38 protein-coding genes and 1 other annotated feature are annotated in these 44,252 nt (G+C 64.1%); of the genes, 19 read left to right on the plus strand and 19 right to left on the minus strand.

Annotated elements, in window-relative coordinates:
* The coding region (locus Q0K23_RS07640; RefSeq protein WP_294520177.1) for a dihydroxy-acid dehydratase at window positions 1-713 on the minus strand (713 nt) is incomplete at its 3' end.
* Window positions 714-823: 110 nt separating this feature from the next.
* Here Q0K23_RS07640 and Q0K23_RS07645 point away from each other — a divergent pair.
* From Q0K23_RS07645 to Q0K23_RS07675, 6 genes are all read left to right on the plus strand, one after another.
* Complete coding sequence (locus tag Q0K23_RS07645) at window positions 824-1,513, plus strand: FadR/GntR family transcriptional regulator (protein ID WP_294520179.1); 690 nt, start codon at window positions 824-826, stop codon at window positions 1,511-1,513.
* Between the two features lie 476 nt (window positions 1,514-1,989).
* Window positions 1,990-4,404, plus strand: coding sequence for a CRISPR-associated endonuclease Cas3'' (locus Q0K23_RS07650; RefSeq protein WP_294520182.1), 2,415 nt, complete (start codon window positions 1,990-1,992; stop codon window positions 4,402-4,404).
* 34 nt (window positions 4,405-4,438) lie between these two features.
* Window positions 4,439-5,170, plus strand: a complete 732-nt coding sequence (gene cas5c, locus Q0K23_RS07655) for a type I-C CRISPR-associated protein Cas5c (protein WP_294520185.1) — start codon at window positions 4,439-4,441, stop codon at window positions 5,168-5,170.
* The gene (gene cas8c / locus Q0K23_RS07660) at window positions 5,157-7,103 is read left to right on the plus strand and encodes a type I-C CRISPR-associated protein Cas8c/Csd1 (protein WP_294520188.1); all 1,947 of its coding nucleotides are present in this window, start codon (window positions 5,157-5,159) and stop codon (window positions 7,101-7,103) included. Before cas5c ends, cas8c begins: the two co-directional genes overlap by 14 nt.
* A 14-nt stretch (window positions 7,104-7,117) precedes the next feature.
* Window positions 7,118-7,969, plus strand: coding sequence for a type I-C CRISPR-associated protein Cas7/Csd2 (cas7c, locus tag Q0K23_RS07665; protein WP_294520191.1), 852 nt, complete (start codon window positions 7,118-7,120; stop codon window positions 7,967-7,969).
* 619 nt (window positions 7,970-8,588) lie between these two features.
* The gene (locus Q0K23_RS07675; protein ID WP_294520194.1) at window positions 8,589-9,350 is read left to right on the plus strand and encodes a helix-turn-helix domain-containing protein; all 762 of its coding nucleotides are present in this window, start codon (window positions 8,589-8,591) and stop codon (window positions 9,348-9,350) included.
* 90 nt (window positions 9,351-9,440) lie between these two features.
* Here Q0K23_RS07675 and Q0K23_RS07680 read toward each other — a convergent pair whose 3' ends face one another.
* The 4 genes from Q0K23_RS07680 to ilvB form a co-directional block, all read right to left on the minus strand.
* A complete protein-coding gene (locus Q0K23_RS07680) occupies window positions 9,441-9,956 on the minus strand; it encodes a GNAT family N-acetyltransferase (protein ID WP_294520197.1) in 516 nt (171 codons plus the stop codon).
* A gap of 250 nt (window positions 9,957-10,206) precedes the next feature.
* Entirely contained in the window at window positions 10,207-11,226 is a 1,020-nt protein-coding gene (ilvC, locus tag Q0K23_RS07685) for a ketol-acid reductoisomerase (RefSeq protein ID WP_294520200.1), read from the minus strand.
* A gap of 192 nt (window positions 11,227-11,418) precedes the next feature.
* On the minus strand, window positions 11,419-11,976 hold the full coding sequence (gene ilvN, locus Q0K23_RS07690; RefSeq protein ID WP_294520204.1) for an acetolactate synthase small subunit: 558 nt from the start codon (window positions 11,974-11,976) through the stop codon (window positions 11,419-11,421).
* Window positions 11,977-11,990: 14 nt separating this feature from the next.
* Entirely contained in the window at window positions 11,991-13,697 is a 1,707-nt protein-coding gene (gene ilvB, locus Q0K23_RS07695; protein ID WP_294520208.1) for a biosynthetic-type acetolactate synthase large subunit, read from the minus strand.
* Between the two features lie 63 nt (window positions 13,698-13,760).
* Window positions 13,761-13,992: a binding site (T-box leader), on the minus strand.
* Window positions 13,993-14,266: 274 nt separating this feature from the next.
* Between ilvB and Q0K23_RS07700 the strand changes: the two genes are divergently transcribed.
* The 5 genes from Q0K23_RS07700 to Q0K23_RS07720 are packed head-to-tail and all read left to right on the plus strand — an operon-like array spanning window position 14,267 to window position 18,676.
* Complete coding sequence (locus Q0K23_RS07700) at window positions 14,267-15,580, plus strand: SLBB domain-containing protein (protein WP_294520211.1); 1,314 nt, start codon at window positions 14,267-14,269, stop codon at window positions 15,578-15,580.
* Window positions 15,564-16,808, plus strand: a complete 1,245-nt coding sequence (locus Q0K23_RS07705; protein WP_294520214.1) for an RnfABCDGE type electron transport complex subunit D — start codon at window positions 15,564-15,566, stop codon at window positions 16,806-16,808. The genes Q0K23_RS07700 and Q0K23_RS07705 overlap by 17 nt, the downstream gene beginning before the upstream one ends.
* The gene (locus Q0K23_RS07710) at window positions 16,805-17,395 is read left to right on the plus strand and encodes an FMN-binding protein (protein WP_294520217.1); all 591 of its coding nucleotides are present in this window, start codon (window positions 16,805-16,807) and stop codon (window positions 17,393-17,395) included. Before Q0K23_RS07705 ends, Q0K23_RS07710 begins: the two co-directional genes overlap by 4 nt.
* Window positions 17,376-18,098, plus strand: coding sequence for an Rnf-Nqr domain containing protein (locus Q0K23_RS07715; RefSeq protein ID WP_294520220.1), 723 nt, complete (start codon window positions 17,376-17,378; stop codon window positions 18,096-18,098). The genes Q0K23_RS07710 and Q0K23_RS07715 overlap by 20 nt, the downstream gene beginning before the upstream one ends.
* A complete protein-coding gene (locus tag Q0K23_RS07720) occupies window positions 18,095-18,676 on the plus strand; it encodes an Rnf-Nqr domain containing protein (RefSeq protein WP_294520223.1) in 582 nt (193 codons plus the stop codon). The genes Q0K23_RS07715 and Q0K23_RS07720 overlap by 4 nt, the downstream gene beginning before the upstream one ends.
* A 63-nt stretch (window positions 18,677-18,739) precedes the next feature.
* Here Q0K23_RS07720 and Q0K23_RS07725 read toward each other — a convergent pair whose 3' ends face one another.
* The 3 genes from Q0K23_RS07725 to Q0K23_RS07735 all read right to left on the minus strand — a co-directional run bounded on the left by Q0K23_RS07725 (window position 18,740) and on the right by Q0K23_RS07735 (window position 20,374).
* Entirely contained in the window at window positions 18,740-18,922 is a 183-nt protein-coding gene (locus Q0K23_RS07725) for a DUF1540 domain-containing protein (protein ID WP_294520226.1), read from the minus strand.
* Between the two features lie 85 nt (window positions 18,923-19,007).
* Entirely contained in the window at window positions 19,008-19,853 is an 846-nt protein-coding gene (locus Q0K23_RS07730; RefSeq protein WP_294520229.1) for a hypothetical protein, read from the minus strand.
* Window positions 19,850-20,374, minus strand: a complete 525-nt coding sequence (locus Q0K23_RS07735) for a gamma carbonic anhydrase family protein (RefSeq protein ID WP_294520232.1) — start codon at window positions 20,372-20,374, stop codon at window positions 19,850-19,852. Before Q0K23_RS07735 ends, Q0K23_RS07730 begins: the two co-directional genes overlap by 4 nt.
* 133 nt (window positions 20,375-20,507) lie before the next feature.
* Between Q0K23_RS07735 and Q0K23_RS07740 the strand changes: the two genes are divergently transcribed.
* A complete protein-coding gene (locus tag Q0K23_RS07740) occupies window positions 20,508-20,720 on the plus strand; it encodes a hypothetical protein (RefSeq protein WP_294520235.1) in 213 nt (70 codons plus the stop codon).
* Window positions 20,721-20,793: 73 nt separating this feature from the next.
* Here the strand turns inward: Q0K23_RS07740 and Q0K23_RS07745 are convergent, their stop codons facing one another.
* The 4 genes from Q0K23_RS07745 to Q0K23_RS07760 form a co-directional block, all read right to left on the minus strand.
* Window positions 20,794-26,844, minus strand: a complete 6,051-nt coding sequence (locus Q0K23_RS07745) for a choice-of-anchor I family protein (RefSeq protein ID WP_294520238.1) — start codon at window positions 26,842-26,844, stop codon at window positions 20,794-20,796.
* A gap of 296 nt (window positions 26,845-27,140) precedes the next feature.
* On the minus strand, window positions 27,141-28,271 hold the full coding sequence (locus Q0K23_RS07750) for a TPM domain-containing protein (RefSeq protein ID WP_294520242.1): 1,131 nt from the start codon (window positions 28,269-28,271) through the stop codon (window positions 27,141-27,143).
* 98 nt (window positions 28,272-28,369) lie between these two features.
* The gene (locus Q0K23_RS07755) at window positions 28,370-29,578 is read right to left on the minus strand and encodes a toxic anion resistance protein (RefSeq protein ID WP_294520245.1); all 1,209 of its coding nucleotides are present in this window, start codon (window positions 29,576-29,578) and stop codon (window positions 28,370-28,372) included.
* 24 nt (window positions 29,579-29,602) lie between these two features.
* Window positions 29,603-30,328, minus strand: coding sequence for a 5-bromo-4-chloroindolyl phosphate hydrolysis family protein (locus Q0K23_RS07760; protein WP_294520248.1), 726 nt, complete (start codon window positions 30,326-30,328; stop codon window positions 29,603-29,605).
* A 328-nt stretch (window positions 30,329-30,656) separates the two neighbouring features.
* Between Q0K23_RS07760 and ilvA the strand changes: the two genes are divergently transcribed.
* The 3 genes from ilvA to recR all read left to right on the plus strand — a co-directional run bounded on the left by ilvA (window position 30,657) and on the right by recR (window position 33,406).
* Complete coding sequence (gene ilvA, locus Q0K23_RS07765) at window positions 30,657-31,877, plus strand: threonine ammonia-lyase (protein WP_294520251.1); 1,221 nt, start codon at window positions 30,657-30,659, stop codon at window positions 31,875-31,877.
* 244 nt (window positions 31,878-32,121) lie between these two features.
* Entirely contained in the window at window positions 32,122-32,778 is a 657-nt protein-coding gene (gene rpe / locus Q0K23_RS07770) for a ribulose-phosphate 3-epimerase (protein WP_294520254.1), read from the plus strand.
* A gap of 25 nt (window positions 32,779-32,803) precedes the next feature.
* Window positions 32,804-33,406 carry a recombination mediator RecR gene (gene recR, locus Q0K23_RS07775; RefSeq protein WP_294520256.1) on the plus strand — a complete coding sequence of 201 codons (603 nt, stop codon included), beginning with the start codon at window positions 32,804-32,806 and terminating at the stop codon, window positions 33,404-33,406.
* A 61-nt stretch (window positions 33,407-33,467) separates the two neighbouring features.
* On the opposite strand, the gene Q0K23_RS07780 is transcribed toward recR, so the two are convergent.
* Window positions 33,468-33,668 (minus strand): hypothetical protein, encoded by a 201-nt coding sequence (locus tag Q0K23_RS07780; protein WP_294520259.1) that lies wholly within the window; start codon window positions 33,666-33,668, stop codon window positions 33,468-33,470.
* 104 nt (window positions 33,669-33,772) lie between these two features.
* Here Q0K23_RS07780 and Q0K23_RS07785 point away from each other — a divergent pair, with 104 nt between their 5' ends.
* Window positions 33,773-33,961 (plus strand): YlcI/YnfO family protein, encoded by a 189-nt coding sequence (locus Q0K23_RS07785; RefSeq protein WP_294520262.1) that lies wholly within the window; start codon window positions 33,773-33,775, stop codon window positions 33,959-33,961.
* Between the two features lie 75 nt (window positions 33,962-34,036).
* On the opposite strand, the gene Q0K23_RS07790 is transcribed toward Q0K23_RS07785, so the two are convergent.
* Window positions 34,037-35,044 carry an asparaginase gene (locus tag Q0K23_RS07790; RefSeq protein WP_294520265.1) on the minus strand — a complete coding sequence of 336 codons (1,008 nt, stop codon included), beginning with the start codon at window positions 35,042-35,044 and terminating at the stop codon, window positions 34,037-34,039.
* 96 nt (window positions 35,045-35,140) lie between these two features.
* Here Q0K23_RS07790 and Q0K23_RS07795 point away from each other — a divergent pair, with 96 nt between their 5' ends.
* Together Q0K23_RS07795 and Q0K23_RS07800 are read left to right on the plus strand one after the other, a co-directional pair.
* Window positions 35,141-35,494, plus strand: a complete 354-nt coding sequence (locus Q0K23_RS07795; RefSeq protein ID WP_294520268.1) for a DUF4234 domain-containing protein — start codon at window positions 35,141-35,143, stop codon at window positions 35,492-35,494.
* The gene (locus Q0K23_RS07800) at window positions 35,484-35,882 is read left to right on the plus strand and encodes a DUF2752 domain-containing protein (RefSeq protein ID WP_294520271.1); all 399 of its coding nucleotides are present in this window, start codon (window positions 35,484-35,486) and stop codon (window positions 35,880-35,882) included. Before Q0K23_RS07795 ends, Q0K23_RS07800 begins: the two co-directional genes overlap by 11 nt.
* Before the next feature lies 1 nt (window position 35,883).
* Here Q0K23_RS07800 and Q0K23_RS07805 read toward each other — a convergent pair whose 3' ends face one another.
* From Q0K23_RS07805 to Q0K23_RS07825, 5 genes are all read right to left on the minus strand, one after another.
* Entirely contained in the window at window positions 35,884-36,474 is a 591-nt protein-coding gene (locus Q0K23_RS07805; protein WP_294520274.1) for a GDSL-type esterase/lipase family protein, read from the minus strand.
* Window positions 36,475-36,509: 35 nt separating this feature from the next.
* Window positions 36,510-37,223 (minus strand): N-acetyltransferase, encoded by a 714-nt coding sequence (locus tag Q0K23_RS07810; protein ID WP_294520277.1) that lies wholly within the window; start codon window positions 37,221-37,223, stop codon window positions 36,510-36,512.
* Between the two features lie 197 nt (window positions 37,224-37,420).
* Window positions 37,421-39,133, minus strand: coding sequence for an ammonium transporter (locus Q0K23_RS07815; RefSeq protein ID WP_294520280.1), 1,713 nt, complete (start codon window positions 39,131-39,133; stop codon window positions 37,421-37,423).
* A 380-nt stretch (window positions 39,134-39,513) separates the two neighbouring features.
* Window positions 39,514-40,239 carry a DNA/RNA nuclease SfsA gene (gene sfsA / locus Q0K23_RS07820; RefSeq protein WP_294520283.1) on the minus strand — a complete coding sequence of 242 codons (726 nt, stop codon included), beginning with the start codon at window positions 40,237-40,239 and terminating at the stop codon, window positions 39,514-39,516.
* A gap of 116 nt (window positions 40,240-40,355) precedes the next feature.
* A complete protein-coding gene (locus Q0K23_RS07825) occupies window positions 40,356-43,373 on the minus strand; it encodes an S-layer homology domain-containing protein (protein ID WP_294520286.1) in 3,018 nt (1,005 codons plus the stop codon).
* A 243-nt stretch (window positions 43,374-43,616) separates the two neighbouring features.
* Here Q0K23_RS07825 and Q0K23_RS07830 point away from each other — a divergent pair, with 243 nt between their 5' ends.
* Window positions 43,617-43,871, plus strand: coding sequence for a helix-turn-helix domain-containing protein (locus Q0K23_RS07830; RefSeq protein WP_294520289.1), 255 nt, complete (start codon window positions 43,617-43,619; stop codon window positions 43,869-43,871).
* Window positions 43,872-44,252 lie beyond the last annotated feature (381 nt).

Here is a 44,252-nt window from a genome sequence, read left to right on the forward strand (position 1 = left end):
TCCATGATCTGCATGCCGGTGTGCTTGGCCAGCCGCAGGCGGGCGGACATGACGGCGGGGATGGTGCCGTTGCCCCGCAGGGCCATGCCGATGCCCTCGGTGAGGCAGTTCATGGAGTTGGCGGTGTACATGCCCGAGCAGGAGCCGCAGGTGGGGCAGGCGTTGTTCTCGTAGTCCTCCACGCCGGCCTCGTCCAGCTTGCCCGCCTTATAGGCGCCCACGGCCTCAAACATGTGGCTCAGGCAGGAGCGGCGGCCGTCCTGGAGCCGGCCGGCCAGCATGGGGCCGCCGGAGCAGAAGATGGTGGGGATGTTGAGCCGGGCGGCGGCCATCAGCAGACCGGGCACGTTCTTGTCGCAGTTGGGCACCATGACCAGGCCGTCGAACTGGTGGGCCAGGGCCATGGCCTCGGTGGAGTCGGCGATCAGGTCACGGGTCACCAGGGAGTACTTCATGCCGATGTGGCCCATGGCGATGCCGTCGCACACGGCGATGGCCGGGAACACGATGGGGGTGCCCCCCGCCATACGCACGCCCGCCTTCACCGCCTCCACGATCTTGTCCAGGTTCATGTGGCCGGGGACGATCTCGTTCTGGGAGGAGACAATGCCGATGAGGGGGCGTTCCAGCTCCTCCTTGGTGTACCCCAGGGCGTAGAACAGGGAGCGGTTGGGGGCGCGCTCCACACCTTTTGTCACGTTATCGCTTCTCATGGCAGAGTCCTCCTTATTAAATTCGCCACCGTTGTATGATGACGCTTGCATTGTATGACTACATATTATATGATAGAGAAAACAATGTCAAGTCCGGGGAGGAAGTTCACATGGAAAAACAGAGCCTGACCCAGCAGACGGCCCAGCGGCTGTATGGAAGGATCGTGACAGAGGGCGGCCTGGCCCCCGGGGATAAGCTGCCCAATGAGCTGGACCTGTCCCGGGAGCTGGGGGTGAGCCGCACCACCCTGCGGGAGGCGGTGCGGATGCTGGTGGCCCAGGGGGTGCTGGAGGTGCGCCGGGGCAAGGGCACCTTTGTGTCCGCCCGGGTTGAGGACATCGACGACTTCGGCTTTGCCGGTCTGCGCCGGGTGAAGGGCCAGCTGCGGGACCTGTTCGAGCTGCGGAGCATCTTTGAGCCCCAGGCAGCCATGCTGGCCTGCCGCCGGGCCACGGTGGAGGAGCGGGCGGACATTCTGGCCAGAGGAAAGGAAGTGGAGGACTGCATCCGCTCCGGGGCTGACCGCACCCGGGCCGACGCCGCCTTTCACGCCGCCATTGTCCGGGCCACCCACAACGAGTTTATGGTGCGTCTTCTCCCCCTTATCCAGCGGGCGGTGGCCACTGCGGTGGAGACCGGCGAGAAGGCGGAGCGGCTGGCGGCGGACACCCTGCGGGACCACGCGCTGCTGCTGGAGTTCTTCGCCCGGGGGGACGCGGAGGGCGCCCGCCACGCCATGGCCATCCACATGCGCCACGCCGTGGACGAGATGGGCCTGGGCGATGAGGAGACGCCCTGACCCCCGCATCTGTCCACGGCGGCCTCCGTTCTGTCCCATATCTCCGTACAACAAGGCCGGCGGCTTTCCCTGGTGAAAGCCGCCGGCCTTGCTACATATCACGGCATACAGCAACCGGAAAAACTGACAAAAAATTTATCCTTCTATTGTGGATTGCGACGTTTTTCTCCTCCCGCAATAAAAGTCCGTTTTATGTCCCTTATTCTGTACTATGCTGTAAAAGGGAGGAAGAAGATGCCGGAAAACCGGCACCTTCTTCCTGATGGACACAGTCCACTTCTCCCACATAAGTGTTTCTATCCACATCCCGTGTGTCCGGGGATGACAATTTGTAGTATACATGCTTCCGGCGGCCTTTACAATTTTATTTTTCCTCCTGGATATTTTTTCTATCCATTGTTGACAAATGTCCTTTTTCCTGATAGATTGTATTCCATGAAGGTTATAAACTTCTCCTACATAAGTAAATGTGGATTATGAAGACACATCTGATCGCTCATATCATCCCCGGCACGGACGACAGCCAGCCGCCCCGTATCCAGACCCTGGAGGAGCACAGCCGGAACGCTGCCAAGCTCTGTGCTGCCCTCTGCCGCCCGCTGGGGCTGGAAAAGCTGGGGGAGCTGACCGGCTGGCTACACGATATGGGGAAGAGCTCCACACCAGTGCAGGAGCACATCCGGCAGCAGACCAGGGAAAAGCGCAACCACTCCGCTGCCGGCATGCGGTGGCTCTGGGCGCAGACCGCCGGACAGAGCGACGCCGTCCGGCTGGCCGGGCAGATGGCCGCCCTGGCCATTGGCTGCCACCACAGCGGCCGCTGCGACTATCTGTCGCCCGACGGCAGCCGGCCCTGGCTGGAGCGGATGGACACCCGGCAGGCCCAGGCCCTCTATGGAGAGAGCGTGGACGCCTTCTTCTCCGACTGCTGCACCAGGCAGGAGATGGAATCCCTCATCCAGGCGGCCGCCCTGGAGGTGGCCGCGCTCTACAAAAGAGCAAAAACCATTCTGCCAAAGGGAGAGGACAGGCAACAGCGTCAGGATGCCCTCCAGTTCGGCCTGGGGCTGGCCCAGCGGTTTCTCTTCAGCGCCCTGGTGGACGCCGACTGGACCGATACGGCCAGCTTCATGGGCGGGGCTTCCCTTCCCTCATCTCCCTCCGACTGCCAGCGCCAGGAGACCTGGGACCTGCTCTCCGGCCGGATGGAGCGCTTTATCCGCTCCATGGAGGCGCGGCGGCCCATTGACCTGCTGCGGCAGGAGATCTCCGGCCAATGCCTGGCCGCCGCAGAGCATCTTCCGGCCGGCATCTACCGGCTGTGCGTCCCCACCGGCGGTGGCAAGACCTATTCCGCCCTGCGGTTCTGCGTGGAGACGGCCCGGCGGCAGAACTCCCGGCGGCTGTTCTACTTTGCCCCCTATAAGTCCATCACCCGGCAAAATGCCGACAACATCCGCAGGGCCCTGGGGGCGGAGTACGTCCTGGAGCACCACTCCGACGTTCTGTTTGAGCCGGACCAGCAGGACCAGCGGGAGCGGTGGCTCGCCCTCAGCCAGCGCTGGCAGGGTTCGCCGGTGATCTGCACCACCATGGTCCAGCTGCTGGACGCCCTGTTCGCCGCGCCCCGGCAGAACGTGCGGCGGCTGGCCGCCCTGGCCGGTTCGGTGCTCCTGCTGGACGAGGTCCAGGCCCTGCCCCTGCGGCACACCTGCCTGCTCACCCTGGCCCTGGACACCCTGGTCCATCTGTTCGGCTGTACCGTCCTCCTGTGCACCGCCACCCAGCCCGACCTGACCCAGGTCCCCTATCCCCTTCAGTTCTCCCCCGACAGAGACCTGGTGCCCGACTATCAGGCCCGGTTCCAGCAGTTCAGGCGGACCAGGGTCATCCCCCCGGCAGTACAGGGAGAGCAGCCCCTCCCCGCTGTTGCGGACTTTGTGGCCGGTCTGCTGAGGGAAAACCGGAGCATTCTGGTGGTCCTCAACACCAAGGGGACGGTCAACCGACTCTTTGACGCCCTGGCTCCCCTGATGCCGCCGGACTGTCCCCTGTTCTGCCTCACCACCTATCTCTGCCAGCAGCACCGGGACGATGTCCTGGCCCAGGTCACCCGGCGGCTGGACGGCGGCCTGCCCCTTGTGTGCATCAGCACCCAGCTCATCGAGGCGGGGGTGGATCTGAGCTTTGACTGCGTGGTCCGGGACCTGGCCGGCCTGCCCAGCATCGCCCAGGCCGCGGGCCGCTGCAACCGCCACGGCGACGATGACTGCCGTCCGGTCTACCTGATTGAATGTGCGGGGGAGCATCTGGACGCCCTGCCGGAGATCCATGACGGCAGAGAGATTACCCGCGCTCTGCTGGCCCAGCTGCCGCCCGGCGCGGACCTGCTCTCTCCCCAGGTCATCCAGATGTACTACCAGCGCTGCTACAGCGGCCCCAGACACCGGCTGGACATGCAGTATCCCGTCTCCCCCGGCGGCTGCGCCGCCACCACCATGGTGGACCTGCTCAGCTCCAATCTCCGGGGCGTCCAGGCCTTTCTGGAGCAGGGACGGCGGCCGGAGGGCCCCAAGGACCTCTGTCAGGCCTTCGGCACGGCGGAGGCCGCCTTTGAGGCCATCCCCGACGAGACCGTCCCGGTGCTGGTGCCCTACGGCGGGGGAAAGGACAAGCTGCTCGGGCTGCAGTCCGCCGGAGGCACCCCCGCCCTGCTGCGGGAGCTGCAGCCCTATACCATCTCCCTCAGCCGGAGCCAGTGCCAGCGTCTGGGGAGCGCCCTCTATCCGGTCCTGGACGGCGCGGCCCGCGCCCTCCGGGACCCCTATTACGACAGCGCCCACAAGGGGCTCTCGTTCACACCCGGCGGCATGGCCGCCCTCGTCCTATGACACGGCAGGAATTTTCAGAGAGGAGGAATTGCTCTTGCAGTACAGCAACACCATTTCGCTCCACGTCTGGGGCCGCTACGCCCTGTTCAGCGACCCCATCACCCGGGTGGGCGGCGAGAAGTTCAGCTATCCCATCCCCACCTACCAGGCGGTCAAGGGGATTCTGGAGAGCGTCTATTGGAAGCCGTCCTTCCTCTGGGTGCCCGACGCCGTCCGCGTCATGAACCCCATCGAGACCGAGTCCAAGGGCATCCGGCCCATCCGGTACAACAACGGCACCAACGACCTGTCCATCTACACCTATCTGGTCAACGTATCCTATCAGATCCAGGCCCACTTCGAGTGGAACCCCCACCGGCCCGACCTGGCCGGCGACCACAACGAGCACAAGCACTATTTCATCGCCAGGCGCATGCTGGAGCGGGGCGGCCGGCGCGACATTTTCCTGGGCACCCGGGAGTGCCAGGGCTACGTGGAGCCCTGTGAATTTCACGAGGGCCCCGGCGCTTACGACGGCACGCCGGCCGTGCCCTTCGGGCTCATGGTCCACGGCATCACCTACGCCGACGAGGACGGCAGCGGCCGGATGAGCCAGCGCCTGTGGCGGCCCGTCATGGAGGACGGGGTGATCCGGTTCATCCGGCCGGAGGAGTGCCCCGTCATCCGTCCCATCCACAGGCAGCGGCCCAAGTCCTTTGCGCTGGGCCAGAACGTGCAGGGCTGCGACGCGCTGTATCAGGAGGTGACCCGGGATGGGCTGGCTTGACCGGTGCTATCAGACCTACGAAAAGAATCTGTCCCAGGTGGGCAAGCCCTCCGCCTCTCTCCGCTTCGGCTGGGACGCCCCCATGCTGCTGCCGGTGGCCCACACCACCCAGAAGGTCAACGTGGAGGTCAGCCTCTCCCCCGGCGGAACCTTTCTCTCCGCCCGGGTGCTCCGCTCCGACGAGATGACTACCGTTATCCCCTGCACTGAGGCGTCCGCCGCCCGCACATCCGGGCCGGTGCCCCACCCGCTGGCGGACAAGCTGCGGTACGTGGCGGGAGACTACGCCGCCTATGGCGGCGCCAAAAAGCCCATGTGGACGGAGTACCTCGCCCAGCTGCAGGCCTGGTGCGACTCCCCCTTCGGGGTGGATGGGATACGGGCGGTCCTGGCCTACCTGAGGCAGGGCTGCCTCGTCCGGGACCTTGTGTCCTTTCACATTCTGCTCGCTGACGATGGGGGCCGCCTGCTGAAGAAGTGGACCGGCCCGAAGGAGGACATGCCCCCTATCTTTCAGTCCGTCACAGGCGGAGACCAGTCCGAGGCCTTTGTCCGCTTTCAGGTGGGCGGGGACGATCTCTCCTCCGACCCGGCGGTCTGGGACTGCTACACCCGGTACTACCTGTCCACGCTGAAGGACACGGGCTTCTGTTACGTACAGGGCAGAGAGATGCCTGTGTCCCTGCTCAGCCCCTACAAGATCCGCAGCGCCGGCGACCGGGCCAAGCTGATCTCCAGCAACGACAGCACAAATTTCACCTTCCGGGGCCGGTTTGAAACTGCCGGCGAGGCCCTCTCCATCGGGTATGAGACCACCCAGAAGGCCCACAGCGCCCTGCGGTGGCTGGTGGGGCGGCAGGGAATTCAGAACGGCGATCAGGCCATTCTGGTCTGGGGCACCGAGAACGAGCCCATCCCCCCTGTCACCGGGGACGCCTGCGACATTGTCCAGTCCAGCCGCAGCGACCTGGATGACGATGACCTGGGCAGCCCCTTGGACGCCGCCGCCGACCTGCCCCGCACCCGGGAGGCCTTTGCCGCCGCGTTCCAAAAGGCCATCCGGGGATACCGCCGCGCTCTGCCGGAGCACAGCCAGGTCAGCGTGATGGTGCTGGATTCCGCCACGCCGGGCCGGCTGTCCATCCGGTACTACAGGGAGCTCCAGGGCTCCCGCCTGATGGACCACATCGCGGACTGGCACAGGTCCTTTGCCTGGGCGCTGCATTACCGCAAGCTGCAGACCCGGGAAAACGGGAAAAAGGTCCTGCTCCCTCTTGTCTTTGAGGGCGCGCCCGCACCGGCAGACATCGCGGCGGCCGCCTACGGCGCCAAAGCGGATGAAAAGCTCCGGCAGCAGACCGTGGAGCGGCTGCTGCCCTGCATCACGGAGGGGAGGCCCTTCCCCAGAGACATCATGCTGTCGGCCGTCCGCCGGGCCTCCCACGGCATCGCCATGGAGCCCTGGGAGGCAAGCAAGACCCGCAGCATTGCCTGCGCCCTGGTGCGCGGCTACCACCACCGGAACCTGAAGGAGGAATACACCATGGCCCTTGATGAAACCTGCAGCGACCGCAGCTATCTGTTTGGCCGCATCCTGGCCTGTGGGGAGCAGCTGGAGCAGTACGCCGTCTACAACACCTCTGGCGACAGGAGCTCCCGCCCCACCAATGCCCTGCGGTATGAGGTGGCCTTCACCCAGCACCCGGCCAGGACCCTGGCGCTGCTGCGCAAGCAGCTGGAGCCCTATCTGGAGCGTCTGATCAAGGCGCGGAAATCCACCTATGCCGGCGACCTGATGCTCCAGCTCATCGCCCGCATCCCGGCGGACCAGTTCAACGACCAGCCCCTCACCGAGCTGTACCTGCTGGGCTACGCCTGCCAGCGGGCAGAATTCTTCAAAAAAGCGGACACAGTCCCTGACGCAGACGAATAGAGGAGGAGATATCCATGGAATCCCTGCAGAATAAGATCGACTTCGCCCTTGTGATCGCGGTCCACCACGCCAACCCCAACGGCGACCCCCTCAACGGCAACCGCCCCCGGGAGACATACGAAGGCTACGGCGAGATCTCCGACGTCTGCCTCAAGCGGAAGATCCGCAACCGGCTGATGGATCTGGGCGCCAGCGTGTTCGTCCAGTCGGACGACCGGCGCAACGACGACTTCCGCAGCCTGAAGGACCGGGCCGACGCCTGCCCCGCCCTGGCCGGCGCCCTGAAGGCCAAGGACCGGGAGGCATACGCCAGGGCCGCCTGCGAGACCTGGATGGATGTGCGCAGTTTTGGGCAGGTGTTCGCCTTCAAAGGCAAGGACGACGGCGTGTCCGTGGGCATTCGGGGACCCGTATCCATCCACCCCGCGTTCAGCGTGGACCCCATCAGCATTGACAGCCTGCAGATCACCAAGAGCGTCAACAGCGTCACCGGCGACAAGAAATCCAGCGATACCATGGGCACCAAGCACCGGGTGGGCTTTGCCGTCTACACCACCTTCGGCAGCATCAACTGCCAGCTGGCCGAAAAGACCGGCTTCACCGCCGGGGACGCCGACCTCCTGAAGGAAGCCCTGCGCACCCTCTTTGAAAACGACGCCTCTTCCGCCCGGCCCGACGGCAGCATGGAGGTCCTGCGGCTCTACTGGTGGCAGCACAACTGCAAGAGCGGCCAGTATCCCTCCGCCAAGGTGCACCGGCTGCTCCACGTGGAGAAAAAGACCGATCTCCCCCGGGATATCCAGGACTACGCCATCACCTGCGGCGAGCTGCCCGGTCTGGCGGCCGAAGTCTATGACGAGTCCTGACGGCTACCTGCAGATGTCCGGCATCCAGCACTTCTCCTTCTGCCGGCGGCAGTGGGCCCTGGCCTGCATGGAGCGTCCGCGGACCGCAGAAAACACTGCGGGGCATCCCGGGCGACGGGGCCCGGCGCTGCCGGGATGAGACTGCACAGCCGCTGATTGCGCCGTTCTCCGCCCGGAGAACGTGGATAGAAATGTCATGGAGTGCCTGCGGAGCAACACCACCGAACGTCGTCCTTCTCAGGGAGGACGCGGATAGAAATGATGAGCAGCGCAAGCAGAAGACCGGGACCTATGGTCGTCCCCCTCAGGGAGGACGTGGGTAGAAATGACATCCGGGACGTCCGGGAACTGATGGAGGACGCGGATTGAAATGAGTTGCGCACCGGCAAGCGGTTCCGCATGGGCAAGCCGCCCTCTCTCAGAGGGCGTGGATAGAAACGCCATTCCCCCGCACCAATTTATCTTCAACTGCGGCGCCCTACCCTTCCCTGCGTCCATCCGCCGCAAGCGGCAGCCCAGGGAAAAGGGCCTGAATCCATTGGAGCCCAAGGATTCTACCGCTGGTCGATTGACAAACAGGGGTCTTTTTCGCTAGGATGGGACCAGAGGAGGGACCCATATGAATGACATTGACAAGGAGCGGTTCGGCGGCTTTCTGGCCCGTCTGCGCCGGGAAAAAAATTTAACCCAGAGAGAGCTGGCCGAACGGCTCTTCGTATCGGACAAGGCGGTGAGCAAGTGGGAGCGGGGCCTGAGCCTGCCCGACGTGGGGCTGCTGCTGCCCATGGCGGACTGTCTGGGCGTGACGGTGACCGAGCTGCTCCGTGGGGAGCGCACCGCGGCGGCTCAGCTGCCGGTGGAGGAGGTGGAGGCCCTGGTGAAGTCCACCCTCCAGCTGACGGAGGAGGAGCGGCAGGCCCAGAAAACCCGGCGCAGGAAGTGGGGGCTGGCCTATCTCCTGTGCGCCCTGGCGGGCGCGGCGGAGTGCGCCGTGCTGCTGGCCATGGGCTTTACGGTGGAGGAGATGGGGTCCACCGTCCTGCTGTTGGAGGGGCTGTGTCTCCTCTTCGGGGCCTGGCTGTGCTTCCGGGTGAAGGAGCGGCTGCCCGCCTACTACGACCAGAACAACATCAGCTTTTACGGCGACGGCGTGTTCCGCATCAACCTGGCCGGGGTGCGCTTCCACAACGGCAACTGGCCCTACATCATCCGGGCCATGCGGGTCTGGCTGCTGGGGCTCATGGTCCTCTTCCCCGTTCTCTGGGGCGTGGTCCACACTCTGTGGCCCGGCCACGCCCTTACCCTGGAGATGCCCCTGACACTGGTTTCCCTGTTCGGCATGCTGATTTCCGCCATCGTGGCAGGCAAGCGTCACGAATAAAATAAGGTATGAAACTTCATGTCTAAAAATCAGTGTGCAAGAAATACTTTAGAAACATGATAACTTGTCTCCCTTTATGTATGAAATGCTTTACAATACAATTTCGTATTTATAATCTTTCATGATGATACCTGTTCCCTTTTTCTCAGATGTGCTCTCGCTGACAATCTTTCCGCCACATTTCTGGGCAACACGATTGGAAGCGGCATTTTCCTGATTCACATAAATCGTCACTTTCTCAGCCCCTTGACTGCGCGCATAATCTATCATTCCCTGGACGATTTCAGTTGCATAGCCTTGACGCCAAAAATTCTTATGTACGCAATAACCAATATCGTATACTTTCTTGTCGTCACTTACCATGAAACTGCATGTTCCTACCCGTTCTAAGGAATCCTTAAAAACAGGAATCAAATAGCAGCATTCCTCATCCTCGCCCAAGCCTTCTAACATTTTCAAATATTCATCATCTATTTCTTCTTTTGCTTCATCCGTCAAATATTGTCCCATCTCTGGGTTGTTCCAGATACTATATGCCCACAAAGCATCTTCTTTCGTGAATCCTCTTAATAAAAGTCTTGGCGTTTCAATATCATTTATCTTCATAAAATCCTCCGTCAAACTCAACTTTTCGCCGTTGCTTCTTTCAGCAAGGCATCCTGTTCCATTTCTTTGTCATTCCTTTTGGCATAATAAAGCACCCCACTTGTTATTCAGTATACCATGCTGTCTAACAAATGGGGTGCAGTTCATGTTGCGGCCCGCTCGTTCTGTTTTTTAGTTGAAAGCGGCGCCCGGGTCCTTATCGCTGCAAAACCCGCTTCGCCGGGCTTTGCGGGGGCCCCGGAGTCCGGTTTTAGTTGGAGGCAGTGTCCAGGTCCTTGTCGCCGCCCCAGATCATGTTCTTGCGGAGCTCCTCGCCCACGATCTCCATCTGGTGCTTCTTCAGGTTGGCGCGCTTGGAGTTGAAGAAGCAGCGGCCGTTCTTGTTCTCAGCAATCCACTTGCCGGCAAAGGTGCCGTCCTGGATGTCGTCCAGCACCTTGCGCATGTTCTTCTTGGTCTCCTCGTAGGGGAGGACACGGGGACCGGAGACGTACTCGCCGAACTCGGCGGTGTCGGAGATGGAGTAGTTCATGGCAGCCACGCCGCCCTTGTTGATCAGGTCCACGATCAGCTTCATCTCGTGGATGCACTCGAAGTAGGCGTTCTCAGGCTCGTAGCCGGCCTCCACCAGGGTCTCGAAGCCGCACTTCATCAGGTCCACAACGCCGCCGCACAGCACGCACTGCTCGCCGAACAGGTCGGTCTCGGTCTCATCGTGGAAGGTAGTCTCCATCACGCCGGCACGGGCGCCGCCGATGCCGGCGATGTAGGCCAGGGCGATCTTGTAGGCGTTGCCGGTGGCGTTCTGCTCCACGGCCACCAGGCAGGGCACGCCCTTGCCGTTGACGTAGGTGGAGCGGACGGTGTGGCCGGGGCCCTTGGGGGCAGCCATGAACACGTCCACGCCGGCGGGAGGCACGATCTGCTGATAGCGGATGTTGAAGCCGTGGGCAAAGGCCAGGGCCTTGCCCTCGGTCATGTAGGGGGCGATGTCCTTCTTATAGACCTCAGCCTGGACCTCGTCGTTGATGAGGATCATGACGATGTCGCCCCACTTGGCGGCCTCGGCCACGGTCATCACCTTCAGGCCGGCCTGCTCAGCCTTGGCCCAGCTCTTGGAGCCCTCGCGCAGACCCACGCACACATCGCAGCCGGAGTCCTTCAGGTTGAGGGCATGGGCATGACCCTGAGAGCCGTAGCCGATGATGGCGATCTTCTTGCCGTCCAGATAGCTGAGCTCGCAGTCCTTTTCGTAGTACATCTTTGCCATTGTAATACACTCCTTTTAAGTAGAGGTGATATTTGTTACCTGAGATAATAGCACAGGCAGCTTGAAAAGAATGATAACTGTGATACAATCGGGAGAATTTTTGTGGGCTCTCCTTGGAGCACGTTCTTGCCCGGTTGGACGCGGCACCCGCCGCGCCCCGCTCTCGCGAGGCCCAGGAAAAAACGTTCCCTCTTACAGCACGTTTTTGCCCAGGATAAACTCCGTCTTTTCCTTGTTCTCGTCGCTGATGGTGTAGGCGCCCCGCTCCAAAGCCACCATGCCGGTACGGACCAGCTCCAGGATGCCGAAGGCCTCCAGCAGCTTCTGCATGGCGTCGGCCTTGGACTCGTCGCCGATGAGGGCCAGGGTCAGGGACTTGAGGGACACATCGATGATGGAGGCCCGGAAGATGTTGGCGATCTGGATGACCTCGTTGCGGATGTCGGGGGTCTCTGCCTTCACCTTGAACATGACCAGCTCCCGGCGGATGGACCGCTCGGGCAGCAGCTCCTGCACCGAGTAGACGGGGAAGAGCTTGCGCAGCTGATTCATGATCTGCTCGGCCATCTGGTCGTCGCACATGACCTCAATGGTGATACGGGAGACCTCGGGGTCGTCGGTGGTACCCACGGCCAGAGACTCGATGTTGTAGCCTTTGCGGGAGAAGAGGCGGGAGACCTGGCTCAGGACGCCGGGGGCGTTCTCCACCAGGACGGAAAGGGTACGGCGGGTCACGATACTGTTTTTCATCCTTGTCTCCCTCCTTAATCCAGCAGGAAATTGGTCACGGGCGCGCCGCCGGGCACCATGGGATGGACCATGGCGTCCTTATCGATGGCGCAGTCCACCACCCACGCCGTTCCGGAGGCCACCGCCTCCTTCAGCACGGCCTCCAGCTCCTCCTGGGTGCCGCAGCGGGCGCCCCGGAGGCCGTAGGCCTCGGCCAGCTTGACGAAATCCGGGCCACGGTCCAGGTCGGTCTGGGAGTACCGCTCGTTATAGATGAGGTGCTGCCACTGGCGGACCATGCCCAGGGTGTGGTTGTTGAAAATCAGAATGATCACCGGGATGTGGTAGTGCTCCACAGTGCACAGCTCGTGGCAGTTCATACGGAAGCAGCCGTCGCCGGTGCAGAGGAACACGGGGGTGTCCGGGTTGCCCATCTTGGCGCCCATAGCGGCCCCCAGGCCGAAGCCCATGGTACCGAAGCCGCCGGAGGTGATGAGCTGGCCGGGCCGGTCAAAGTGGTAATACTGGGCGGCCCACATCTGGTGCTGGCCCACGTCGGTGGCCACGATGGCCCCGGGTGCCACCGCCTGGATGGTCTCCAGCACCTCGTGGGCGTGGAGGACGCCGTCCTTCTTCAGGGGGACCTCCTTGTGGGAGAACACCCACTCCTTCCACTCCGGGTAGTCGTGGGCGGGCAGCTTCTCGTTGAGCATCTCCAGCACCCGACGGGCGTCGCCGATGATGTGGTGGTCGGTGGGGACGTTCTTGTCGATCTCCGCCCGGTCGATGTCGATCTGGACGATCTTGGCCTGCTTGGCAAAGGTCTTGGGGTCGGTGGCCACCCGGTCGGAGAACCGGCAGCCGATGGCGATGAGCAGGTCGCACTCGTTGGCGGCGTGGTTGGAGGCGTGGGAGCCGTGCATGCCGATCATGCCGGTGAACAGGGGGTGGTTGCCCGGGCAGGCGCCGCCGCCCATAATGGTGGAGGCCACCGGGGCGCCCAACCGCTCAAAGAACTTGCGGAACTCGGGCACCGCGCCCTTGGAGCGGATGACGCCGCCGCCCACCAGCACAAGGGGCTTTTTGGCCTCCTCGATCATATCCAGCAGCTTGTCGATGTCCCCCCGGTCGGGCTCGGGGGTGCGCAGGTCGTGGGAGGCCCGGCGGAGCATGGCGGCCAGGCGGCCGTGCTTGCTGTGCTCGCTGGGGGGCAGGTACTCGTACTCCGCCTCCTCATATGTAACGTTCTTCAGAATGTCGATGAGCACCGGGCCGGGACGGCCGGAGCGGGCGATGGCAAAGGCCTCCCGGATCACGTCGGCCAGGTCATCCGCCCGGCGGACCAGGTAGTTGCACTTGGTGATGGGCATGGTGATGCCGGTGATATCCACCTCCTGGAAGGAGTCCTTGCCGATCAGATTCTCCGCCACGTTGACGGTGATGAACACCACGGGGGAGGAGTCGTAGTAGGCGGTGGCGATGCCGGTGGTCAGGTTGGTGGCGCCGGGGCCGCTGGTGGCAAAGCACACGCCCACCTTGCCGGTGGCGCGGGCGTAGCCGTCGGCGGCGTGGGAGGCCCCCTGCTCGTGGGCGGTCAGGATGTGGTGGATCTTGTCCTTATATCCATGGAGCTCCAGCTCGTCATAGATGTTCAGGATGGTGCCGCCGGGGTAGCCGAATACCGTGTCCACCCCCTGCTCCAGCAGGCATTCCATCAGGATCTGCGGGGTTTTCATCTTCATATCGTGAGACCTCCTTTGGTTTCATTTCCAACAGGGAAAAAGAAAAGAGCACGACGTTTCGTCCCATAGGACGAAGTCATGCTCCGTGGTACCACCTAAATTCGCAGGGCACCGCCCCGCGCGCTTTTGCCCCGATAACGGAGGGGAACCGGCCGTGCCTACCAGGGGAGTGTGCTCCCCGTTCAGCCCGGCTGCTCCTCGGGCGACGTTCCGGTCCATGCTCACGGGGGCTTACACCAGCCGCCCCCTCTCTGCGCTTACGCCATGGCCGTACTTACCCAGTCATTGCCTTTCTGTCCGGCACATCTGTCTGTGCACGGTGTGTAATTAACTGGTATCATACCTCTGAAACAGACATTTGTCAATCGTGATTTTACGGTTTTTGCAAAAAATCTTTTTCTCTTTAAAGTGCTATGGTCCCCGCTTTTCCCCCTCCCTTCGCCGGATTCCGGGGAAATTCCCCGCTCCGCTGGACATTTCGCGTATCAATACGGTATAATAGATCGGTTATTCTGGGGTGTTTCGCCCCAGCGGCAATTCTGTTGTATTCTCATGCAAGAGGTGGAGACATGTTTTCCATTTTTTTCGGCGGGATTCGTCCCGCCCAGCGGAAGAAAGCCACCGCCCAGCTCCCCTTCCGGCCCATGGAACAGCCCCCGGCCCAGGTGGTGCTTCCTCTGGCCGGCGTGGGGACCTCCGCTGCCGTGCCCCTGGTGACGCCGGGGGACCGGGTGCGGGTGGGCCAGAAGCTGGCCGACGCCATTCCAGGCCTGGCGGCGGTCCACGCCAGCGTGTCCGGCACCGTGGCGGCGGTGGAGCCCCGGCAGCAGCTCCGGGGCGGCACGGTGCTCTCGGTGGTCATTGACAGCGACGGGAAGGACACCCCTGTGGCCTCCCCAGCCTGGCGTCGGGTGGACAAGGACGCCTCTCCTGCCAGCCTCCGGCCCGGCGAACTGGCCGACATCGCAGCCCAGGCCGGCCTCACCGCCATGGACGGCACCGGCCGTCCCCTGTCCCAGCTGCTCCGCGACGCCATGGGCAAGGCGGACGCCCTGCTCATCGACGGCACCGAGTCCGAGCCCTACGTCACCTCCCGCCGCCGTCTCATGGCCGACCGGCCCGAGGCGGTGCTGGGCGGCGTGCGGCTGCTGATGCAGGCCCTCAGCCTGCCCCGGGCCGTGCTGGCCCTGGAGGGCAGCCAGTACGACGCCGTGGCCGCCCTCCGGGGCTACCTGCCCCTGCGGGGCGGGGACATCGAGCTGCGGCTCCTCCGCAGCCGTTACCCCCAGCCCTTGACCTTCCCGCGGGCAGGCCGGGCCCTGTTTACCGCCTGCGCCGCCGCCGCTCTGTGGGAGGCGGTGTACCACGGAAAGGCCCTGACCCACCGGCTGGTCACCGTGACCGGCTCCGCCGTGGCCAAGCCCGCCAACCTGCTGGTGCCCATCGGCACCCCCATCTCCGACCTGATCCGGGAGGCCGGGGGCTGGAAGGGGGAGCCGGTGCGCCTGGTGGCCGGCGGCCCCATGACGGGCAAGGCCCAGTTCGACCTGACCGCCCCGGTGACCGGGGACACCCGGGCCCTGCTGGCCCTGTCGGCGGCGGACCTCTACCCCGCCATCCGGCCTGAGGGGCCCTGCCTCCGGTGCGGCCGGTGTGTTGAGGTCTGTCCCGCCGGGCTCTCGCCCCTGTTCCTCCACCTGTACGTCCGGAACGGACAGTGGGAGGCCCTGGAGCGGGAACAGATCTCCGCCTGCACCGAATGCGGCGCCTGCGCCTATGTGTGCCCCGCCCACCTGCGGCTGGTCCACAGCATCCGGGTGGGCAAGCGCCGCCTGCTCGGAACAGCGGATGGAAGGGAGGCTGACCATGAAGAAGAAGCGTAAAAACCGCTCCGGCGGGCAGAAACGCCCCCAGCAGGCCCCCCAGGCCAAGCAGGAGGAGGTCCTTCAGGCCCGGGAGCCGGAGAAAACCGCTCCCACTGGGGCGGCACCGGCTGCCGCCCCTGCCGAACAGCCCGCCCTCGAGCGCCAGCCAGAGGCCACCCCGGCCCAGCCCGCCCAGGTCAAGGCGGAGTCCGCCCATGTCCAGGCCCCAAAAACGGAAAAACGGACGGAGCAGGTCCCCGGCGGCAGCGTGGGCACGCCCCTCACCCTGGCCTCCGCCCCCCATCTCACCACCCGGGACACCACCCGCACCCTGATGCTGGACGTGCTCATCGCCCTCATGCCCGCCCTGCTCTTTTCCGGGTGCTACTTCTTCGGCCCCAGGGCCTTCCTGGTGACCCTGGTGTCTGCGGCCGGATGTGTGAGCTTTGAGGCCCTGTTCCGCCTGGTGACCCGCAGGAAACAGACCATAGGCGACCTGTCCGCCGTGGTCACCGGTGTGCTGCTGGCCTTCACCCTGCCCGCCGACGTGCCCTACTGGGCCGTGCTGATCGGGGACTTCTTCGCCATTGTAGTGGTCAAGCAGCTCTTCGGCGGTCTGGGCAAGAATTTCCTCAACCCGGCGCTGGCGGGCCGGGCTTTCCTCTTCGCCTTCCCCGCGGTCATGACCGCCTTCCCCGCCGTCCGCAGCTGGCATGGCCTCACCATTGACGCCCAGAGCGCCGCCACCCCCATGGCCGCCCTCCACGCCGGCAGTCTGCCCTCTGCCTCCCTGCTGGAGATGTTCACCGGAGTCCGATCCGGGGCCCTGGGCGAGGTGTCCGCCGCCCTGCTGCTGCTGGGCGGGCTGTACCTGCTGGCCCGGCGGGTCATCAGGCTGCGGATCCCCCTGTCCTTCCTGGGTACGGTGGCGGTGCTGTCCTGGTGCTTCCCCCAGGGCGGCAACTCCTCCCTGGACTGGACCCTCTACTCCCTCATGGGCGGCGGACTGCTGCTGGCCGCCTTCTTTATGGCCACCGATTTCACCACCTCCCCGGTCACCTTCTGGGGCCAGGTGGTCTACGGCGTGGGCTGCGGGGCCCTCACCGTGTTCCTGCGCACCTTCGGCTCTTACCCCGAGGGAGTGGGCTTTGCGGTGCTGGTGATGAATCTGCTCTCCTGGCCCATCGACCGGGCCGCCCTGGCCCTCCGCAGGTTCCGGCGGCAGAGAAAGGAGGCCCGGACATGAAGGAACCCAAATCTCACACTCCGTCCCGCCACAGCCCCGCCCCGGTGCTGGCGGGGACCATCCTGTTCGCCCTGGTGCTGGTGCTGCTGGTGCGGCTCCTCACCGCCGGCGCCATCCTCCGGGGTACGGAGGAGGCCAGGCAGACAGTGCTGGAGTCGGTAGCCCCGTCGGACTCCACAGCCTTCTCCCAGCTGCCCTGTGACCCGGCCATGGCGGACGGCATGTACGCCGCCTGGCAGGGCGAGGCCCTGGCGGGCTACTGCGTGGCTGTGACCGCCGACGGCTTCGGCGGCCCCATGGAGCTGATGGTGGGCGTCAGCGCCCAGGGCTCGGTCACCGGCGTGGCCATCCTCTCCCACAGCGAGACCCCCGGCCTGGGGGACGGCGTGGACGACCCCGCCTTCCTGGAGCGCTTCCTGGACCTGTCCGGCACCGTACGCATCGGCACCGGCTCCAACGCCGTGGAGGCGGTCTCGGGCGCCACCGAGAGCAGCCGTGCGGTGGCCCAGGGGGTCAACCAGGCCCTGGCGGCAGTGGCCGCATACAGCGCGGAAGGAGGTGCGGTCCGTGAAGAAGGAGAAAACTGAGCGCTGGACCGCCTTCCGGCAGCAGGCACCGGAGCGGCTCCGGGCCCTGGGCCCCGCCGCCCTCCGCTGGCTGCGGGACAGCTTCTCCATGGAGCCGGGCCGGGTGATCCGGCTGTTCCGCCGGGGCCTGGCCCTGCGCAGCCCGGCCGTGGTGCTGCTCCTGCTGGTGGCGGCGGTGCTGCCCTGCTCCGCCACCCTCTCCGGCGGGCTGGGCATGGGCCTGGCGGTGACCGCCGTACTGCTGTGCACCAATCTGGCCGCCGCCATCCTCCGGCCCCTCACCTCCCCCGCCCTGCGCATCCCCTGCTATCTGATCGCGGCGGCAGCCATCCTCACCGCCGCCGACCTGGTGCTGCGGGCCTGCTTCCCCTCCCTGACGGGCGGCCCGGAGCTGTTCCTCCTGCCCGCCGCTGTCAACGCCGCCCTGCTGGCCCGGCGCGGCGCCTTCTCCCGCCGCTTCACCCCCGGCTATGCCGCTGTGGACGGGCTGGCGTCCGGCATCGGCTTTACCCTCGCTCTGGCTGTCCTCAGCGCCCTGCGGGAGGCGCTGGGCCAGGGCACCCTTTGGGGCATCGCCCTGCCGGGTGATCTGCCTCCCATCCTGCTGGCGGCCGCCCCCTGCGGCGGCTTCCTGCTGCTTTCCTGCCTGGCCGCCCTGGTCCGCTGGGCTGCCGCCCGGCTCGAGAGGAGGGAAAAACCGTGAGCGTCATACAGTTCTTTGCCCTGGCCCTGGCAGCCCTGGCAGCCGAGCAGTTCGGCGTGGCCCGCCGGCTGGGCCTGCCCGCCCCCCTGGACGGCGGGTACCGCTCCGCCCTGTCCATGGGCCTGACCGTCACGGTGGGCCTGACCGTCTCCATGGTCCTCTGCTGGGCCGTGTACGCCCTCCTGCTCTCCCCTCTGGGGGCGGAGTACCTGGAGGCTGCGGCCTTCCTGCTGCTGGCCGCCGGGCTGGCGTGGCTGGCCAACCGGGTGATGACCCGCCTTCTGCCCGGGAAGGCGGAGCGCCTGCGGCAGAGTCTGCCCCTGGCGGCGGTCAACTGGGCTGTGCTGGGCGGCGCCCTGCTGGCCTCCCGCTCGGAGACCGGGCTGGCCCTGGCCCTCCGCAGCGGCCTGGTGGCCGGCATCGGCTTCACTGTGGCCGGGCTGGTGTTCGTCTCCGTGCTGGAGCGCATCTCCTACGCCAGGGTGCCCAGGGCCTTCTCCGGCTTCCCCATCGCCCTGGCGGCAGCCGGTCTGGTGGTCCTCACTCTGCTGGGCTTTACCGGCTTTCAGCTGTGGTAACTGTTTTCACCCATAAAAATTCCCGGCGGCCTGATGGCCGCCGGGAATTCTGCTTTTACGGACTCAGTGCTTGCAGCAGGTGCCGTGGTCGCCCAGCTTGAAGGACGCGCACTCGGTGGCGGTGCAGTCGGCCACGTTGGAGGTGGTGCAGCCCACCTTGATCTCGTTCAGGGTGCAGGCGCACTGCTGGCTGTTGTGGTAGGCGCAGCTGGACACGGAGCATTTGATACTGGGATTGGAATTCATAGCGTAATCCTCCTTGAGAGAGAGAATGAACGGCCGGAGGACCCGGCCATCTCCAGTATTCCCCCTCGCGCCGGAGGTATACGTATTATTTTTCCGCCTCTTTCTCTTCGCTGTCCGTGATGAGCCGGGGGATGAACCGCCGGGCAAAACGGCCCTTGCCCCGGTTTTTCACATAGAAAAATCCGATGACGGAGAACACCAGTGCGCCGATGAAGTTGACGAACAGATCCTTCATGGTGTCGTTGATGCCGATGTCCAGGTAGCCGCCCAGATCCAGGGCGTGCTGGGTGCCGTCCGCCGTGACCACGATCACGTCGGTGATATCTCTGATCTGCTGGGGGTGGTTGCCGCCGGCGGGGTCCAGCATGACGCTGCTGATGGTGTGGACAACCGTGTCCTTCTGCATGTCCAGCAGGAAAACGCTGTCCATGGTCCACTCAAAGAACTCCCACAGCACCCCCACGGTCATGGAGAAGCAGAAAGCCACCACCGCCAGGTACACCGGGGACAGGGAGAAGGTAAAGCGGTCGCTGCGGTTGACGATATCCACCAGGGAGAAGCCGATGGCCGCGCAGAGAAAGCCGTTGAGGGTGTGGAGCATGGTGTCCCAGCCGGGGTATTGGATATAATAGGCCCGGATCTCGCCCAGAATCTCGGCGGCAAAGATGAAGAGGAGAATGATGATCTCCAGGGTGTCTGGCACGTCGATCTTGACGGTCCGCTCGATAAAGCTGGGGATGGTGAAGAGCAGCAGGGTGAGCAGGCACAGGAACACATTTTCAAAGTTTCCGTTGAAGAACTGGGCCACCATGGTCAGGATGACCAGGGCCCGCAGCACCACGTACACCACCGCCAGGCCCTTGTTCTCCCGGACCTGTTCCCGCAATGTCTTGCGGTACTTTCCAGGCTGGTCGGCGTTCTTTCTTCTCATTTCTCTTCCCGCCTCTCTGCCAGGGGCAGCTGCTCCGCCAGGCGGAGGTACTCCGCCGCGTTTTCTCTCAGCTTGTGCCGCTCCTCCGTGGTCAGGGCCCACTTCACCCGGCCGGGGACGCCCACCACCAGGCTGCCCGGCGGGATGACCGCTCCGCCGGCCACCACGGCCCCGGCCGCCACCATGGACTCCGCCCCGATGACGCAGTCCCGGAGCACCACGGCCCCCATGCCGATGACACAGCCGTCCTCCACCCGGCAGCTGTGGAGCACGGCGCTGTGGCCCACGGACACCTGATCTCCCAGCTCTGTGGGCACGCCGGGGTCCCCGTGGATGACCGCGTTGTCCTGGATGTTGGTGTCCCGGCCGATGCGGATGGGGCTCACGTCCCCCCGCACCACCGCGCCGTACCACAGGCTGACCCCTGTCCCAGCGGTCACGTCCCCCACCACGGAGGCGGTGGCCGCCATGCGCACCGACCCGTCCAGCCGGGGCTCTTTTCCCTCCCATGGGACAATCATGCCATCATCTCCTGAAACTGTGATATGGAAATAGAACTATTATATGTGACAAACCACCGGCGCGCAAGGGGATTCTCTTTCCATGTTTCCCGCCCCGCTCCTGCGCATACAATGGGGGTGGAGGTGAACCGGTTTGGATTTGAAGCACAATAAGATCACCGTGGGGGAGCTGCTGGACAATCCCAGGTCCCGTGCGGTGTTCCAGCGCCGCTTTCCCATGGTGATGAAGCACCCCCTGCTGGGGGCCTCCAGGACTGTCACCCTGGAGCAGCTCATCTCGTTTGCAAGTGCGTACATCCCCAAGCATGTGATCCAGGACACCCTGCAGGAGCTCCAGCGGCTCTGACCACGGCGCTGTAAAAGCGGGAGCGGCCCCTCTGTACAGAGGGGCCGCTCCCATCTCATTGCGAAGGCAGGATTCAGACGCCGGTCTTTTCCACAAATCGGACCAGGATGGCGGCCACTTCCGCCCGGGTGGCGGTGCCCTGGGGATTGAGCTCCCCGGCGCCGGTACCGGTGATCAGGCCGGTCTCCACCGCCCAGGCCATGGCCTGAGCGGCCCAATTGCTGACCGACGCGCTGTCGGGATAGGCGTTCAGACCGCCCTGGGCCGCCGGGCTGCCGGCGTAGCGCCACAGCATGGTGACCAGCTGCTCCCGGGAGACCGCGCTGTCCAGGCTGGCGCCGTCGGACACGCCGTTGTCCACCGCCCACCGGACGCCCTGCTCATACCAGGTGCTGCCGCCGGTGGTGTCCTGACCATCATAGCGGGCCAGGACGGTGAGGATCATAGCCCGGGTCATCTGGCCGGCAGGGTCAAAGGTGTTCTCGCCGGTGCCGTTGAACAGCTCACGGCTGGCGGCGAAGGCGATGGCCGCCTCGCTCCAGTGGCCGGAGGGCACATCGGCAAAGGTCTTGGTGTTGTCCACGATCTTGACCGTGCCGCCGTCGGACAGGGTGACGGCCACGCCGTTTTCCGTGGTGATGCTGGTGGGGATGACGGACTCGGTGCCGTCCGCCTTCACCAGCACGGCCACAGTGCCCGGGGTCACGTTCTCCACGGGGATTTCCACTCTGGCGGAGCTGCCGGGCAGGTCCACGGTGATCGTGGGGGCGCTGGCCCGGTCGTCAGACGCCGTCACAGCGGGCATGGGCAGGGCCACGGCCTGGCCCTGTTCCACGGCGGCCATGGCCTTCTCGGTCAGGGTGACCTGTGCCTCCACCTGGCCGTCCTTGCTGGTGTTCACCACCGAAGTGGCGCCGTTGGGGGCCTTGGTGGTCTCCGTCTTGGAGCCGTCCGGTCTGGTGACCGTGGTGGTGACGGAGCCGTCGGGGTTGGTGGTGGTCTGGGTCTTGCTGCCGGAGGCTGTGCCGCCGCCGGTGACGGGCGCCTGGGTCTCCTCCGGCTCCAGCTCATAGACCGCCACGGTGCCGGACACCTCGCAGGCGGTCAGCAGCAGGGCCTCGCCGGTGGGGCTGACCGCAGCGGGCACAAAGGCAAAGCCCTCGGGGGCCACGTCGCCGCCGGTCACCCACTTGTCCAGCTCGCCGCCGTCGTACTCCTCAGAGCCGGGGACCACGGAGGCAAAGTCGCGGGAGTTGATATAGTTGACATAAGATACGTGGGCGGGGTCGGTCACGTCGTAGACCATCACGCCGCCGGTGCGCTCCAGGGCGATGAAGGCATAGGTCCTGCCGTCCACCGTGCCCACGGCGACGCTCTCGGCCTCCGGGCCTTTCTTGCCGGAGCGGTCGTCCAGGGTGGCGTTGTCGTTGGAGCAGTTGAAGTAGTCGGGGAGGTACTTGGCGGTGAGGGCCTCAAAGTCGTCGCCGCTGGTGAAGATCTCCTGGATGCCGGTATCGGTGACCTGATAGAGCGTGAAGGAGCGGCCGCCGAAGAGGTAGTCCTTCTCGGCATTCAGGCCGTCATAGTCTTCGGCCAGGAAGAACACCACCTTGCCGGTGAGGCCGGAGTTCTCCGCGGTGATCTTGCCGCTGGGGGAGGTCTTGCCCGCCTTGCCGAAGTTCACCTCGTCCTCGTTCAGATAGTCGCCCCACTCCCGGCTGTCGCCCTCGTTGGCGGTGAGCAGGTAGGTCTTGCCGTCCTTCTCAAAGGCGGCGATGCCGTCGGGCATGCGGATGCCCATCAGGCTCTCATAGGTCTTGGGGCTGTAGGCCTCGTCCTTTTTGTCGATGTCCACGGGGGTGGTGCTGTAGTCCTCAAAGCCGGCGGAGTAGATGCCGGTAAAGGTCCTGGACGCGATGTCCAGCACGGCGATGGCGTTGGCCTCCTGGAGGGTCACATAGGCCTTGCCGCCGGACACGGCGATGTACTCGGGCTCCAGGTCCACGGAGGGGGCGGTGTCCTTCTTCAGGACGATGCCGGCTGCGACCAGGTCCTCCCGCTGCTCGTCAAAGGCGGTGAAGTCCACCACGTCGGCGGTGCCCGCGGTCACGTCCACCACGGTGACCGAGCCCTTGGGGTCGGTAGCGCCGTCACCGTAGCCCTCCCGGGGCTCGCCCTCGTCGGCGGTGAGTAAGGTGTTGTTGTCGGCAAAGGTGACCATGTCGGGCTGCACGCCCACGGCGATCACCTTGCTCAGAGTCAGGGAGCCGTCGGCGTTGCAGGTAAACAGGGCCACCCGGCCCGGGTCGGCGTAGCCCGCCGCCTGGAGAGCCACCGCCAGGGTGGTGCCGTCGGGAGAGACGGCCACGGAGGTCATGTCGCCGTAGGCAAAGGCGCTGTCCGCCGCCTCCACGGCGGACTTCACGTCAAAGCTGGTACCGGTCAGGGCGGTCACCACGCCGGTGTCCTCCAGCTCGCCCATGGGGATGACGGCCAGCAGGCCGCTCTTGCCGTTGACGGCGTAGGCGTACCCGTTGACGCTGTTGTAGGCCACGATCTCCATGACGCCGCCGTCCACGTCGAACTGACCGGAGGTGTAACCGGCGATCTTGGTCAGATCCAGGCTGGCGGAGCCGTTCTCCATGCCCTGGGTCTGCGCCTCGGGGGCCTGCTCCACGTTCACCCAGATGGGGTTGGCATAGAAGCAGAGGCTGGCGTAGTTGGAGTCGTTGATGGTGTCGAAGCGGGTGTGGTTGTCGCTGATGCCGGAGTAGTCCGCGTCGGACAGGGGGTCGCCGTTCCCGTCCACCTCAGACACAGTGGTGCCCCGCAGGCGGAAGTACAGGTCGCTGTCCGCCTCCATGGGGAAGGTGAGGGTGTAGTACCCGTCCTCGCCCAGGGCCTGGGCCAGCTCCTCCTTGGTGAAGGTCTTGACGATCTTGGCGTCGGTGTTGTCGGTGCTGCCGTACTGGGAGTCGTCCACCTTGCCGGTGACATGGCCCATGATCAGGTCCACGTGGTCCAGCTCGGGGGTGTTGTCCACATCGATGCCGGTGTCGGTGTTGAACAGGGTCTCGTAGTTGTTGGTGTTGCCCGCCTTGAAGCGGACGGTGACCGTCAGCTGGTCGCCCTCGTCCACGTTCAGCTCGCCGCCCATGGTGGCGGTGCTGCCGTCAGCGGCGGAGACGGTGAAGCTCAGGTCGGAGATCAGGTTGCCGTACACAGAATAGGCGTTGCCCGAGCGTATGCCCTCCACCACGTCGGAGAAGGTGAACTGCCCGTCGTCGCCGGGCTCCACCCAGACCTGGTTGGCGGAGTACTCGCTGGCCCAGTAGCCGCTGGAGTAGTTCTCGTCGGCGCTGACCTTGAAGTGGAAGTCGGAGTTGGCGAAGTTGTAGAACCTGCGGCCCTCGGAGAGCAGGGCGTCCCACACGCCGCCGGTGACGGCGATCATCTCGTCGGCACCGTTGCGAATGGCGCCGGCGGGCAGCTCGCAGCGGCCGCTGCCCGACATCTGGTTGCCCGGCATGCCCTCAAAGCCGAAGACCACGCTGGGGGCGGCGTCATTGAGACGGCGCAGGTTCTCAATGGTCACCTCGCCGCTGCCGCCGTTGTGGCGGGAGGGGTGGTTGGGCAGGGCGTAGCTGCCGGGGTAGTTCTCCTCCAGCCAGGCCACCGCGTCATAGGCGGTCTCGGCCTGGCCGTCGTTCTGGCGGTCGCCGTAGACCGCCTGCTCGTCCATGTCGTCGGACTTCTCATCCAGGTTAAAGAGGCTGGTGGGGTCGTCGCCGGAGCCCTGGCTGGCGTACAGCCACTCAAAGGCGTGGATGCCGGAGATGGAGGCGTTGCCGTCCTCGTCCAGGATGCCCACGCTGGCGTGGTCCAGACCGGGCATGTCCCACTCGAAGCCGGTGTTGAGCAGCTTGTCGGTGTACTCGCCCTTCACCTGCAGCTTCTCGATCTCCCGGATCTGGGTCTGGAGGGCCACATAGAAGGCGGTGTTGTACTGGCCGTTGCCCTGGCCGTCCACGCCGTTGTAGGACTGGCGCAGGTGGTCGGCCAGGCCCAGGAAGTCGAAGGCGTCGCCGTTCTGGATGTTGTCAAACCGGGCGGCGCTGTTGGCCTCATCCTGGAGCACGTCCTGGTTGCGGAAGGCGGCGGCCAGCACGTTGGTCAGGGACATGAAGGCGGAGGTGGCGTCCTTGGACTGGCCGGTGTGGGTGTGGTACTCGCCGGTCATCCACTGGCCTTCGGTCTGGGTCTCCTGCTCCTCCCTGGCCATGCCGGGGAAGCGGGTCTCAAAATCCAGGTCGATCTCTCCCTCATTGCCCGGGCCGGTGAGGAAGTTCACGTCAAAAAAGCTCTTCTCGCTCTCGTCCAGCGAAGCGGCGTAGGGGGAGTAGACCGAGTAGTAGATCTTGTCCGCACTCTCGTCAAACTCCAGGTAGCGGAACCAGCCGTTGCCGCCGTTGTAGGCAAACTGCAGGTCGGTGAGGATGGAGATGACCTTGTTGCCGTTGGTGTTGGTCAGCTCCTCCATGCCGGAGCCGTGGCTGTGGCCGCCCACCAGCATAAAGACCTGGTCGTAGTCCTTGACGATATCCCACAGCTTGCTGCCCTGGGCGCTGAGCTTGATGGCGCTGGGCTGGGTGTCGGAGCAGTTCTGCAGGTCATGGGTGGTGACGATGGTGGGGCAGTCGGGGTACTCCTCCAGCACGTAGCGGAGCCAGGCCTCGTCGGCGCTGTTCCAGCCTGTGTTGTTGTTGGCGCCCGAGCCGCTGCCCGTGCAGGACAGGGAGATCACCAGGTAGTTGTAGCTGCCCGCCCGCAGGAACATGTAGGAGCTGTTGCCGTCGCCGTTGGGGGACTGAGTCAGGTACCAGCCGGTGCGGCGGGTCCAGGCGGTGCTCTTGCCGGAGAAGCTGTTGTAGTAGTTGTGGATGCCGCTGCTCCAGCCGTCGTGGTTGCCCATCTGCACCAGGAACTTGATGCCCGCGTCGGGCAGGCGGTAGAAGGCGTCCCGGGCGCTGACATACTGGGCGTCGTCGTTGTTGTCGTCCACCACGTCGCCCAGGTGGATGACGCCGGCCACGTTCAGCTCGTCGGCGGTGTCGATGAGCTGGTCGATGGCGGTGTCCATCACGTCGGGGCAGTACTCCACCGTGTTCTGGGTGTCGGGGATGAGGACGATGTTGTAGTTGTCCTCATTGCGCAGGGTGTAGGTGTCGTTGCTGCCGAAGTTTTCCACATAATCCTCCGGATTGGGGACAAGCCACTGGTCCTTGTCCAGCGGCTGGCCGGAGATGCGGATCTCCTGCAGGCTGCCCTGGAGGAACTTGTCCAGGCCGTCCCACCAGGAGGAGCCCACCCGGAACCGGCCGTCCGCCGGGTCGGCGTACATGCCCACCATCTCGTCGGACACATAGTCCCGGAAGGCCTCGCAGCCGTTGACATAGGTGGCGATCTCGTGTCCGTCGGAGACGATGGCGATGTGGTACCACACGCCGCCCTCGTCCATGGACACCGACCAGGCGGCGGAGGACATGTAGTGGTCGCCGTCGGCGTTGCCGGTGATGAACTGGATCTCCTTGCAGTTGGAGATGGAGGCGTACATGGTGCCCTGCTCCCCCTCCGGGTTGCCGCCGCCCGCGCCCTGACGGCCAATGAGGCTCATCCACTGGTCGGCGGCGGTCCAGTCCTCGGGGAAGTAGTAGAGGAACTCCATGGTGTAACCATCGGTAAACTCCTCGCTGTTGATGGCCGCGCCGTCCACAGTGATGAAGTCGGCGCCGGTCTTGGCGCTGTTGTCGCCGTCAAAGACCATGCTGCCGCCCTGGCCGGTCATGCTGTCGTCGGAGAAGGAGAGGTAATCCTCCCAGTTCTCCTGTCCATAGGTCTCCATTCTCAGGTCGTTGTCGTTGCCGCTCTGGTCCTCAACGATCAGGCTGCCGTCGGCAATACTGCCGGTGGTGTGCGCCTGGTCAAACTTCCAGTCGGCCACCACCTTGGGTGTCTCTGTCTCCTCCGCCGTGTCGGCGGCAGAGGCGGGCACTGTTCCCAGCGTCTGGACCGCCAGCAGCACTGCCAGCGCCAGGGAACCAATTCGCTTCGCACACAAGTTCATCTGGATTCTCCTTCTGTCGAGATTGGGCCCTGATGCCGCAGCGACTTCCCGCCCCGGCTGAATATATTCCGTCCGGGGCTGCATCGGACCCAGGCGGTTCCCAACAGGGAGCCGCCGCTTTACGCAGGGAAGAGTTTAGCACCCGCCTTTCGGCTTATCCATGCGGATTGGGTGAAGCTTGTGTAAAACTTGTGTAATCCTGCGGGACGGAAAAAAACGTCCCCTGCCCAGGCCGGTCAGCCTGCACAGGGGACGCGCTTGTATGGTCTGTTTTTTTGTGAGCCGTGTCCGTCGTGTTACCGGCGGCCGCCGAAGGACCCGCCGCCCCGTCCGCCGCCAAAGGAACCGCCGCCCCGGGAGCCGCCGCCGAAGCCGCCCCGGCTTCCACCGAAGGACCCGCCCCCGCGGGAACCGCCAAAGCCGCCGCCCCGGAAGGAGCCGCCGCCTCTGCTGGCGCCGCCGCCAAAGCCGCCGGGTCTGCCGCCGGAGGGACGGCCGCCGAAGGTGCCGCCCCCTCTGGGGCCACGGTTGCCCACGCCGCCGAAGCCGCCCGGATTACCGCCGCCGGGACGTCCGGGACCGCCGGGGCCTCTGGGTCCTCCGGGAGGCGGCGGAGGAGGCGGACGGTGCCAGTGCCGCCGGTACCAGTAGGAGCCGGGCCGGTGCCAGAAGAGGATGGGCCGGAACACATAGGGCGGCGTGGCCACGCCGTAGTACCGGGCCCGGTATGCGTTGTACCGGGAGCGGTCCACCGCGCTGAGGATGACCACCAGCACAATCAGCAAAATCACCAGCCAGACCACCCATCTGTAGGCATACCCATAGGAATAGCCGGTATAGCCGGGGCTGTCAGGCAGAGCGTCATTGCCCACACCGAAATTGGTGTAGTAGAGGTCGTTGAGGCCGCTGTAAAGGCTGAGTACAGCCGCCTCGTACCTGCCGGCGTAGAAATCACCGGCCAGGTATTCCTCCAGGAATGCGTCCACCCGGCTGTCGGGCAGCATGGTGGCGAAGTCGTCGCCGGTGGCCAGATAGTAGCCTCCCTCTGCCACCGTGAGGACCAGCACCGCGTCTCCCTCGCCCAGGCCCAGGCCCGAGCCCAGCTCATAGGCGTAGTCGGCAAAGTCGTCTACGGTCTGCACGTCGGAGGGCACAGACTCCATGGTCACCACGCCCACCACGCTGTTGTACCGGTCATCCCAGTTGGCGTTGTAGAGGGCGATGGTCTCCTCCGCATTGCTTGACAACAGGTCCGCCCTGTCGTCCACGAATTTGGCGTAATAGGTGGTATCCAGCCCGGTGTCCAGGGACCCGGTCTGGCTGCCCACTGCGGCTGCCGGTTGACGCCACAGGCCGATACCCACCGCCGCCGCAATGGCGATGCACATCACTAGCACCGCCACGCCGGTTTTCTGAAAAATCTTCATTATGTCCCTCCGCTCCGGGGGCTGCCTTTGCGCCCGCTCGGGAGCACTGTCGGTCTATGGGACGGACTCATCCCGTCCCGCGTTCTGTTTTTGGGGAATCAGCCCCGCAGCTCCAGCAGCTTCTGCTTGAGTTCGCCTTCGATGCGGCCCAGCTCCACCTCGGCCTCGCGGCGCTTCTGGGCGCCCTCCTGCTGGATCTTCATGACCTCATCCAGGGTAGAGATGAGCTGCTGGTTGGTGTGCTGGAGGGTCTGGATGTCCACCACGCTGCGCTCGGCCTCCTTGGCGGTCTCAATGGTGCCCATCTTCAGCATGTCCGCGTTCTTCTGGAGCAGCTCGTTGGTCATATTGGTCACCGCGCTCTGGGCGGCGGTGGCCTGACGGGAGTGCTCCAGGCCCAGGGCCAGCACCATCTGGCTCTTCCACAGGGGGATGGTGTTCACCAGGGAGGACTGGATCTTCTCCAGCATCAGGGTGTCGTTGTTCTGGATGAGCCGGGTCTGGGGGCCCATCTGAATGGAGATCATACGGGTGAGCTCCAGGTCGTGGATCTTCTTCTCAAAGCGGTTGCACATGTTGGCCAGGTCGTTGTAGGCCTGGGCGTCCTCCTGGGCGCCGGTGGCGGCGGCCTTCTTGCGCAGCTCCTCCAGCTCGCCGGTGCGGACGGCCTGCAGCTTCTTCTTGCCGGCGATGATGTACATCGTCAGCTCCTTGTAGTACTTGGTGTTCAGGTCGTACATCTGGTCCAGCATGGCGATGTCCTTCATCAGGGTGACCTGGTGGCCCTCCAGAATCTGGACGATCTTGTCCACGTTGGTCTCGGCCTTGGAGTAGGCCACCTTCATCTCCTCCAGCTCGTTGCGCTTGCGCTGGAAGAAGCCCATGATGCCCTTCTTCTCCTCCACATTGAAGCCCTTGAGCTGGACCACCAGGGAGCTGAGGGCCTGCCCCACCTCGCCCAGGTCCTTGGTGCGCACCGAGTTGAGGGTATTCTCCGAGAAGGAGGCCACGTTCTTCTGGGCGGCGGCGCCGTACTGGAGGACCACGTTGGAGTCGGTGATGTCGATCTTCTGGGAGAAGTCGTCCACCATCTTCCGCTCGGCCTCGGTGAGCATGCTCTCGTCGATCTTCACCGCGTTGGCGTCCCGCTGGGCCTGGGCAGCTGCGGTCTCCTCGGCGCCCAGGGTGGGCTCCAGAGTCAGGGTGGGGGCTTCCGGCGTGCGGAGCACAGTCTCAGCCTGGGCGGCCTGGGCCGCGCCGGTGGGGTCCAGGGTCAGCTCGGGGGTCATATCGATCTTGTCGGTCATAGGGATTCATCCTTTCCTCGTTGTTTATGACTGGGCCGTCATCTGGTCCCCGCTCAGCCCCTCCTGGGCCAGCAGATTTTCCAGTACGGTAATATCAGTGGAGATGTCCAGCGCCTCGTCCCCAAAGAGGGCGTCCAGCTGGCGGTCAAAGGCGGACACCACCGTGTCCATGCTCTGCTCGATCCGGCCCATGGTGCCGTCGATGTTGGTGCCCGACACGCCGGCGGCGTCCATCCGGTCGTAGGCGTTGAGCAGCTTGAGGGTGGTGGGCAGGTAGTAGTTCATGAAGCGGCTGATCTGGCTCTTCTTGGCCGGCTTCTCCACCACCAGATCAAAGATCTTCTTGGTGGTGGCCTCCAGGTGGTCGATCTGGGCGGAGAGCTTCTCGTCCTGGATGGAGTCGTTGAGGCGGCGCATCTCGGACAGGGCCATGTCCCGCTGCTTGAGCAGGCCGTCCAGCTCCGGGTCGCCGGTGGACTGCCGCTCCGCCTTGGGCTCCGGCGGAGTCTGGGCCTGCTCCTTCTTGGGAGGCTCTTTCTTCTCCGTCGCCTTCTTCTCCGCCTCCGGGTCCGCGATCTGATAGGTCTTGTCAGGCCAGATGGCCTTGCCGATGATAAAGGCCACCACCGACGCCACCGCGGCCAGCACGTAGTCCAGCGGCCGGTACAGGGGCAGCAGCAGCGCCCAGGCCAGCCACAGGGCGGCCACCAGGTAAAAGGGCGCCACTGAGCGTTTCACTTTTTTTGTCATAATCTCCTCCATGCCCTTGGCAACAGGGCAGCCGCGCTTTTCGCCAAAATCGGGGGCAAAAAAGCTCTGTTTCAGGCCGGTCAAAGAGATTGACCGGATCTTTCCGCGCTGATATGTCCGCTCCGGCATCCCGGCCGGAGGACTGCCCGGGCCCTTCTTTGCCCGGTATATGTCCCTGATGGGTATTCCATTTCCAGTTTATTGTACCCCCCCTATCAGAGGGTGTCAAGAACACGTTGACTTTAGCACTTAAATTCATTAGAATAATGGTTATCTATATTCAAAGGGATGACCTGACCGGCCGATCCCCAGCAAAGGGGTTTTCACCATGATGACATTGGAAGATTTCAAAGCCGCCCGCAATGTACTCTCGGGCGTCATCACCAACACGGGGCTTGTCCCCAGCACGGCCCTGTCCAAGGCCTCGGGCAACAATGTGTATCTGAAGCCGGAGAACATGCAGGTCACCGGCGCGTACAAGATCCGCGGCGCCTACTTCAAGCTGTCCACCCTGTCCGAGGAGGAGAAGGCCAGAGGTCTGGTCACCGCCTCGGCGGGCAACCACGCCCAGGGCGTGGCCTACGCGGCCCAGGCCGCGGGCGTCAAGGCCACCATCGTCATGCCCACCACCACCCCCCTGGTGAAGGTGAACAACACCAAGGACTACGGCGCCGAGGTGGTGCTCCACGGCGAGACCTTTGACGACGCCGCCGCTCTGGCCCAGCAGCTGGTGGAGGAGCGGGGCCTGACCTACGTGCCCCCCTTCAACGACCTGGCGGTGGCCACCGGTCAGGGCACCATTGCCTATGAGATCTTCCAGAGCCTGCCCGATGTGGACGTGATCCTGGTGCCCATCGGCGGCGGCGGCCTGGCGGCGGGCGTGTCCACCCTGGCCAAGCTGCTCAACCCCAACGTGAAGGTCATCGGCGTGGAGCCCACCGGCGCCGCGTCCATGAAGGCCAGCGTGGAGGCGGGCCATGTGGTCACGCTGGACCACGTGGAGACCATCGCTGACGGCGTGGCTGTGAAAACCCCCGGCGACCTCATTTTCCCCTATATCCAGCAGAATATTGACGACATCATCACCATCGACGACGTGGAGCTGGTGGACGCCTTCCTGGACATGATCGAAAAGCACAAGATGATCGTGGAGAACTCCGGCCTGCTGCCCATCGCCGCCCTCAGCCACCTGGACTGCAGGGGCAAGAACGTGGTCTGCGTGCTCTCCGGCGGCAACATGGACGTGATCACCGTGGCCAGCCTGGTGCAGCACGGCCTCATCAACCGGGGCCGCGTGTTCACCTTCTCCGTCCAGCTGCCCGACCGGCCCGGCGAGCTGCTGCGGGTGGCCGAGATCATCTCCCGTGAGAACGGCAACATCATCAAGCTGGAGCACAACCAGTTCGTCAACATCAACCGCCAGAGCGGCGTGGAGCTGCGGGTGACGCTGGAGGCCTTCGGCCACACCCACAAGCGCACCATCCTCACCGCCATGCGCTCCGCCGGGTACGACGCCCGGGAGGTCAACACCGGCGACTTTTACGACTGATCCCCCCTGATCCTGCTGCCGTCCGGCGGGCAGAGCCCGCCGGACGGCTATCTGAAAGCGGTTGTTCCCCCGGCCGGACCGCCGGGCCGTGGGAGCAGAGCGGGGGGAAGCCGCCGCCGGCTGGGAGCGATTCCGCTGTGCCATCCTATGTGCCGGACCGGCCCCGGGTGCGGCGGGGACCCTTGCCCCACTGAATGCATCATACAGGAAATTTTTCAATTTCTGTTAAAGCGGAGGTTTAAGTATGATTAAAATTGCACCCTCGCTGCTCTCAGCGGATTTTGCCAATCTCCAGCGTGACATTGAGCGGGTTCCCAACGCCGACTGGCTCCACGTGGACGTGATGGACGGCATGTTCGTGCCCAACATCACCATCGGCGTGCCGGTGGTCAAGTCCCTGCGGGCCTGTACGGACAAGTTTCTGGACGTGCACCTGATGATCGAGAAGCCGGAGCGGTACATCGACGCCTTTGCCAAGGCGGGCGCCGACCTGCTCTCCGTCCATCTGGAGGCCGACCTGCCCCCCGCCATCCACCGGGCGCTGGACCGGATGGAGGAGAACGGCGTGAAGAAGGGCATCGTCCTGCGCCCCATCACCGGCGCTGAGGCGGTGATCCCCTATCTGGAGCGGGGCCTGGACTTGATCCTGGTCATGACGGTGGAACCCGGTTTCGGCGGTCAGGCCTTTATGGCCGACATGCTGCCCAAGCTGGAGGCCATCCGGGGCTATATTGAGCGCTACTGCCCGGGCTGCCACCTGGAGGTGGACGGCGGCATCGACCCCGCCACCGCTCCCCTGGCCGTGAAGGCGGGGGCCAACGTGCTGGTGGCCGGCTCCGCCGTGTTCGGCAAGCCCGACCCCGCCGCCGCCGTGGAGGCCCTGCGCGCCGCCGGTATGTGATTTCGAATATTTTGGAGGATTTTCCATGCAGTACTTTCCCCCCGCCCTGGAGAAGCTGGTGGAGCAGTTCCACAAGCTGCCCGGCATCGGCCACAAGAGCGCCCAGCGGCTGGCCTTCTATATACTCTCCCTGCCCGACGAGGACGCCGCCGCCTTTGCCCAGGCCATCACCGACGCCAAGCGAGCCATCTCCTTCTGCCCCGTGTGCCAGAACCTGACCGAGGGCGAGGGGCCCTGCCCCATCTGCCAGAGCCCCAAGCGGGACCGGTCCACGGTGTGCGTGGTGGCCGACCCCAAGGACGTCATCGCCATGGAGCGCAGCCGGGAGTATAACGGCCTCTACCACGTGCTCCACGGGGTCATCTCCCCCATGAACCACGTGGGGCCCGACGACCTGCACATCAAATCCCTGGTGGAGCGGGTGGGCAGCGGCGAGGTGAAGGAGGTCATCATGGCCACCAACCCGGACACCGAGGGCGAGGCCACCGCCATGTACCTCTCCCGGCTTTTGAAGCCCTTCCAGGTGAAGGTCACCCGTCTGGCCTACGGCATCCCGGTGGGCAGCCACCTGGAGTATGCCGACGACGCCACCCTGATGCGTGCTCTGGAGGGCCGGCGGGAGATGTGATGTTTTCCACAAAAGAGGAGGCCGCGGTTGATAACCGCGGCCTCCTCTTTCATCTTTTCTTCTATGGTTCCAGCATCTCACGCAGACAGGCAATCTTTTCCCCGTCCTCCATCTCGTCGCTGAACACGATCCCCGCTATCTCCCACAGCATCTGCCGGCTCTCTTCCTGCATCGCTGCTTCAATATGCTCTATCCCCGGGATTTCCACTGTTACCTTGCCGCTGCGAATCATATTCGCTAGAATCATGTCCAGCTGTTTCATTCTTCTCACATCCGCTATACTTTTTAATATCAAATCGTTATGCATAAATAATATACAAAGTGCTACACAATGTAAAGTACAAATTGTGTAGTTGGTGATACTCCATGGCAAAAAAATTTAAACTCCCAGCCGTTCCCAAAACCACACAGAAGAATGTACGCTTTCCCAATGACATTATAGAGCAGGTCGAGGAGGCTATCCGGGGAACAGATGTCACCTTTTCTGCCTTTGTGATTGAGGCCACACGGGTGGCCCTGGAAAACCTCCGTGAGGAGGAAGAAGGCCAGGAATAACGCCCTTTTATGTCCCCGAACATGCAGAAGGCCGGCGGCGCAGTATCTGCGCCGCCGGCCTTTTATTGCCTTGTTTCAGATGCCCTTGTCCACGGTCACCTCGCCGCAGAGGCTGCGGGCGAAGAGGGCCCGCACCTGCTCCGGGTCGCCGGTCTGGCCCAGGGACCACATGAGCTTGGTGACGGCGGCCTCGGTGGTCATGTCATAGCCCTGGATGACCCCCTCGGACAGGGCCTTCTGCCCGGCCTGGTAGAGGGAGAAGTCGCTGCGCTCATAGAGGCACTGGGAGCACACCACCACCGCCATCCCCGCCTGGACGGCGGCGTGGAGCTTGGAGATCAGGTCCCGGCGGATGAAGTGGAGCCCGCCGGCGCCGAAGGCCTCGATGACCACGCCCCGGTAGTGCATGGACAGGAGCATGTCGAAGATCTCCGGGTTCAGGCCGGGGGTCAGCTTGATGAGGAACACGTCCCGGCACAGGGCGTCCCGCAGGGCGCAGGGCTCCCCGCTGGGGACGGGCAGCGCCTCAGGCCGCAGGAGCAGCCCGGCGGCGCTGATCTGGGCGGCCAGCGGCCAGTTGACGCTCTCAAAGGCGTCGAAGCCGGTGGTGCGGGTCTTGACCGCCCGGCAGCCCAGGATCACCTTCCGGTCAAAGGCCACGAATATGCCCCCCACCCCGCTGGCCGCCATGGCAAAGGCGGTGCGCAGGTTCTCCAGTCCGTCGGTGAGGGGGTGCTCGATGGGCAGCTGGGAGCCGGTGAGCACCACGGGAACCTCAATACCCCGGAGCATAAAGGAGAGCACTGAGGCGGTGTAGGCCATGGTGTCGGTGCCGTGGGTGATGACGATGCCGTCAAAATCCCCCCGGCTCTCGTACACCGCCCGGGCGATGACCTGCCACTCCTCCGGCTGGATGTTGGATGAGTCCATACTCAGCAGATCCCGGATGGTGAGGTCGTAATTGTCCGCCAGGCCGTACAGCCGCCTGGCCAGGCCGCCGCCGTCCAGCCCCGGGGCCAGGCCCTCCGCTGTGGGCCGGGAGGCAATGGTGCCTCCGGTGGTGAGAAGCAAGATCTTTTTCATGAATCCATTTCCCTCTTTTAAGGATTTCTTAATTGCATTTCGTTCCGGCATCCTCTATACTGAAATTCAGAAACCAATCTGAACGGAGGAGAGCTTATGCATCAGCGCAATGTTGCCCTCTGCATCGTCCTTACCATCATCACCTGTGGTATCTACGGCCTGTACTGGATGGTCTGCCTCACCGACGACTCCACCGAGGTCACCGGCATGGGCCGCACCAGCGGCGGCATGGCCCTGGTGTTCACCCTGATCACCTGCGGCATTTACAGCATCTACTGGGCCTACAAGATGGGCGAAAAGCTGGACATGGCCCGGGCCCAGCGGGGCGTCCCCACCGGCAGCCTGGCCATTGTCTACCTGGTCCTGTCCCTCTTCGGACTGAGCATCATCACCTTCGCCCTCATCCAGAGCGAGCTGAACAAGTACTCTTTCAACGGGAATGACTTCTGAGGTCAAAGGCCGCCTGAAGCGGCTTCTCCTGCGGGCGGGCCTGATCCTGGGGATCGGGCTCGCCTATGCTGTTTTTGCGGGGCGGAGCGGGCTGTCCCTCCCCTGTCCCTTCCACGCCATCACCGGCCTGCTGTGCCCCGGCTGCGGGGTCACCCGGATGTGCCTGGCCCTGCTGAGGCTGGACTTTGCCGCCGCCTGGGCCGCCAATCCGGTGCTGCTGCTCCTGCTGCCCGTCCTGGCGGCGCTGCTGGTCCGGCAGTCGGCCCGGTACGTAAAAAGCGGGCGGTCCGCCCTCAGCAGAGGGGAATCCGCCCTGGTATGGGGTATGGTGGCTGTTCTTCTGCTGTGGGGCGCCGCCCGGAACCTGGTTCCGCTGCTTTTCTCCTGACCTACCGCAGCATGCGCAGGGCCAGGGGGAGCACCAGCTCGGCCACCTTCCGCTCTCCGGCTGCGGACAGGTTGTGCCGGGGCAGCTTCCGCTCGCCGTACCAGCGGTCCGGATCATCCCGCAGGGCCCGGTACAGGTCCACAAAGGGCACGCTCCGCTCGTCGCACAGCCGGCTCAGGCCGTCGTTCCACTTGGGCAGCCGGCTCTGGACCAGCTCTCCGGCGTAATCCTTGTCAAACCAGGGAATGCCCAGGGTGATGACCCCGGTCCCCTGGGACTTGGCCTGGCGGAACATGTCCGCCATCTCGCCCAGATAGGCCGCCATGGTCCGCCCGGGCCGCCGGATATCCTCCATGCCGAAGCCCAGGACGCACAGCCTGGCCCCCGCGCTCCGGGCCGCAAAGGTCTCCCGGGCGTCCGCCGCCGTCTCGCCGGGCACCCCCTCGTTCCGCACTGCGGCCTTGGCCCCCAGCGCAGCCAGAATGGCCTCCATCTGGGCGGGCCAGGCCTGCTCGATGGGGCCGCATTTTCCCTCATCTCCCAGGAAGTAACGGGTGTTCCCGTCTCCCAGGGCCACAATCGTCCGATTCACACACTCACCTTATTTCTCTCTGCATCTCGCCGGCCTCAGGCCAGCAGATCCCCCTCGGAGATCACCTGATACCAGTGGGAGATCAGCCGGGTCTGGACAAATCCGGCCGACCGGTACAGGTCATAGGCCAGAGCGTTGGCGGTGGAGACCTTCAGCCAGGTCCGGCCGAAGCCCTCTCCCGCCAGGAGGGCCATGACGGAGCACAGCAGCTCCCGGCCCAGACCCCTGCCCCGGAAGTCCTTGCACAGGCCCATGCCCTCGATCTCCGGGTCGGCCTCCTGGAAGCCCAGCAGGTAGACCCCCACCGGCACCCCGTCCAGCATGGCCAGGCCGCAGCGGCTGCCCTCGGCCTGGATGCGCTCCAGGTCCGTGCGGCCGCAGGAGGCGGAGTTGGGCACGTCGAAGAAGCACTCGTTGTACAGGGTCAGCCACTGGCCCACCTTCTCCCGGCTCAGGGGCTCCAGGGTCAGCTTTCCCTCGGGCGGGGGGCAGGTCCTGTCCAGGGGCCGCTCCAGGCGGAGCATATCGTGGCGGAACTCCAGCCGGTAGCCGTCTCCGCTGCCCTCGGCCAGGGGCGCCGCCGGGTCCAGAGACGCGGCGTATATCTCCGTGGCGCCCTCTCGCAGCAGGCTCCGGGCCCCCTGACGGATCAGGCCGTCCACCTGGTCGGGCCAGCACCGGCGGATCCACATATATCCCTTCCCTTTGGCCGGGATTTCTTTTGTTATGATCTCCAGCTCAGGCTGCATGGCCTGTTCCTCCCGCTCTATTCTGTATTGGATGAATTTTTATTATACAACGCGGCCGCCTCCTGTGCAAGTCCAACGGCCTATTCCGTCCCCCTTTCCCCTGTTTTTTGTCCAAATCATCTGAAAACCGGCAGGATCTCCCCCGCTGAGAGGAGACCCTGCCGGTTTTTATCTTGATCTGCGGTACCGCAGTTGTTTTACTCCTCCCCCTGGAGGGCGTCGTAGCCGTGCTCACCGGTGCGGACCTTCACCACGTCCTCCACCCGGTAGACAAAGATCTTGCCGTCGCCCACGTGGCCGGTGTACAGGGTCTTTCTGGCCGTATTCACCACCTGGTAGACAGGCACTCTGGACACCACGATGTCCACCTGGACCTTGGGCAGCAGGTTGATGGACATGGGCACGCCCCGGTAATACTCGGTCCGGCCCTTCTGGATGCCGCAGCCCAGGACCTGGCTCACCGTCATTCCGGTCACGCCGATCTCGCTCATGGCGTCCTTCAGCGCCTCGAACTTGCTCTGGCTGCATATGATGGTCACCTTGGACAGGAGCACGTCAGACGCGGGCGCAGCAGGCGCGGAGGATACCTGCACCGGTACGGCCTCGTCCAGGCCGATGTGCCCTTCCGCCACGGCCTTGGGATAGGCGTTCTCCCCCGCCACGGCGGTCATGCTGGTGGTCTGGCTGAAATCGGCGTAGGCGGTGGGCAGGCCGTGCTCGTGGATATCCAGGCCGTCCAGCTCCTCCTGAGCCGTGACACGCAGGCCGATGGTGTGCTTGAGCACCGTGAACACGATGGTCATGGTCACGGCCACCCAGGCCGCCACGGACACCACGCCCAGGCACTGGGTCAGGAAGAACTTGGGGCCGCCGCCGTAGAACAGGCCGCCGTCCACTGCCAGCAGACCGGTCAGCAGGGTGCCCATCATGCCACAGACGCCGTGGACGGAGATGGCGCCCACCGGGTCGTCGATCTTGACCACCTTGTCGAAGAACTCCACCGCCAGGGGCAGCACGATGCCGGCGCAGATGCCGATGACGGCAGCCCCGAACACGGACACCATATCACAGCCCGCGGTCACAGCCACCAGGCCGCCCAGGGCCGCGTTGAAGGTCATGGACACGTCGGGCTTCTTGAAGCGGACCCAGGTGAAGATCATGGTGGTGACGCAGGCCACCGCCGCCGCCATGTTGGTGGTGACGAAGATAGTGCCCGCGGACACCAGGGTGTCGTCCCCGGTCATGGACACCGTGGAGCAGCCGTTGAAGCCGAACCAGCAGAACCAGAGGATGAACACGCCCAGGGCTGCGATGGAGAGGTTGTGGCCCAGGATGGCCCGGGGCTTGCCGTCCTTGTCATACTTGCCGATGCGGGGCCCCAGCAGCTTGGCGCCCACCAGCGCCGCGATGCCGCCCACCATGTGCACGGCGGTGGAGCCGGCAAAATCGTGGAAGCCCAGCTGGGACAGCCAGCCTCCGCCCCAGATCCAGTGGCCGGAGACCGGATAGATCACAGCAGAGATGATCAGGGAGTAGATGCAGTAGGAGATGAATTTCGTCCGCTCCGCCATGGCGCCGGACACGATGGTGGCCGAGGTGGCGCAGAACACGGTCTGGAAGATGAAGAAGGCCATCAGGGGCACGCCCTCGGGCAGGATGGCGCTGTAATCGCCCCGCACCAGGGGGTCAAAGCCGCCGATGAGGGCCCCGGCGCCGCCGAACATCAGGCCAAAGCCCAGCAGCCAGAAGACCGGTGTGCCGATGCAGAAGTCCATCAGGTTTTTCATCAGGATGTTGCCGGTGTTCTTGGCCCGGGTGAAGCCCGCCTCGCACAGCGCGAAGCCCGCCTGCATGAAGAACACCAGCGCAGCGCCCACAAGCACCCAGATCGTGTTGACCGAAGAATACATAGACTCTCCTCCTCTAAAAATAGTTTAAGGGGGCGTACTCCACACACTGAGTACGCCCCCTTGCGTAAAAGAAAGAGGCGCTAAGAATACTTCGTATCCTCAGCGCCCTTGCTTTGATGGGTTGATTTTAATCCCGTTTTTGAAAGTTGTCAATCCGAAACTTTCATTTCGTTTAATATGATAAAGTATTTGATCAAATGAGCCTTATGCCTGCAATTTCTTACAAAATCAACTTTCCATATCTTTATTTTTCTATTTCAAAAATATCATCGCGTTTTGTTTGCATCTCTCCGGACGCCAGGCCGGGCCAGCCGAATAGAGAAGCAGGATTTCCGTCAAAAACGGTCCTCTTTCAGCCGTGAGGCCCGGCACTCCTGCGCCTACAGCCGCACCTCCACCGCCTCCGCCATGGTCAGGCTGTCCGGCGTCACACGGCAGGTGTGGGCCAGGATCTCCACCCCCGCCGCCCTGGCCCGGCGGAGCGCGTCCCCAAAGGCGGGGTGGGTCAGGTCGTTGGGGGAGAAAAAGTCCGCCCGCTCCATCTGGATGACAAAGCACACCGCCGCCTCGTACCCGGCGGCCTTACAGGCCATCAGCTCCTCCAGATGCTTCACGCCCCGCTCAGTGGGGGCGTCGGGAAAGTAGACCGCCCCGTCCCGCTCCAGGGTGACCCCCTTCACCTCCACAAAACCCCGGCGGCTCTCCCCGTTTTCCGAATACTCATAGTAGAAATCAAACCGGGAATTCCCCCACGTTTTCTCTCCCTGGAGCAGGGTCAGCCCGTCCCGAAACGCCCCCGACCTCGCCCACTGGGCGAACACCTGGTTGGGGGCCTGGGCGTCCATATTGATGAGGGTCCCCGCTCCGCCCTCCGCGCTGCCCTTCTCCACTGCGATCAGGTCATAGGCGGTCTTACGGGCCGGGTTGGTGCTCTTCTCCAGGTAGACTGTGGTGCCGGGAACCAGCAGTTCCCGACAACGCCCTGTATTTTTTACGTGGCATATTACAAAATCTCCGGTTTTCTCCTGGCCCTCCAGGGCCACATGGGCGATAAACCGGTTGGGCCGGGCCAGGAATATCCCCCGGCTGATATGGTGGTAATGCATGGTCTCACGTCCTTCCGGGATATGATACCACAGCCAGGCCGGGAAGGGAATGGGCTTTCCCAGCCGGCGGCAAAAAGAGCGCCGGGCAAATGCCCGGCGCTCTTGGGATGACATGCTCAGTCGGCGGAGGAGGTCACCGCAATGTTCAGGGTGGTGGTGCCGCCGTTGCTCAGCTCCACGGTCACGGAGCCGGTCTCAACGGTCTTCAGGTCCACCCAGGCCAGCACGGCGCCGCTCCAGTTGGCGTCGCCGGCAACGGTGTACTGGCCGTCAATGGTGAGGGCAACAGGCACGCTGGTGCCGCCCCACTGGGTGGTGATCCAGGTCAGGATGCCCTCGGTCACGTTGTCCTTGTGGACGGTCAGGGTGCTGTCATCCCAGGAGAACACCTTGCTGACCGGGATGCCCTGGATCTCGGCGGGGCCCTCGGCCCACAGGGCGGCCATCATCTCGTTGACGTTGTCCTTGTTGTCGGTCTCAGCGCTCCACACAGGGGCCTGGGCGGCCGTGATGGCGCCGGGCAGCTGGTTGGAGATGACGATGTTGCCGGTCTTGAGGGTGTAGGAGCAGGAGGCAATGGCCACGCCGTCCTGGAGGAAGGTGAGGGTCTCGGTGTAGTCGCCGGTGCCCTTCACGGACCACAGGCCGTCCTCGGCCTGGGCGAACACGGTGCCGAACTTGAAGTAGGTGTACCCGTCGTCCTCGGTAAGGGTACCCATGCGGCTGTCGCCCTTCAGCTCCGCAAAGGTCATGGTAGCGGTGCCCACCGCCTCCACGCCGGGACGGGACACGGTCCGCACCACGGTGTCAGCCGCGCCCAGCTGCTGGGTGGGCACACCGATGTACTCCACCAGTTCGCCGTTGCGGCTCTTCACCTCGGCCTGGGTCAGGGAGACCTGGCCGCTCAGGTCCAGCTCGTGGGCCTCGTCACGGGCGATGGTGTCGCTGCTGCCGTCCACCCAGCCGCTGGTGGCCACCTTCACGTCGGTGACCGTCTCAGGCTGGCCGATGGTATAGCCGCTCAGATCCACGGTGAAGGAGTAGGCGGCCACCACGTTGTCGTCCTTCAGGAAGCGGATGGTGTAGGCGTACTTGCCGCCGTCGGTCAGCTCCCACACGCCCTGGGCATTCTTCCGGGCAAACACAGCGCCCCACTTGAAGTAGTAGCTGTTGTCGTCCTTGGTCCACCAGCCCGCGCCGGCATCGGCGGCGGTGTCGCTGGACAGGGCCCACTCGGTGTTCTTGCCGTTGACCGTGCGGACGATCTTGTCAAAGCTCAGGCCGTCCTGGGGCACGGCGTAGTACACGGTGTACTCACCGCCGCCGCCCATGCCCTTGACCTGCTCCTGGGTCAGGGCGCCGCTGCCGCCGTTGGACACCAGGGCGGTGCTGCCGTCCCAGGCCAGGCCGGTCTCGCTGGAGCTCACGCCCTCGGGCAGTTTATCCAGGGAAGTTGTAACATTCTCCAGGTTTTTTACGTTTGTCTGAATGGAGGCCAGATTGATCTCGTACTTCTGGGGAGCATAGGCGTCGCCTTCGCCGTCCCAGTCGATGGTCAGGTGGGTCTTGGGGGTCAGGGCGGTGGCGTTCACAAAGGCCACGAAATAGTACTCACCCTCCGCGCCGCCGGCCACATTGGGGTCGCCGGTGGTCAGCTCCACGGAGCTGGAGGCGGTGTCGCTGGCCTGGGTACCGAAGGTGTAGTAGGCGCTGGTCACCCCCTCAGGGGCCTTGATGGCGAAGCCTACCCAGGAGCCCTTGGTGTGCTGGGCGTTCTCGTGGATGGGCACCACGCCGCTGCTGGACAGGTCAATGGTGATGACGCCGGTGGCCAGGGTCTTGTAGGCGCTGGCAGTGATGGTGGGCATCTCGGTGATGGGCTCGTCGCTCTGGTCCACCGGATTCACGCCCACAACGCCGCTCACGTTCTCCACGCTGGGCGGGTTGTAATCGCCGCCGGAGCCGCCGCTGGTGTTGTCCTTGATCTCGTTGCCCTTGCTGTCGGTGGGGTTCTTCACGCCGTCGGCCACGTCAATGACAGCGGGCTTGCGGCCATCCAGGATGACGCCGCTGGACTCGATGACGGCCTTGGAGATGGTGCCGCTGTTGTCCACCCGGACGGCGGCGCCGGCCTCCAGTGTGTGGATGGTGCCGGTGTTCTTCACGTCGGCGGCGCTGTTGGCCTCCAGGGTGGTGATGGTGCCCCCGTTGGACAGGTGGGCCTCGGCGTTGTTAATCGCCACGGTCTCCGCCTTGGCGCCCGCGGCCACGGTAACAGCGGCGGCGCTGTTGACGCTGACGTTCATCGCTTCGGTGCCGCTCTCCAGGGTCACGGCGGCGGTGCCGTCAACCTTCACGGAATCCGCCATCACGCCGCTGAGCTTCACGGTGCCGTTACCGCAGCCGGCGGTCACCACTACGCCGGCGGTCTTGCCGGTGAGCTTCACCTCGCCGTTGGCCGCCACCACCACAAAGCCCTTCTGGTTGTTCACGCTGTATTCGCCGGGCTCGCTGATGTACACGGTGATGGCCTTGTCCAGCAGAGCCATGGTGGAGGCCCGGTCGATATTGACGCCGGGCTGGATGCTGCCGTCGCCGCTGCCGGAGATGATGCCCATCTCAGCCAGAGGGGCCATATATCCGGCAGCCCAGTCGGCCACGGACCCGCCATCGGTAAATCCGCCCAGGTTGGGGTTCTCCGCAGGGATAACGCCCATGGCCCGGCCAAACATGACCATGGTCTCCTGGCGGCTGATCATGGCCATGGGGTTGGCGTTGAGGCCGTCGCCCTGCATGATACCGGCGGCAGTACACTTGAGGATGGCGTCGGCGTACCACTCGCCGCCCTGAAGGTCGGCGTAGATGTTGGGCGCTCTCTCGGTCAGGCCGAACATGTTGACAAAAATCTGTGCCAGCTCGGCCCGGGTGAGGGAGGCCGTAGGATTGAAGTTGCCGTTCTCATCGCCGTTCACCACGCCGGCGGCGCCCCACCGGCCGATGGACTCGCTGGCCCAGCTGCCGGCGGCGTCGGGGAATTCAGGCGCTGTCTGTTCCGCCGCCATGGCGGGGTGGGACAGCATGGACGCCATCATCGCTCCAGACAGGACCAGGGATAATCCTTTTCTTCCGTTCATATTATTTCCTCCTGTTCTGCACGGATTGTTTCAGCCTGTGCTTTTTCACAGGCTGCCGGGGCCCGTGGCGCTCTGCACGTCTGCCGCAGGCCCTCCAGTCTGCCTCTTCTGTTTTTTCTCATGCTTCCTGTACACTCTTATAACGACATCGGCCCGCATTCTGTTACCGTATGGCAGAAATACTGCCAAAAACTTATGTCCGCACTTGTGTCAACGATACGATGAGCGAGGTGATTTTCCATGATGTTCCCTGCGATCCGCGCACTGCGGGAAGGCCGAGATTGGACGCAGCAGCAGGTGGCTGACATGCTCTATCTCAACCGCCGGACCTACTGCGCTTACGAAAACGGCGCCATCGCCATCACGCCGGAGCTGTTGATCCAGCTGGCAGCGCTCTACCAGACCAGCGTGGACTACCTTCTGGGCCTGACCACTGTCAAGGCCCCCTATCCCCGGAGAGGACAACCATGTCCGTTCCAGGCACGCGGTACAGTCTGACTTATATGGAAATCCTTCGGCCTGACAGGCAGCTTCTTCTGCGGCTCTGTCGGAATTTTTCTCATGCTGATGTACAGGTAAAACTGTCGGCAATCTTCATATTTTCTTCTAATTCCCGTTCTTTTCTGTACTTTTAATGCCGACTGATTTAGTATAACAAATTCCATCCGCAGTTCAAGCGGTAATATTTTCTTTTAAGTAATAATAAGTACAAGAATTATGTAACTAAAAAGCCGTTTCCGGTGTTGGCGGAAACAGCAAAAAAGAAGCGGCAGACATCTGTCTGCCGCTTCTAACTCTTTGCGTTGGCGTTACCTATCTTTCCGGGCCGTCTCCAGCCAAGTATTTTCGGCGCAGGTGAGCTTAACTGCCGTGTTCGGG

The organism is uncultured Pseudoflavonifractor sp., from assembly GCF_944387275.1.
GTDB lineage: Bacteria > Bacillota > Clostridia > Oscillospirales > Oscillospiraceae > Pseudoflavonifractor > Pseudoflavonifractor intestinihominis.

What these genes read in the sequence shown, in the direction of transcription:
- Q0K23_RS07705 (WP_294520214.1), top strand. Translation starts at nt 15,564, where the DNA reads ATGAAGAAGAAGCGTAAAAACCGCTCCGGCGGGCAGAAACGCCCCCAG.
- ilvA (WP_294520251.1), top strand. Translation starts at nt 30,657, where the DNA reads ATGATGACATTGGAAGATTTCAAAGCCGCCCGCAATGTACTCTCGGGC.
- Q0K23_RS07780 (WP_294520259.1), bottom strand. Translation starts at nt 33,668, where the DNA reads ATGAAACAGCTGGACATGATTCTAGCGAATATGATTCGCAGCGGCAAG.
- sfsA (WP_294520283.1), bottom strand. Translation starts at nt 40,239, where the DNA reads ATGCATTACCACCATATCAGCCGGGGGATATTCCTGGCCCGGCCCAAC.
- Q0K23_RS07795 (WP_294520268.1), top strand. Translation starts at nt 35,141, where the DNA reads ATGCATCAGCGCAATGTTGCCCTCTGCATCGTCCTTACCATCATCACC.
- Q0K23_RS07800 (WP_294520271.1), top strand. Translation starts at nt 35,484, where the DNA reads ATGACTTCTGAGGTCAAAGGCCGCCTGAAGCGGCTTCTCCTGCGGGCG.
- Q0K23_RS07680 (WP_294520197.1), bottom strand. Translation starts at nt 9,956, where the DNA reads ATGAAGATAAATGATATTGAAACGCCAAGACTTTTATTAAGAGGATTC.
- Q0K23_RS07785 (WP_294520262.1), top strand. Translation starts at nt 33,773, where the DNA reads ATGGCAAAAAAATTTAAACTCCCAGCCGTTCCCAAAACCACACAGAAG.
- rpe (WP_294520254.1), top strand. Translation starts at nt 32,122, where the DNA reads ATGATTAAAATTGCACCCTCGCTGCTCTCAGCGGATTTTGCCAATCTC.
- recR (WP_294520256.1), top strand. Translation starts at nt 32,804, where the DNA reads ATGCAGTACTTTCCCCCCGCCCTGGAGAAGCTGGTGGAGCAGTTCCAC.
- Q0K23_RS07645 (WP_294520179.1), top strand. Translation starts at nt 824, where the DNA reads ATGGAAAAACAGAGCCTGACCCAGCAGACGGCCCAGCGGCTGTATGGA.
- ilvC (WP_294520200.1), bottom strand. Translation starts at nt 11,226, where the DNA reads ATGGCAAAGATGTACTACGAAAAGGACTGCGAGCTCAGCTATCTGGAC.
- Q0K23_RS07825 (WP_294520286.1), bottom strand. Translation starts at nt 43,373, where the DNA reads ATGAACGGAAGAAAAGGATTATCCCTGGTCCTGTCTGGAGCGATGATG.
- Q0K23_RS07790 (WP_294520265.1), bottom strand. Translation starts at nt 35,044, where the DNA reads ATGAAAAAGATCTTGCTTCTCACCACCGGAGGCACCATTGCCTCCCGG.
- Q0K23_RS07710 (WP_294520217.1), top strand. Translation starts at nt 16,805, where the DNA reads ATGAAGGAACCCAAATCTCACACTCCGTCCCGCCACAGCCCCGCCCCG.
- ilvN (WP_294520204.1), bottom strand. Translation starts at nt 11,976, where the DNA reads ATGAAAAACAGTATCGTGACCCGCCGTACCCTTTCCGTCCTGGTGGAG.
- Q0K23_RS07810 (WP_294520277.1), bottom strand. Translation starts at nt 37,223, where the DNA reads ATGCAGCCTGAGCTGGAGATCATAACAAAAGAAATCCCGGCCAAAGGG.
- ilvB (WP_294520208.1), bottom strand. Translation starts at nt 13,697, where the DNA reads ATGAAGATGAAAACCCCGCAGATCCTGATGGAATGCCTGCTGGAGCAG.
- Q0K23_RS07830 (WP_294520289.1), top strand. Translation starts at nt 43,617, where the DNA reads ATGTTCCCTGCGATCCGCGCACTGCGGGAAGGCCGAGATTGGACGCAG.
- Q0K23_RS07735 (WP_294520232.1), bottom strand. Translation starts at nt 20,374, where the DNA reads ATGATTGTCCCATGGGAGGGAAAAGAGCCCCGGCTGGACGGGTCGGTG.
- Q0K23_RS07725 (WP_294520226.1), bottom strand. Translation starts at nt 18,922, where the DNA reads ATGAATTCCAATCCCAGTATCAAATGCTCCGTGTCCAGCTGCGCCTAC.
- cas7c (WP_294520191.1), top strand. Translation starts at nt 7,118, where the DNA reads ATGGAATCCCTGCAGAATAAGATCGACTTCGCCCTTGTGATCGCGGTC.
- Q0K23_RS07650 (WP_294520182.1), top strand. Translation starts at nt 1,990, where the DNA reads ATGAAGACACATCTGATCGCTCATATCATCCCCGGCACGGACGACAGC.
- Q0K23_RS07760 (WP_294520248.1), bottom strand. Translation starts at nt 30,328, where the DNA reads ATGACAAAAAAAGTGAAACGCTCAGTGGCGCCCTTTTACCTGGTGGCC.
- cas8c (WP_294520188.1), top strand. Translation starts at nt 5,157, where the DNA reads ATGGGCTGGCTTGACCGGTGCTATCAGACCTACGAAAAGAATCTGTCC.
- Q0K23_RS07745 (WP_294520238.1), bottom strand. Translation starts at nt 26,844, where the DNA reads ATGAACTTGTGTGCGAAGCGAATTGGTTCCCTGGCGCTGGCAGTGCTG.
- Q0K23_RS07675 (WP_294520194.1), top strand. Translation starts at nt 8,589, where the DNA reads ATGAATGACATTGACAAGGAGCGGTTCGGCGGCTTTCTGGCCCGTCTG.
- Q0K23_RS07730 (WP_294520229.1), bottom strand. Translation starts at nt 19,853, where the DNA reads ATGAGAAGAAAGAACGCCGACCAGCCTGGAAAGTACCGCAAGACATTG.
- Q0K23_RS07700 (WP_294520211.1), top strand. Translation starts at nt 14,267, where the DNA reads ATGTTTTCCATTTTTTTCGGCGGGATTCGTCCCGCCCAGCGGAAGAAA.
- Q0K23_RS07750 (WP_294520242.1), bottom strand. Translation starts at nt 28,271, where the DNA reads ATGAAGATTTTTCAGAAAACCGGCGTGGCGGTGCTAGTGATGTGCATC.
- Q0K23_RS07755 (WP_294520245.1), bottom strand. Translation starts at nt 29,578, where the DNA reads ATGACCGACAAGATCGATATGACCCCCGAGCTGACCCTGGACCCCACC.
- Q0K23_RS07815 (WP_294520280.1), bottom strand. Translation starts at nt 39,133, where the DNA reads ATGTATTCTTCGGTCAACACGATCTGGGTGCTTGTGGGCGCTGCGCTG.